Genomic DNA, 57,671 nt, shown 5'->3' on the forward strand with positions numbered 1-57,671 from the left:
CCAGCAGCAGACACCCGGGGACCTCCAGCAGCGCGCCGGCCGCCGCCGCAGGGGGGCGGCCCGGGGGAAGGGAACCGGGGGCCGGGCGCCCCGGCCCCCCCCCCCGCTGCTGCGACGCAAGATGTTGGGGAACCGCTGCTTTGCTAGCGTGTGCTGCGTGCAGGCGTGCGGCGGGGATGTCCGCGCGCCTGCGCGCAGCGCACGTGCACTGCGTTGTGCCGCTCTCCAACGCCACTGCCGTACTGCTGAGTTGTCGAAAGGAACCTGCCATGCCGCTGCACGTTGTCCGTTCGCCCCGCCGTACCCGCCTTTCCGCCAGCCTGATGTTGCTGCTGCTGGGAGGCAGTGCCGGCGCCTGGGCACAGGGCGCGCCGCAGCTGCTGTTCCATGTGTCGGCCGACAACGGCTTCACTGCCGATACCGCGCAAGGCGACGGGGTTCCGAACTTCCAGGACAAGGTCAAACGCGTGCCCGATGGCGCGCACGGTGCTGCCATCCAGTGGGAAGACGACGGCGTGCTGTCGTGGAACGCGCCGGGCAACATCCAGGCACAACGCGGCACCCTGGGCTTCTTCTGGCGCCCCCGCTACGCGGTGGGTGAAGCGCCGTTCGTGATTTTCCGGGTCGGCTATGCCGACCACAGCAGCTGGGACATGGCCTGGCTGCGCATCGACTGGAACGGCCACGGCTTCGATGCCTTCGTGACCGACGCCAACCTGGCACGCACCCGCGTGTCATTCAAACTGGATGCCCTTCCGTCGCCAGAGCAGTGGCAGCACATCGCCTTCGGCTGGGACGAGAACCACGGCGTGCGCCTGTACGTGGACGGCAAAGAGGTCGCCCGCCAGGAAACCACCGCCGATTACGATGCGGCGCTGGACCAGCTCGGCCTGGCCGGCCGGGTGATGGCGCCCTACCAGGTGCAGAGCCGCTATAACTTCCTGCGCGGCAGCGATGCCGACGAGATCCGGGTGTACGACCAGCTGCTGGATCCCGCCGGAATGTCCGCGCTGGCGGCGAACAAGGCACCGAGCACCGCCGTCGCCGATACCGGGGCGATGCGCGCGTGGAACCATCGCTTCGGCTGGGACAGCGCCGCTCCGCCCGCGTTGGCCAGCCCGACCACCACCATCCGCAAGATCGAGTTCGCCGACACCAAAGACCACAAGCAGTGGATGTGGAAGGCCACCGACGGCATCGCCGAGACCACCTGGCCGGGCGTGTACAACCGCTCGCGCCTGCCCGGCCGCAACGACTATTTCCAGCTGCCCGACTGGAACACCTACGTGGAAGGCGGGCAGCAGCTGGACCTGACCCTGCCTGAGGGTGAGACCGTCAACCGCATCGAGGTGCGCGGCGCGGCCTTTGGCGCGCTCAGTCACAGCGCGGGCAGCGCGGCGGCCACAACGCTGCTGCAGCGCCCGCAGGGCGTGGTGCGCAGCGTCGACCAGATTCCGGCGCAGACCGGCGGGGTGCTGCACTTCCGCAACACCGCGCAGGAAACCCCCATCCAGGAAATCTGGGCCTACCAGGTCAGCGACGCGGCCGAGCCGACCGGCACCGTCAAGCAGCGTTACCTGATCGACAGCCAGGCATTGCCCGACTACCTCAACATCACCGCGCTGCGCGACTACATCGACGGCCGCTATCCGGCGGCCGAACGCAGCACCGTGATGGCCCTGCCCAAGGGCGCAGGTTCGCGGCGGCGTGCGACCGATACGCTGCCGGCCAACCCGCTTCCGATCGTGCACGTGCTGATTCCTTCCGGCGTGGGCGACGCCCCCGCTGCGCAGCCCTTGATCCGCAGCTGGGCGCACAGCTGGGAAAACATGCATGACGGGCTGGACGGCGTGGCCATCGACCTGCCTGCGCTGGACCTGCCGGCGGCGAAGGACGGGCTCATTCCGCTCAACATCCGCATCAAGGACCCGATCTGGCCGGCGCGCGACATGATCGACGTGTCGGTGTCGGTGAAGCCGAACGAGAAGCGCACGCTGTGGCTGGACCTGCGCGACCGCATCCTCACCGCGGACAGCCTGTGGATCAGCATCGCCTCCGGCGCGCCGGGCTTCAACGCGGCCTCGCTGGATGGCGCGGAGATCCGCATGGTGTACAAGGATCGCGCCGAAGCGAAAAAGGAACATGTAGCCGATCGCTTCAACCAGGCCCGCGACAACTGGGGCTTCCTGGTCGAAGAGCACACCACCTCCAAGCGCCAGCGCCTGTATGCGCGCGTGTACGCGGACCTGACCGACCTGCTGCGGGTCGACCCGGACCACGAACTGGGGCGGCTGTACTGGAACTACATCAGCTACAACAGCCAGGGCAAACCGCCGTTCGCCCAGCCCGAGGCGCCCAAGGGCGTGCCACTGTGGGCGTTCCGCCAGACCCAAGACCTGAAGTACGTGCGCCGCTTCGTGGACTGGTGGATCGACAACCGCCAGATCGCCTACGGCGATTTCGGCGGCGGCATCTCCGACGACACCGACCTGACCCAGCAGTGGCCGGGCCTGGCGCTGATGGGCGTGGAGCCGGACCGGCTCAACCGCTCGCTCACCGCGCTGTCCGACGCGGTGTACCGCAACGGCATGTTCTCCAATGGCTTGAGCACCATCGAAACCGATGAGCTGCACGCCTACGAGGAAGGCATCAACGCCAACAGCGCCATGCTCTACCTCAACTGGGGCGACCCGCTCACGGTGGAGCGCCTGATGGAAACGGTGAAGGCGTTCGACGAGCGCATCATCCTGCCCAACCCGCAGGGCCACCTGCTGTTCTCCAGCAACTGGTTCGGCGGCAACAAGGTCTACCGCGAGCCGAACTGGCAGTGGCAGAAGCCGTATTCGTTCCCGGCGCTGCACCCGGCCTTCCTGATGGGCCAGTACAACGCCGACCCGACCGGCCGCAAGCTGGTCACCGGACTGGCCGACAGCTACCTGGCCCACGCCTACACCGACGACAAGGGCCGCTGGGCGCTGCCCAACGAGATCAACTGGGCCACGGGCAAGGTGCGCGGCGGCGAGCTCAACAACGGCTCCGGCGGCGGCGATGTCATGCACACGTTCTGGGCGGCGTGGCGCTGGAGTGGCGACGACAAGTACCTGAAGGCGCTGGACTACCGCGTGCAGCGGGGTGGCCCTGGCGCACTGGCCAACCTGGGCGAAAACTTCGTCGAGGTGCTGGGCAAGGGCGCGGAGTGGAACCCCGGCCTGGTCGCCGATGCCGATGCAGGCAACACCGGGTTCTCCAGCCTGATGGCGTGGCAGGCTACTGGCGACAAGAAGTACCTGGAAGCGCTGCACGCCGATGGCATCCAGGCCAAGGCGCAGCGCGAGTACATGAACACCGAAGGCCACTGGTGGTCCGACCGCGTCGAAGCACCGAGCGAGTTCCTGCAGCGGGCACGTCTGGGCGGTATCGCGCTCAAGCGCAACCAGAGCTGGCCGGGCCACACGGTAAGCTGGCGTTTCGAACAGCCGGACGCAGCCGAGCAGGTGGCGTTGCTGGTGCACGCGCCCTCAACCGAGCGCTTCAAGGTGATCGCTTACAACACCGGCAAGCGCGCGGTGGATGCGCAGATGAGCACGTGGAATGTCACCGCCGGGAGCTGGCGGATGACCAGCGGGGTCGATCGCGACGGGGATGACCGGATCGACGGCAGGGCCGACGTGCGCGAGGTGACGCTGGAGCGCAGCGCGTCCGTGCCATTGCGGTTCGCGCCAGGGCAGGCGCAGGTGGTGGAGTTCGAGCTGATCCAGGCGGGCACGCCGGTGGAACAGCGGCCCGACCTGGCGGTAGGCCGTGGCGACGTGCGCGTGGATGGCCGCCAGGTGCACGTCACCGTGCACAGCCTGGGGCATGTGGGCACGCCGTTGGGCACGGCGGTGCTGGAAGATGCGGGCGGGCGCGAGCTGGCGCGGATCGAGATTCCAGCGATGGCAGCGCCCACGGATCTGGTGCTCAAGACCACCACGGTGGCATTGCCACTGCCGGCCGGCAACCGCAGCGGCCTGAAGGTGCGGGTGATGTTGGCCGATGGCGGCGCCGAAGTGACCCAGCTCAACAACGTGGTGGCGGTCGAGTGACCGCCTACAACGTCACCCTCCCCTCGATACACGTCACGCAGGCACCCCCGATCCACAGCGCGTCCCCCACCCGTTCCACCTGCACGCGGCCGGCGCGACCCATCACCGTGCCCTGGCTGATTACATACCGGTCCGGCGCCGCAGTCTCCCGTAGCAACCACCGCGCGATACCCGCATTGAGGCTGCCGGTCACCGGATCCTCTGGTGCGGCCTCGCCGGCAATGAATGCGCGCGATTCAAACTGTGAATCCACCGCGTCGCCTTCGCCACACGCCGCGAACACGCCCAGCATCAGTCCGTCCAGCGCCGCGTAATCGGGGCGCACCGCCAACACGGCCGCACGGCTGCGCAATCGCAACGCCAACCACGGCGGGCCGTTGTCCACCCATTGCGCATCGACCAGTTCATCCACGGCCACCCCCAATCCCGCCCGCACCCGCTCGCGCAACGACGGGTCCAACGGCCCTTCCCGCCGCAACGGCGGCGCCTCGAACGCCAACCCGGCCGCATCGCCGCGGATCCGCACCAACCCGATCCCGCACTCCTGCACGATTTCCCCGCCACGCGGCACGCCGCCGTTGGCCAGCCATGCATGGCAGCTGCCCAGCGTGGGATGCCCGGCGAACGGCAGCTCGCCCAGCGTAGTGAAGATCCGCACGCGGTAATCGGCACGCGGGTCGTTGGGCTTCGATACGAACGTGGTCTCGCTCAGGTTGGTCCAGCGCGCAAAGGCGGCCATGCGTGCATCGCTCAACCCATCGGCATCAAGCACCACGGCCAGCGGATTGCCCAGCAGCGGATCGGTGCTGAAGACGTTGACCTGGAGGAAGGGGTGGGACGTCATGGGCAGCGGTTCCTTGGCGGGATGTGGCGACATGCGGGCATCCTGGCGGTGAACCCTGCATCAAATCTAGGATCTTTTTCAACGCACCACCCCAATGGCCGCAGATAGCATCTGGTCGTCATCACCACACCGATGCACAGCGCCACCTCTCTTGGGGAAACACCTATGAACACCAACGTCGCCGACATTGATGAGGCGGTGCCGATCGAGGCATGTCCGCGCCCACAGCCTGAAGCTTCCGGCGCAACTCATGGTTGGCGGGTGCGGGAGTACCAGGACGGCGGCGTGGACCACGTTGAAGTCCGCGACGGCACGGGCCGGGTGCAACTGGTCATCGCCTACGCCGCGGGCGTGTTCTGGGCACTCCATGTAGGATTTCCCACAGCGCGGGTGTCGTTGCCGAACTGGCGGTTGAAGTTGCCCGAGGGCGCCAGCGCCACGGAGGTCTACGCCGGAACGCGTTTCTCGCTCACCCGTTTCAGCAGAGGCGAAGAAGCGGTGTGGCGCATCCAACCCGCATGACTGCGGGTGCGGCGACGCCGCGTCACGCGACGTCGGTTTCCATTTCCTTCATGCGGCGCTTGTACCAGCCGTCGTGGTCGGGTTCGAAGATCGCGCTGCGGGTCATTTCGCCCTGGTAGACGTGCACGGAAATGGCCAGCCGCTCGTCGCTGGTGTTGCGGATGGTGTGGTATTCGTGCGGCGGAATCAGGCTGCCGGCGCTGCCGCAGTCGCCGATCACCGACGGCTCGGCCTGGAAGCGGAAGCGTTCGCCCCTGCGTTCGAGCAGCCGGTACTGGGTGACTTCCAGTTGCCCCAGCCACACCCCTTCCACGCACCACAGGCCGCTGTGGTCATGCAGCGGCGTGCCCTGCCCCGGCGCCCAGCTCATCGCCACGATGCTGTAGCCGTGCGCCGGGCTGCGGTACAGCTCGCGGCGTGCGTAGTGGTCGCTGATCGGGCGGTGCACGCAGGCCGGCAGCTGGATGCAGCTGTCGGCAATTGCCTCGCAGAGCGCACCGCGCAAGGTTCTGGCGATCTGCTGGGGATCGTCATGCTGCACGGCGTGATCGATGGCGGCTATCAATCGATCGCGGCCATGGAACGGCGGAAAGAGATCGCAATGGTCCTGCATGCCCCCAGTCTAGGCGATGGAGGTTAAGGACATGTTTGATCTGAATCACGGCTGATTACCGCTTTTTGGCCGAAAATCTATTGGATTTCGTTGTTCGGTTGATGCTGCCTATCGTTGTTTGGAGTGGGGCCGACTATGCGTGGGACACGCGTGGCGTGTCGCTACATCGTGCCTCGCTGTACGAACGGGGCCTGCTGGTACAGGCGACGTTCGCCGCCACGCGGGTCGTCAGCGAGCCGTGGCGGGGTGTTGAACAGCATCGTCTGGCGGCGATCAAGCCCGTACTGCTCCCACTGCGGCAGCCCAGGGTGCTGCGGGTTGCCGGTGCGGGCGAAGGCGATCAGGGCATCGCTCATCGCTGCCGCCATGCGCTGCGCGTCGGCCGCTTCACCGGTACGCGAACCCTCTGCCCGGGTGTTGTCGAACACCAGCGGGATATCCAGCGTGTGGAAGGCGCCCAGCCTGCCGCCGTCCAGTGGTGAGCCCCAATCGAGCTGGTACGCCCAGGTGGGCGCGCCCTGCCGCGCGCGTGCTTCCAGTTCCTCCACCGCCCCGCGCCAGGAGCGGCCGGCGGTGGTGGCGGCGAAGAACACATCAGAGGGCGTGTAGTGCGGATACAGGCGCCGATACTCGGCGATCACCACCGATGGCAGCAGATCGACGAACTGTTCCTTCTCCAGCCTGGCCGGCAACGTCTCCCAGGTCAGCGCGAAGTTGGCCGGGTCGTGGCCGAGGAACGCGCGCGTTTCGTCGTGGGTGTTGCCGATCACCATCGGGATCCCGGCGGACTGCTCGGGCGCCTGCGGCCAGAACGGGTGTGCCGGCAGCGCGCCGCCATCGACCACGGGACCGAAGTACAGGCTGGTGTTCTCCACCCGCGACGGATCGCGCGCGCGGGTGGCCGCCAGCAGCGCCGACACCGGCAGCGCCAGCAAGCCCTCCACATCCATTGCGCCTACCGCCTGCATGGCGATCTGCGCACGCTGGGTGGCCGCACGCGGCCCGGCCGCGGTGACCTGCTGGCCACTCATCGTCCAGGCACGCTGGAACAGGCCGCGCGCGGCGGGCATGGCCATCAGCGTGGCGATCTTGGCGCCGCCGCCGGACTGGCCGAACACGGTGATGTTGCCGGCATCGCCACCGAACTCGTGCGCATGTTCGCGCACCCACCGCAGGGCCTGGATCAGATCGAGCTGGCCCACGTTGCCCGAATCGGCGAACCGCGCATCGCCCAGCTGTGCCAGGTACAGGTAGCCGAACACATTGAGCCGGTGGTTGACGGTGACCACCACCACATCGCCACGCTGGCACAGCGCGCTGCCGTCGTACTGCGGGTCGCTGCCGGAGCCGTTGTTGTAGGCGCCACCGTGGATGTAGAACAGGATCGGCCGCGGCTTGCCGTCGCGCAGCGCCGGCGTCCACACGTTGAGGTACAGGCAGTCTTCGCTGCCGGGGCCGTCCTCCTTGCTGCCCTGCGGCGCGGCCGGCCCGTAGGCCAGTGCATCGCGCACCCCGCGCCACGGCAGTTCAGGCAGTGCCGGCTGAAAGCGCCGGGTCGCGGTGTCCGCGCCATAGGGCACGCCAAGGAAACGGTGCACGCCCTGGTCATACCGGCCGCGCAGGCGACCGCCGCGTACCTTCGCCAGTGAAACGGTCGGGGTGGTGCCGGTGGACGCGCCTGCAAGCGATGACGCCAGCGGCAACGTACCGGCCGCCAGCAGCATTGCGTAGCGCGCACTGTCGCGCAGGAAGCGGCGGCGCTGCAGGTCGGCAGGGGTGTACGTCATGGCGCCTTCTCCCCGTTCTGCGCCTGCATCCAGTGCAGCGCAAGGGTGGGCCACTGGGTGGCAAGCGCAGCGGGCGGCAGGCGTACGCCGAAGCCGTGCCCGCCGTTTGCGAACAGGTGCATTTCACTGGGCACGCCCGCCGCCAGCAGTGCCTGGTAGTACAGCAGGCTGTTGTGCACGGAGACCACGTCGTCGTCCTGCGCGTGGACCAGGAAGGTGGGCGGGGTCTGCGCGCTGACCTGCGCCTGCATCGAATACTGCTGCTCCAGCGCGGGCGTGGGGTGTTCGCCCAGCAGCCGGGTGCGCGAGCCGCTGTGCGCGTGCCGGCCCATGTCGATCACCGGGTACAGCAGCAGCGCGAAATCCGGGCGCGCGCTGAGCGCATCGGTGGCATCGCCGATGCCCGGCAGCGCGGTGGCGTAGCCGTTGCTCAGCCGCGCAGCAACATGGCCGCCGGCGGAAAAACCGATCACGCCGATCCGTTGCGGATCCAGCTGCCACTTCGTTGCGCCGGCGCGGATCACCCGTACCGCGCGCTGTGCATCGGCCAGTGCGGCCTGTCGGTCCCCGCGCCCGGCCGGCAGCCGGTAGCGCAGCACGAACAGGGTTACCCCGCCCTGCTCCACGAAGGCCGGCACCAGCGCGGTGCCTTCCTTGTCCAGGACGATGCGCTGGTAGCCGCCACCGGGAATGACCAGCAGGGCGGTGCCGTTGGGTCTGGCCGGGCGGTAGGCGACCAGGTACGGCGCGCTGACGTTGTCGATGTAGCGGTCCGGCAGCGCGGGGTCGGCGCTGCGCTCGACCACGTTGGGCACCGCGGCGCGCTTGGGTTCCCCGGGCACCCTGCCGGCGGGCCAGAGCGCGATGCGGGTGGGCGTGCCGGGGGCGGGCTCGCTCTGCGGCACCGGGCGCTCAACGGCCTGGGCCGGCGGTGGGGCAACGGCGGCCAGCAGGCAGCCGGCCAGCAGGGACATCAACACAGCACAACGCATCCGCGGCAGTCCTCTCAGGGGTGGGCAAACGGTAGCGTGCCGGGCTCGTGCAGGTTCTGACGCGGTGCACATTGCCAATGACACCGGTTTACCATATACAGCTCATCCAAGTGCTGTCGATGGGCAGTGCAACAATTCACCGGGAGACCCGCTTGAGCAACGATCAAGGCAAACAGGACCTGCCAGAACAAGGGTTGGGCGACATCGCCCACGCGTTCGTCACGGCCCGCCAGCAGGGCCGTTCACTGCCGGATTTCCCCGGAACCATCCCGGAAGACCTGGTCACCGCCTACCAGGTGCAGGACCAGGCCATCGCGCTCTGGAACGACCAGGTGGTGGGCTGGAAGGTTGGCTACATCGCCGCCGAGCGCCGCGATGGCTCCGGCGACGACCGCCTGCTGGGCCCGATCTTCTCTCAGCGGCTCTGGAATGCTACCGGTGGAACAGTGGACATCCCGGTGTTCGTCGGCGGCTTCGGCGCGGTGGAAGCCGAGTACGTGATCCAGCTGCAGCAGGACGCCCCGGCCGACAAGCTGCACTGGACCGCCGAAGAGGCAGAAGCCCTGCCCGCCAAGCTGTTCATCGGCGTGGAAGTGGCCAGCAGCCCGCTCGCCACGATCAACAAGCTGGGCCCGCGCGTAGTGGTGTCGGACTTCGGCAACAACAACGGCCTGGTGCTGGGCCCGGAGATTGCGGACTGGACCTCGCTGGACGATGCCGACCTGCGCGCCGAAACCCGCATCGAAGGCGAAGTGGTAGGCACCGGTGGCGCCACCCTGCTGCCGGGTGGCCTGCGCACCGCGTATGCCTTCGCGCTGGCCCGTTCGGCCCAGCGTGGGCGCCCGCTGAAGGCCGGCGATCTGATCGCCAGTGGCAATGCCACCGGTATCCATGACATCGCCGTAGGCCAACAGGCACTGATCCGTTTCGCCGGTTACGGCGACATTACCTGCAGGGCCATCGCCGCCGGGTAACCGGGCGGCCATGGCGAGTACGCTTGGGAGGGCGCAGATGATTACTCGCAGAAGTTTCCTTGCCACCAGCGTGGGCGCGCTCAGCGTGCCCCTGTTGTCGGCCGGGTGTTCACGTTCCACCGGTGACGCGCCCGATGGCGCGCGCCTGCTGACCGCAACCGATGTGCATGTGGCCGACTACCCCACCGTGACCGCGGTGAAGTGGATCGCACAGCAGCTGGAAGCGAAGACCGGCGGCCGCCTGCGGCTGCGCCAGTACCATTCGGGCCAGCTGGGCCGCGAATCGGAAGCGATCGACATGGCCCGCTTCGGGGTCATCGACATTACCCGCGTGTATTCCGGCGCGCTCAACAACGCCTTCCCGCTCACCCAGGCGCTGTGCCTGCCCTACGTGTTCGATTCGGTGGCGCACATGCGCCGCGCGCTCGACGGCGGCGTGGCCGATACCGTGCTGCGCGGCTTTGAAACCCGCGACCTGGTGGGGCTGGCGATCTACGATTCCGGCGCGCGCTGCTTCTACAACACCAAGCACCCGATCATGGAACCGAAGGACCTGCACGGCCTGAAGCTGCGCGTGGCCTCCTCGGACATCTTCATCCAGCTGATGCGCCTGCTGGGCGCCAACCCGACCCCGATGTCGCTGGGCGACACGTTCTCGGGCATGGAAACGCACATGATCGACGGTGCGGAAAACAACATGCGCAGCTTCCACTCCAGCCGCCACTTCGAGGCTGCGCGCTACTGGTCGCAGAGCGACCATTCGTATGCGCCGGACGTGCTGCTGATGTCGCGCCGCAGCTTCGAGTCGCTCAGCCCGGAAGACCGCCAGCTGCTGCTGCAGACCGCGCGCGAATCGGTGGGGGTGATGCGCCAGCAGTGGGATGCTTCGGAAAGCACCGCCCGCCAGGCCGTGGCCGATTTCGGCATCCAGTTCAACGAGGTCGACATGCCGGCCTTCCGCAAGGCCGCCGACCCGTTGCTGCAGCAGTACCTGCAGCAGCCGGAGCTGGCCGCCCTCACCCGTCGCATCCGCGACTTCGCCTGAGGCCTGCCGCGATGTCCGACCCGACTTCCGAAACCACCGCCGACCTGCGCACGCTGCCGCAGCGCGCACTCGACGGCATTGCCGACATCACCATCTACATCGCCGTACTTGCCCTGCTCGGGCTGGTGGTGGTGCAGGGCTGGCAGGTGTTCGCCCGCTATGTGATCAACGATTCGCCCAGCTGGACCGAGCCGGTGACCCTGCTGCTGCTGGCCACCGCCATGAGCCTGGGCGCGGCCACCGGCGTGCACACCCGTCGCCACTTTGGCTTCTTCCTGCTGGCCGTGCACATGCCCGCCGGCCTGCGTCGCGCGGTGGATGTATTCGCCTCGCTGGTGGTCGCGGTGCTGGGCGTGGTGATCGCCTGGTGGGCCGGCGTGCTGCTGCTGGATGGCCTGGATATCAAGGCGGCTGGTGCCAACCTGCCCCAGAGCATCAACTACCTGCCGCTGTGCATTGGCGGTGCGCTGATGGCGGTGTTCGCCGTGAACCAGATGGTGCAGGCCGTGCAACCGGCCATCGCTGAAGCAGAGGGAGACCGCTGAGTCATGGGTATTACGATTCTTTTCACTGTATTTGCGGTGCTGCTGCTGCTCGGCGTGCCGGTGGCCTACGCGCTGGCCGCGGCGGCGCTTGCCACCCTGTGGTACCTGGACCTGCCGACGCTGGTGCTGGTGCAGCAGATTTCGGCCGGTACCGGTTCGGCCTCGCTGATCGCCATTCCACTGTTCATCTTCGCCGGCGAAATCATGATGCGCGGCGGCATCTCCGAACGGCTGATCGCGCTCGCCTCGTCGCTGGTCGGGCGCCTGCGTGGCGGCCTGGGCCAGGTCTCGATCCTGTCCTCGCTGTTCTTCGGCGGTGTATCCGGCTCGGCGATCGCCGACGTGTCGGCGGTTGGCGGCACGATGATTCCGCAGATGGTCAAGCGCGGCTACGACCGCGACTTCGCGGTAAACGTCAGCATCACGGCTGCATTGGTGGCGCTGCTGGTGCCACCGTCTCACAACCTGATCCTGTTCTCGGCGGCAGCCGGCGGTGGCCTGTCCATCGCCGACCTGTTCGCGGCAGGCATCATGCCGGCGCTGTTGATGACCGTGGCACTGATGGTCACCGGCTACGTGGTGGCGCGCCGTCGCGGCTACGGGGTGGAAGTATTCCCCGGCTGGCGTGCGGTGCTGCTGCGCATGGTCTCGGCCCTGCCCGGCCTGGGCCTGGTGGCGCTGATCTTCGTGGGTATCCGCGCCGGCATCTTCACCGCCGTCGAAAGCGCTGCCATCGCCGTGGTGTACGCGTTGCTGGTGACCACGGTGCTGTACCGCCAGCTCGACTGGCGCGAGTTCCTGGGCACGGTGACCCATGCCGCGCGCAGCACCGGCGTGATCCTGTTCGTCATTGCTACCGCGGCAGTGTTCGGCTGGCTGCTGGCCTACCTGCAGGTACCGGCGGCCGCAGTAGAGTTCCTGCAGTCCTTCGCGCACAGCAAGTTCATGGTGCTGTTGATGATCGTGGTGATGTTGCTGCTGCTGGGCACCTTCATGGACCTGGCGCCGATGATCCTGATCTGCACGCCGATCTTCCTGCCGGTGGCCAAGGCCTACGGGATCGACCCGATCCACTTCGGTCTGGTGCTGGTGCTGACCGGCGGCCTGGGCCTGGTGACCCCGCCGGTGGGCTCGGTGCTGTTCATCGGCACGGCGATCGGCAAGATCAGCGTGGGCGAAAGCATGCGGTCGATCTGGCCGTTCTGGTTCGCGGCGCTGGCGGTGCTGTTCATCGTCACCTTCTTCCCGCAGCTGTCGCTGTGGCTGCCGGCGCTTCTGCGCGCCTGACCGCGCGGCGGCCCCGTGCCGCCATCGCGGATGTGGACCCGCCTTCGCAGGCGGGTCCTGCACCGAACCAGGGAGACACCCCATGCGTATGAAGACCCTGCTGGCCGGGCTGGCCGCCGCCGGCCTGCTGCTCGCCGGCGCCCTGCATGCCGCCGATGTGCCGGCCACGTCGTGGAAGCGTGGCATCGAGAACCAGCGCCAGGCCGACCTGGGCAACGGCACCTTCCTCAACCCGGTGTTCGCCGGCGACCGCCCCGATCCGTCGGTGCTCAAGGATGGCGACGACTACTACCTCACCCTGTCCTCCTTCGACGCCTACCCGGGCCTGCCGATCTGGCATTCGCGCGACCTGGTGAACTGGCAGCCGCTGGGCCACGCGATCACGAAGAATGTCGGCGCGATCTGGGCACCGGACATCGTCAAACACGACGGCCGCTACTTCATCTACTTCCCGGCACGCACCGGCGAAACCCGCAGCAACTTCGTGGTGTGGTCGGACAACATCCGCGGGCCGTGGAGCGAGCCGATCGACATCGGCCTGGGCGGTTACATCGACCCCGGCCATGCGGTGGGCGAAGACGGCAAGCGCTACCTGTTCCTCAGCGGCGGCGCCTACGTGCAGCTGGCCGACGATGGCCTGAGCGTGGTGGGCAAGCCGAAACACGTCTACGACGGCTGGAAGTACCCGGAAAGCTGGGACGTGGAGGCCTACGCGCAGGAAGGTCCGAAGATCAACTTCCACAACGGCTGGTACTACATGACCACCGCCGTGGGCGGTACCGCCGGCCCGCCGACCGGGCACATGGTGATCACCGCACGCTCGCGCTCGATCCACGGGCCGTGGGTGAACGCGCCGAACAACCCGATCACCCGCACGAAGTCCGCCAGTGAGCCGTGGTGGTCGCGTGGCCATGCCACCGTCGTGGAAGGCACCGACGGGCGCTGGTGGATGATCTACCACGGCTACGAGAACGGCTACTGGACCCTCGGCCGCCAGGCACTGCTGGAGCCGATCGAGTGGACCGACGATGGCTGGTTCGTGGCCAAAGGCGGCGACCTCGGCCAGCCGCTGGCCAAGCCCTCGGGCGAGTCGGTGGGCCAGCACGGCATGGCGCTGTCGGACGACTTCAGCGGCAAGACCCTGGGCGCGCAGTGGTCGTTCTTCAACCCGGCCCAGGACGAGTACAAACGCCTCGGCTTCAGCGCCAACGGCCTGACCCTGCAGGGCAAGGGCGACACCCCGAAGGACAGCTCGCCGCTGACCGCCATCGCCGGCGACCAGGCTTACCAGTTCGAGGTCGAAATGGACATCGCGCCCGGCGCGGTGGGCGGTGCCCTGCTCTTCTACAGCGACCGGCTGTACGTGGGCGTAGGCAGCAACGGCGAGAAGTTCATCATGCACCGCTACGGCGAGGAGCGCCCCACCCGGCTGGCCCCCAGTGCCAAAGGCGGCAAGCTGTGGCTGCGGGTGACCAACAACCGCAACATCGTGACCATCCATTCCAGCACCGACGGCAAAACCTGGCAGAAGTACCCGGTTCAGATGGAAGTCTCCGGCTACCATCACAATGTGGCCGGGAAGTTCCTCGCCCTGAAGCCGGCCCTGTACGCTGCCGGCGACGGCAAGGTGACCTTCCGCCAGTTCCGCTACCGCGCCCTTGATTGAGGGCGCCGGTAGACTCCTTCGACCTCTCATGGTTTGAACACATGTCACTGCGCAGCAAGACCGACCCGTCACCGCACGGGTTGACCAAGGGCAAGGCCGCCACGATCAATGACATCGCGCGGCTGTCGGGTGTATCCAAGAAAACGGTTTCGCGGATCATCAACAACTCGCCACTGGTGCGCAAGGACACCCGTGAGAAGGTGGAAACGCTGATGCGCGAGGTGGGCTACACGCCCGATCCGCTGGCGCGCGGGCTGGCCTTCCGCCGTTCGTTCCTGATCGGCATGGTCTACGACAACCCCACCGCGCAGTACATCGTGGACATGCAGTACGGCGCGCTGGACGCGCTGCGCGGCTCCAGCTTCGAATTGGTGGTGCATCCGTGCGATTCGCGCAGCCCAGGCTACATCGAAGGCGTGCGCCGCTTCGTGCAGCAGCAGAAGCTGCACGGGGTGATCCTGGTGCCGCGTGCGTCGGAAGACCAGGCGCTGGTGGACATGCTCGATGAGATCGGCTGCCGCTTCACCCGCATCGCCGCGCTGCCGCTGGATGACACCTCGCAGATGGTGGTGACCCACGACCGCGACGGCGCCGCCGAAGCGGCCGATTACCTGCTGTCGCTGGGCCACCGCGACATCGCGCTGGTCACCGGCCCGAGCGCCTACCGCTCGGCGCACGAGCGCACCGCCGGCTTCATCGACGCCCTCGCCCAGCGCGGTATCGAGCTGCCGCCCGGGCGCATCGTGGAAGCCGGCTACACCTTCGAATCCGGTGTGGCCGCCGCCGAGAAGCTGCTGCTGGGCAAGCAGCGCCCGACCGCGATCTTCACCGGTAACGATGAAATGGCCGCCGGTATCTACAAGGTGGCGCTGCGCGCGGGCATCAACATTCCGCGCCAGCTGTCCATCATCGGCTACGACGACAGCCCGCTGGCCTCGCGCCTGTGGCCGTCGCTGACCTCGGTGCGCCGCCACACCCGCGACACCGGCCGCACCGCCGCCGCGATGCTGGTCCAGCCCGACGGCCAGGCCGCGCTGCAGATCGCCAGCGTGCGCCCGCACCTGATCGTTCGCGATTCGTGCCAACCGCCGGAGGACTGACGGGACGGTGCGGGTCACGACCAACGGTCGTGACCTACCGGCAAGGCAGCCCACCCGACCGAAAGCCCCACGAGATGATTCCACGCGGTAGGTCACGACCGTTGGTCGTGACTTCCCACCGATCCCGCAATGCAAAATGACACCGGTTTCCTCCTTGGCTAGAATGGGGGAAATCGCGCCGGGGCCGCCCCGTCGGCCCACCCCTGCTCTGGAGACGCCATGTACTGCAAGACCCACTACGCCACCCATCCCGACGCCATCAAGGGCGCCAGCAACGATGACCTGCGCGAGCTGTACCTGCTCGACGGCCTGTTCAATGCCGACGCGGTGACCCTGAAGTACACCCACTACGAGCGCTTCGTGCTCGGCGGTGCGGCCCCGGTGAAGGGCCCGGTGTCGCTGCCGAAGCAGACCGAACCGGCCTCCGCCGCCGGCCATGCGTTCCTGGAGCGCCGCGAGCTGGGCATCATCAACGTCGGCGCCGGCAGCGGCACCGTCACCGTCGACGGCACCGTGTACACGCTGGGCCCGAAGGACGGCCTGTACGTGGCCATGGGCAGCGAAGAGGTGGTATTCGCCTCCGACGACGCGGCCAACCCCGCGCAGTTCTACCTGGCCTCGACCCCGGCGCATGCGCGCTTCGAGACCAAGCAGCTGTCCATCAAGGATGCGGTTGCGCTGGAACGCGGCGCGCTGGAAACCAGCAACGAACGCACCATCTACCAGTACATCGTGCCGGCCACCTGCCAGTCCTCGCAGCTGCTGCTGGGCCTGACCGTGCTGAAGCCGGGCAGCGTCTGGAACACCATGCCGCCGCACCTGCACGACCGTCGCAGCGAGGTCTATTTCTACTTCGACCTGGGCCAGAACGACCGTGTGTACCACTTCATGGGCGAGCCGGACGCGCAGCGCCACATCGTGATCCAGAACAACGAAGCGGTGGTGTCCCCGCCGTGGTCGATCCACATGGGTGCCGGCACCAGCAACTACGCCTTCATCTGGGCGATGGGTGGCGAAAACCTGGACTACACCGACATGCACGTGCTGGACATCTGCCAGCTCAAGTAACCCACACCGCATTGGATAAGGACCGTAACTGCAATGGCTAATCCGTTCAGTCTGGAAGGCAAGGTCGCCCTCGTTACCGGTGGCAACACCGGCCTGGGGCAGGGCATCGCCGTGGCGCTGGCCCAGGCCGGCGCCGATGTGGCCGTGGCCGGCATCGCGCCGCCCACCGACACCATCGCAAAGATCACCGCGCTCGGCCGCCGCTGCCTGGCGGTGGAAGCAAACCTGATCAGCATCGAGCCGGTGGAGCGGGTGATCCGCGAAACCATCGAAGGGTTGGGTGGCCTGGATATCCTGGTCAACAACGCCGGCCTGATCCGCCGCGCCGATGCGGTGGACTTCAGCGAGCAGGACTGGGACGACGTGATGAACGTCAACATCAAGTCCGCGTTCTTCATCTCGCAGGCCGCCGGCCGCCACTTCATCGCGCAGGGCCGCGGTAAGATCATCAACATCGCCTCGATGCTGTCCTTCCAGGGCGGAATCCGGGTGCCGTCGTACACCGCCAGCAAGAGCGGCATCGCCGGCATCACCCGCCTGCTGGCCAATGAGTGGGCCAACAAGGGCATCAACGTCAACGCGATCGCCCCGGGTTACATGGCCACCGACAACACCGCCGCCCTGCGCGCCGACCAGGACCGCAACAAGTCCATCCTCGACCGCATTCCGGCCGGGCGTTGGGGTACTCCGGAAGACCTCGCCGGTACGGCGGTGTTCCTGGCGTCCAGCGCCTCGGATTACGTCAACGGTTCGGTGATTCCCGTGGATGGGGGTTGGCTGGCCCGGTGATGCATGGGTATCGACCAACGGTCGATACCTACCGGGATCAGATCGTCGGCCGCGAACCCGCGGCGCAAGACCGGTAGGTACCGACCGTTGGTCGGTACCCCCGCCAAACGTCCTGACGGTAGCGCCGGCCGTTGGCCGGCCCTCCTGGAGCCCGAACATGCACCGCTTCCTGCTCCCGATGCTTTTGTTGTTCGCGGCGGTCACCACACACGCGGCGCCGCACCGTGTTTTCATTGCCGGCGATTCCACCGCTGCCGACTACGGCCCCGAACGCGCGCCGCTGATGGGCTGGGGCCAGGCCCTGCCGAGTTATCTGGACCCCGCCGTCTGGCAGGTCCGCAATCACGCCAAGGCGGGCCGCAGCGCGCGCAGCTTCATCGAGGAAAAACGCCTCGATGCGATCGCAGCCGAGATCCAGCCCGGCGACGTGCTGCTGATCCAGTTCGGCCACAACGACGCAAAATTCGAAGACCCCACCCGCTACGACGACCCGGACACCGCCTACCCGCAGTACCTGATGCGCTACGTGCAGCTGGCCCGCGACAAGCGCGCCACGCCGGTGTTGATCACCCCGGTGGCGCGGTTGCTGTACGACTTCGGTTCGTTGCTGGACACGCACGGGCTGTACACCCAGGCGGTGAAGCAGCTGGCCGCGCGCGAACAGGTGGCGCTGATCGATCTCAACGCCAGCTCCACCCGCTGGATCCGCGCGCTGGGCGAGCAGGGCGCCAAGCCATACTTCATGTTCGTGCCGGAACAGAAGAAGGCCGACGGCACCCATTTCAGCACTGCCGGTGCCACCGCCGTGGCCTGCCTGGTGCTGCGTGACTGGGTGGCGTTGCAGCCAACGCTGACGCCGGCGTTGAAGCGCGACATCGATTGCGATGTCAGCCAAGCCGCAGGGCACGGCGCTGACCCGGCCAAGCCGTCGCGGGTGGTGCACGAAGGCGATATCGCCATTACCCAGTCCGGTCCGCATGGCGGTGCCGGCCCGACCACGGCGTATCCGTTCTTCGCCGACGACAAGGACCTGCCCTTCGTGCTGCGCAAGCGGGTGCTGCACAAGGGCGCGGGCATCGGCCTGCACCCGCAGCACAAGGACGAGATCTATTACATCGTGAGCGGGCAGGGCAGCTACGTACTGGATGGCAAGCAGTACGACGTGGCGGCCGGCGATGCGCTGCTCACCCGCGTAGGCAGCCTCCATGCGCTGCAGCAGCGCGGGGAGCAGGATCTGGTGGTGCTGCTGGCGTATCCGCGGTGAAGGCGCAGCCGGGCAGGGCCCGGTGGGTCGGCTTCTGGCAGGTCCCCGGCGATCATGCTGCCGCACGACCAACGGTCGTGCGCTACCGCCGCCGCGCACCGTGTCACGACCATTGGTCTCAGCGCACCGTCCCGGCGGTAGGGCACGACCGTTGGTCGTGACGCTTCAACCTTACACGTCGCCGCCTTCCGCCCAGCCCTCGCCAGTGCCCTTCTGGAACACGCGGTCGCCTTCCTGCACATCACCGGCCGGCAGGTGCTCCTGCGTTTCCAGCGCGGCGTAGATCGGGGTGAAGTCCGGCGCGGTGGCTTCCATCAGCTGCTCGTAGCTGTCGATGACGAAGTAGGTCTTCTGGAAGGTATCGATGCGGTAGCGGGTGCGCATGATGCGCTCCAGGTCGAACCCGATCCGGTTCGGCGCAGCTGATTCCAGCGAGTACAGCGATTCGCCCTTGGACGAGACGATGCCCGCGCCGTAAATGCGCAGCCCTTCGGGCGTATTGATCAGGCCGAACTCCACGGTGTACCAGTACAGGCGGGTGAGGTGCTGCAGCGCTTCGGGGCCGATCGCGTGCGCCTTGACGCCGCCGCGGCCGTAGGCGGCCATGTAATCGGCGAACACCGGGTTCATCAGCAACGGCACGTGCCCGAACAGGTCGTGGAACATGTCCGGTTCGGCGATGTAGTCGATCTGGTCCGGGCGGCGGATCCACCAGGTGACCGGGAAGCGGCGGTTGGCCAGGTGGTCGAAGAAGTCCAGTTCCGGCAGCAGGCCTTCCACGCCAACCAGGGTCCAGCCGGTCGCGGCGCCCAGCACTTCGTTGAGCTGGTCGAAGCGCGGAATCATGTGCGCGTTCATGCCCATCTCGTCCTGCGCCTGCAGGAACTCCTTGCTGGCCCGGCCCACCAGCAGCTCACGCTGGCGCTGATACAGCGTGCTCCAGGTGGCGTGGTCGGCGGCGGTGTAGCTTTCCCACGGCTGTTCCACCACGGCGGTGGTGTACACCGGCACGTAGCCCTTGTCGGTCTGCTGGTGTTCGACGCGGCGGGGGGCGGTGGCGGTTTCCATCGAGGTGGGCTCCTGGGAAGTGACCCCTTGATGCTAGGGCAGGGCGCGCGCAAGAGGATTGCAAAGTTGCGCGGATCTGCCGACTTGGCGCAATATCGTTGCGTCCAATCAATGTTGCGGAGCAGCAATGTCCGGAGATGCCCAGTTCGACCGCACGGATCTGCGTCTTCTGGCGGAGATCCAGCAACATGGCCGCGCCACCAACGCCGAACTGGCGGCGCGGGTGAACCTTTCTCCGTCGGCCTGCCTGCGGCGGGTCCAGCGGCTGGAGAGCGAAGGGGTGATCGCCGGCTACGGCGCGCGACTGGAACCGCGCCGGATCGGGCTGGGGCTGCAGGCCTTCGTGCGCGTACAGCTGGAAAAGCACGACCAGCACGCCATCGGCGTGTTCGCCGACAGCGTGGTGGACTGGGATGAAGTGGTGGCCTGCCATGCGCTGACCGGCGACATGGATTACCTGCTGCACATCTACGTGCGCGACCTGGAGCACTTTTCCAGCTTCCTGCTGGACAAGCTGCTCAATGCAGCGGGCGTGGCCGACGTAAACTCCAGTTTCGTGCTGCGCACGGTGAAGGACTTCAGGGCGTTGCCGTTGTCGCAGCTGGAATGACGCAACGCGTCATTCCAGCGGTAGAGCCGACTGTTGGTCGGCTGCCCTTTGCGCAGACTCCGCCGCCCGTGCGGAGAGCAGCCGACTAACAGTCGGCTCTACCGCGGGCGGCGTCCAGCGATGACGCGGTTTACCCCTCGCACTTTTCCTTGCGGCCCATCAGCTTGCCCACGCGCGAGGGTTCGTCGCACTTCGGCTTGGGCGGGGGCGGCGCCGCTGCCGCCGTGCGTGCCTTCTGCAACTGCTGGATCTTGGCGCGGATCTGCGGCATTGCCGCCATCGCGGCCTTTTCGCCCTCCAGGATCGCGTAACCGCGCTGGCTGAAATCGGCCGCGCCGATGTCCAGCACCTTGGGGCGGATGATGATGTCGGCACGCGCCAGTTCCTGCTCGCCCAAGCGCTGGCCCATGATCGAGATGGACTGGTTGACGATGCCCAGCATGCCGGTCGGCGATTTGCCGCTGGCCTTGCTGGAGATATCCACCGCGATGACGAAGTCCGCGCCCAGTTGGCGCGCGGCATCCACCGGCACCGGGCTGACCACGCCGCCGTCGACGAACAGGTTGCTGCCGATCTTCACCGGCTCGAACACGCCCGGGATGCTGCTCGAAGCACGCACCGCCTGGCCGACGTTGCCGCGCACGAACACCGCGCGATCGCCGGTATCCAGGTTGGTGGCCACGGCCGCGAAGGGCTTCTTCAGCTTTTCGGCCGGCTTGTTGTTCACCTGCGCGTTGACGTAATCCTGCAGCTTCTGGCCCTGGACCAAGCCGCCGGAGAACAGGCGCACGTCGCGGATGCTGGCCTCATCCAGCGCCACGGCCTTGGACTGCATCTGGAAGGCATCCATGCCGCTGGCATACAGCGCGCCGACCACGCTGCCGGCGCTGGTGCCGGACACCACGACCGGCTCGAAGCCATTGGCTTCCAGCATCTTGATCACGCCGATGTGCGCGAAGCCCTTGGCCGCACCGCCGCCGAGCGCGATGCCGATCTTCACCGGCTTGGCCGGCGCGGCAGGCACCACCACGGGGGTGACCGGGGTGGGGCGGGCGTTCTCGCCCCCACAGCCAGCCAGCAGGCCGAGCAGGGCAACAGACAGCGTCAGGCAGGTGCGGCGGAAGGCGGTCATGGCGTCTGCGGAAAGTGAATGGGCAATAGCATAGCGGTAGCGCCGGCCGTTGGCCGGCCTTCGAGATGGTTGGGGCGGGGGGCGTTTAGCGGGGCGTCGGGCCGACCATGGCGCGCGCTGGCCGCGCGGGTGATGCGTGGCGCGTGGCTGCTCGGTAGTACGTACTGGGTAACGGCGCCAGCAAAAAAGAGGCCCGCTTGCGCGGGCCTCTCGGTGCCTTTCGGCCAAATGTACTGCGTGTGCCTTTCGGCCAACGCCACCAGTTTATGGACCAGGGTCGACGGGTGCAAGCTGAAACGAAGCCATCGAGCTGTCAAGAAAGCCGTGGAATCAACGGGTTGCCTCGGATTCAAGGGCTTCCGGAGGCCTGGGGGAGTGCTGGGGTTCTCGATCCATTTGCGACAAATCGCGCACGGCGTCGAGGAGGCCTTGGCAGCCTATGGCCCTGATCACTGCACGCTGGATGGACGCGAGGCAGTCATCAGACACCCTTGGGGGTGGCGAACCGCGTCGATTCAGTGGCCTCAGGCGGTTCCGGTCGACCGTCTGGACCATGTTGGACTTGGCCCAGCAGGTCGGTGCGTTCCGGTACCTGACAAGGTCGGGCAGTTGGGAACGCTCCAGACGGACATGCAGTCCTCTGGCCTCGCCCGCTTTCCGGGGATTGTTGTGGCAGTCCTGCGTGGTGCTGATGGGAACGACCAGATACTGGCCCTTGTGGTCTCCAAGGATGACAACGGGACGGGGCTTCTGGATCTCGTAGGGAATAGGGCCTTGGAACTCGGTTCTGGTGTACTCGGTTCGGCCATTGGTCCCAGCCATGACAGGCGCTCCGTCCGGGTCCAGGAGTGGGCGGTATCTGCCGAAAAGACATTCGTAAATCTCGCCGCGCTTGATTCGGGAATTCATTGCAGAACCCTTTCTGGATCGCCCGGTTTGTAGCACCGGCCGCGATCGAAGACAGGTACTGACTCACCATTCGGGTGTGACCATCGTTGCGCCAGGAAGGCATCCACACGAACCCGCCTCAAGACAGAAGCCTTTCCAGACGCTGTCGCCAGATCCACCGCGTGATTCTGCGGCGGAGCTCGTTGTCGCCATTGGCTACGCAGCTTCGAACCTCCTCTCTGGAGATTCCGGCAGCGGCGATTCCGAGCCGGTGCCGTTCCCTGAAGGCGTTCATCCACCCGTTCCCGTTTCACATTTCCGGGACCGGATCCTGATAATCAGTGGTCCGCATTTGCGACGCTGTTGTTGTACTGCAACAATTGTCTGGTAGCGCCGGTCCACCACCCTTCCCAACACAGCCTAATCGCCATGTTCCCGAACCGCACTGCCCACGGCCGTACTCCGTCCGTGCATCCCCTCGTTGTCGCGCTTGCCGCCCTGCTGCCATTGACGGCCGCAGCCCAGGACGCCCCCGCCACCAAGGATCCGGTAGCACTCGACACCCTGCAGGTCACGGCCCAGCGCCGCGTCGAAAACGCCAAGGACGTGCCGGTCTCGATCTCGGCCATCCAGGGTGAAAAGCTCGACGTGCTCGGTTCGGCCGGCGACGACATCCGCTTCCTGTCGGCCCGCGTGCCGAGCCTGAACATTGAATCGTCCTATGGTCGTGCCTTCCCGCGCTTCTACATCCGCGGCCTGGGCAACACCGATTTCGATCTCAATGCCTCGCAGCCGGTGTCGCTGGTGTATGACGATGTGGTGCAGGAAAGCCCGCTGCTGAAGGGCTTCCCGCTGTTCGACCTGGCCGGCGTGGAAGTACTGCGCGGCCCGCAGGGCACGCTGTTCGGGCGCAATACGCCGGCCGGCGTGGTCAAGTTCGATTCGGCCCGCCCGTCGCAGGATGCCGATGGTTACGTCAAAGTTTCCTACGGCACCTATGACACCTGGAACACACAGGCCGCCTACGGTGGCCCGCTGACCGACCGCTGGTCCGCGCGCGTGTCGGCGCTGTACCAGCGCCGCGACAACTACGTGGACAACACCCGCCCGAACGCACCGGCCGAAGGCTTTGAAGGCTACGACGAAGCCGCCGGCCGCGTGCAGTTCCTGTACGAAGGTGACGAATTCGAAGCCTTGTTCAACCTGCACAAGCGCAAGCTCAACGGCACCGCGCGCCTGTTCCGGGCCAACATCATCCAGCCGGGCAGCAACGCGCTGGTGGAAAACTTCGACCGCGACAAGGTCTCCAACGACGGCGAGAACTTCTCCGAACTGGAAACCTGGGGCGGCAGCGCGCGCCTGCAGTGGAACCTGGGCAGCGTGACCCTGCACTCGATCACCGGCTATGAAACCGCCGAATCGCTCAACCATGGCGACATCGACGGCGGCTACGGCGCCAGCTTCCTGGGCGCCGGCAACTACGGCCCGGGCTTCATTCCGTTCCCGTCCGAATCGGCCGACGGCCTGCCGCACCACCGCCAGTGGACCCAGGAATTCCGCGTGGAATCCAACGAGTGGGGCCGCTTCGACTGGCAGGCGGGCGTGTTCTACTTCGATGAAGACGTCACCATCGACAGCTTCAACTACGATTCGCTGACCCCGGGCAACCCGCAGACCGGCCATGCCGTGCAGAGCCAGCGCAACAAGGCGTGGGCAGCGTTCGCGTCCGGCGATTTCGACGTGACCGAGAAGTTCAAGCTGCGCGGCGGCGTGCGCTACACGCAGGACAAGAAGGACTTCACCGCCAGCGTGCTGCAGGCGGTGCCGGGTGGCACGCCGGTGAGCGGTCCGTACATCGCCAACACCGATGTCGACGATGTCAGCTGGGACCTGAGCGGTGTGTACCAGATCACCGACAACGTCAACACCTACGCCCGCGTGGCCAAGGGCTTCCGCGCGCCGTCGATCCAGGGCCGCCTGGCCTTCGGTGGCGTCTCGCAGGCCGACTCGGAGAAGGTGATTTCGTATGAAGTGGGCGTCAAGGCCGACCTGTTCGACCGCCGCGCGCGCCTGGGCTTCAACATCTTCCGCTACAACGTCGATGGCCAGCAGCTGATCGCGGTGGGCGGCAGCAACAACACTGCCACCCTGCTCAATGCCGACAAGACCATCGGCCAGGGCGCGGAGCTGGACTTCGAAGCCTACCTGACCGACCACGTGCTGCTGACCCTGGGCAGCAGCTACAACGACACCGAGATCAAGGACCGCGACCTGGCGGTAGCAATCTGCGGCGGCGGCTGCACCATCACCGACCCGACCACCGTGATCAATGGTGGCACCTACGCGCTGGTCAACGGCAACCCGTTGCCGCAGGCGCCGAAGTGGATCCACAACCTGACGCTGCGCGCCGGCTTCCCGATCAACGATGCCAGCGAGCTTTACGTCTACACCGACTGGGCCTACCGCAGCCCGGTGAACTTCTTCCTGTACGAGTCGCCGGAATTCCGCAGCCGCTCGTCGCTGGAAGGCGGCCTGCGCCTGGGTTACAACTGGGATTACGGCCAGTACGACGTGGCCGTGTTTGGTCGCAACCTGACCAACCAGACCCGCGTGGTGGGTGCGATCGACTTCAACAACCTGACCGGCTTCCTCAACGAGCCGCGTACGTTTGGTGTGGAGTTCACCGCGAAGTTCTGATCGGGGTGCGCAGCATGTAGACGAAAACGGCGCGGAGCAATCCGCGCCGTTTTTTTTGTCGATCACAAACCGGTAACGCCGACGGTGACGCCGACGGTAACGCAGACGGTAGTGCCGACTGTTAGTCGGCAGCTCTCCCTTCCGAGGTCATGAACGCCTGACGGGTGGCTTCGGCCGGGCGTAAACGTCGGTGGCGCTTCCACAATGGCAGTCATTCGACTTCGGATGCTTGCGCCGCGCTGCGCGCGGTCGCCGACTAACAGTCGGCGCTACGAATTGCTGGCGAACGTCCGTGGATCAGGATACGTCGCGAATTGCTGGCGAACGCGATCAGATCCGGATGCGTCACCATCGGGCGACCCAACGTCACAGCGCGCTGGCGGGTCGGACCTTCAGTACCGTTTCCTCGGCCGCGCAATCGCGGCTCACGGTTGCGCCTGCCGTTCGGGCTGCTGCGATTTCCTTTCGGGCGGCCAGCAGGTCGCGGTTGAACTCGGCGTTGTCGTGCAGCCTTGCCACCGCCGCCGCGCCCATGAAGCGTCCTTCCAAGATGTCGCTCTGCCAGTGCACGTTGCACACCAGGCGGCTTTCACCGTAGTTGCGGCCGCGGGCCTGGATGGCGTCGGCGCGCTCGGGGACGATTTCCGACAGGATCAGCGCCCACGCCCAGCCGATGGAGGTGTGGCCGGACGGGTAGGAGCCATTCTTGCGCAGGCCTTCTTCATCCTCCGGCGTGCAGGTCGGTTCGCCATTGACCATGAACGGGCGCGCGCGCTGGTAGTGGTGCTTGGCGGCGCGGGTGGCGGCGCTGGCATCGATGCGGCTGCGCTCGAGCAGGCGGTACAGCGCGGGGGTCTTCTGTGCATCCACATCCAGCCCGATCGCGCAGGCGAACTGGTTCGCCCCTTCCGGGAAGCCCAGTTCGGCATCGCGGTGGGCCTGGGCGAAACGCGGGCTGTCGCGCAGGGCGCGCGCTTCGCGGCTGACCTGCTCGTCCAGCGCGAACCCGGCCGAGCCGGCCGCCGGCGGGGCCGGCACCAGCGCCAGGCTGTCCGGCACTGCGTCGGGCGCCAGGTAGCCCACCGCCTTGGTCACCACCGAGGCCTCCACCGGCGTGGTCGGCGCGGCCACCGTGGTACAGCCGGCCAGCGCCGCGATCAGGGCGGTGGCCAGCAGGGGGCGCAGGAACGGGGCGGAAGCGGCAGCGTGCATCGGCAGGTCTCAAAAGCGTGAAGCGCGCATGATCGCAGCTTCCCAGGCCCCTGCCAGCGGCCACTGGTCATGCCGCCAGACCCGGCATGGCGCCGTGAAGGGCCGCGTTGGGAGTCGTTTCAAATGATAGGAATCCTCTACTGGTTCACGGAAACCTATTCGCAGGCGGAATAGCTTCTGTCGGCAATCAGGGGGATCACCGGGAAAGGGAGTCACACGATGCAAAGCACTGCAGTGGGGAAGGGCGCGGGCCTGGCCCTGGGAATGATGCTGGCCTGCGCCAGCGCGCACGCCGCCGACGTGGTGGGCGTGGCGTTCGTGCACGGCACCGGCAAGCAGACCGATGCGCGCGCGGATTACTGGCAGCCGGGCATCATCGACACGGTGCGCCAGGGCCTGCCCAACAGCGCCAATTACACCGTGGTCAACTGCGATTTCGAGCAGTACATGTGGAAGCCTGAAGCGGCCGGCTGCCTGGCCGGGCAGCTCACCACCTTCATCAACACCCGTGGCATCACCAGGCTGGTGGTGATCACCCATTCCAACGGCGGCAACGTGGTGCGCTGGATCCTGTCCAACCCCACCTACGACAGCCGTTACCCGAAGCTTATCCAGACCATCAGCAAGGTCACCGCGCTGGCGCCCTCGTCGGCCGGCACGCCGCTGGCCGACGCCGTGCTCAACGGCAACGCCTTCGAAGCGTCGGTCGGCTGGCTGCTGGGTTACCAGAACGATGCGGTGCGCATGCAGCAGGTGGGCTGGATGGCCACCTACAACGCGCAGAACCTGTACGGCACCGCCGGTCGCCCGGCGCTGCCCAAGCCGTTCCGCGCGGTGGTGGGTTCGGATGTGGAATCGGCGGTGTGGGACAGCAACAGCTACTGCGGTGGCTATGCGCAGAACGTGGGGCTGGAGCTCACCCAGAACTGGCTCGACAGCTGTTCCGATGGCTTCCTGGAATGCAGCAGCCAGAAGGCGGCCGGCAGCGTGCTGTTCACCGACAAGGCGCGCACCAACGGCGCCGAACCGCTCAGCCACAACCAGAGCCGGCGCGAATGCTTCGGCCTGGGCGCGATCCTGCGCAACGACCTGACCCTCTGAGGAGCACGCCATGACGTCACGATTGATGCTTGCAATGGCCGTCGCCTCGGCACTGTTCGCGCTGCCGCTGCACGCCGCCCAACCGCTGCAGGCCGCGCGCGGCACCGACCAGGTGGCCCCACGCGTGGAGCGCGCACCGATGCCCGATGCCACGGTGGAACGCGCCCCCGTGCGCTTTGCCTGGGCGCTGGACCCGACCCGGGCGCTGAGCGCGCCGGCCCCGTTCGTTGCACTGAGCCGCAGCTACTGGGACACCGTGGATGCGGCCACGCTGCAGCGCGGCCTGGAGCTGCCGCTCACCGCGCCGGATGCGGTGATCCAGGTCAGCCCGGTGCAGGGCGCCCGCGCGCTGGAGGTGGAGCAGCTGCAGGTGCGCGACCCCTCCGGGGCGGTGGCGCTGGACAAGGTGGTCGATGCCCAGCAGCTGCGCGCCGCAGGCATGGGCGTGGGCGAGGGCAGCGCGATGGCGCGGACCGGCGCCAGCACGGCGGTGGGCACCTACCGCCTGCAGGCCCCGCAGGCCCAGGGCCGCTACGTGGTACAGGTGCTGGAGCCCAACAGCCCGATCGCGCTGACCCTGCAGGCCGACCGCCAGCAGGTGCTGGCCGGTGGCAGCATGCTGTTGAACGCACGCCTGCAGCACGACGGTGGCAACGCGGCGCGGGCGGCGGGGCGCTCGGCAGCGCGCACGCTGCCGGCGGGCGGCGAAGCACTGCTGGTGGCACCGGACGGGCGCAGCTGGCCGGTGCCGCTGGTGGCCGGGAAGGATGGCCTGCGCGCGCAGGTGACCATCCCCGAGGATGTGGGGCAGGCACAGGGGCTGTGGGAGCTGCAGGCCTTCGTGACCGCGCAGGGCGTGCAGCGCGACGCCAAGGTGGCGTTCGCCGTCGCCTTGCCGACGGCGCGCTTCAGCGGCCAGGTCGAGGTGGATGCCGCCCGGCGCCAGGTGCGGCTGCCGCTGCAGATCGGCGCGCCGGGCCGTTACGAGGCGCGCGGCACGCTGCACGCCACCGGGCCCGACGGCAGGCTGCACCCGGTGGCGCAGGCGCATAGCGCGGCGTGGTTTGATGCGGCCGGTGCCGGCGAACTGCTGCTGGCGTTCGACACGGTGGCATTACCGGGTGGCTACGGCGCCCCGTTCGAACTGCGTGACCTGCAGCTGCAGGACCAGGGCCGGATGGCCCCGATCGAAAGCCGCGCAGTAGCAGTGCGGTTCTGATGGAGGCCGGGGGCGGCAACGCCGCCCCCGGCTGTCACCCCGCGAAGGCGGTCAACCGGCCCTCGTGCTCGACGACCTGGATCGGCCCGCCGAATACCTCCGACAGCGGCCCATCCCGCAGCAATTCCGCCCGTGTGCCATCGGCCGCGATCCGGCCACCGCGCAGCAGCACCACGCGTTCGATTTCCGGAATCACTTCTTCGATGTGGTGGGTCACCAGCACCAGGGTGATGCCCTGCGCGGCCAGCGTGCGCATGGTGGCGATCAGGTGCTGGCGCGCCACCAGGTCCAGTCCGGTGGACGGCTCGTCCAGCAGCAGCGCCTGCGGCCGGTTCACCAGCGCACGGGCGATCAGCACGCGCCGGGTTTCACCGGCGGACAATTCGGCATAGCCCCGGTGCAGCAATGGCAACGCCCCGGTCAGTGCCAGCGTCTCGCGCACCCGCGCGCGCATGTCGTCGGTGACCTCGCGGAACGCGGGCACCACGAAGCTGGCGAAGAACCCCGACAGCACCGCTTCTTCCACGGTCAGCCCGGGCATGTCGGCCAGGTTGCTGCTCAGGTCACCGGTGACGATGCCCAGCTGCGAGCGCAGCCGGTCCACCTGCCAGCGGTTCTGCCCGAGCACGCGCACGGCGACGGTGCCGTCCGCGTGCGCCAGCGGGTACAGCTCACGGGTGATGAGCTTGATGAAGGAGGATTTGCCGCAGCCATTGGGGCCGAGCAGCGCGGTGTGCTGGCCCTGGGCGATGCGCAGGCTCAGGTCATGCAGCACGCGGACCTGCCCCCGGATCACACAGGCGCGGTCGAGTTCGATCAGGGGGGCGGCGGCGGCGATGGCCGGCGGTGGGGTGGCAACGGTCATGAATGCGGGGGCAATGCTCACGAAGGGGGAAAACAACTGAATGACTGCGCAAAAATCGCATCAGACGGATGAAGTTTGCAACGTCTGGCCCCATGATGGACCCACCTGTCACCGTTTCCCTGCTGGCCATCACGGCCCGGAGTCCTGCGATGCTCGATACCCTCATCAACTTCCTGACCGGCGGTGTCGTCGGCCTCGGCTGGTGGGGCATGGGCCTGGTGCTGCTGGTGTTCACCCAGCTCACCATCTTTGCCGTCACGCTCTACCTGCATCGCAGCCAGGCGCACCGCGGCGTGGATTTCCACCCGGTCATCGCGCACTTCTTCCGCTTCTGGACCTGGCTCACTACCTCCATGATCACCAAGGAGTGGGTGGCCATTCACCGCAAGCACCACGCCAAGGTGGAAACCGACGAAGACCCGCACAGCCCGGTGACCAAGGGCATCGGCACGGTGTTCTGGCGCGGCGTGGAGCTGTACCGCGAAGCCCGTGGCATGCGCGCGGACATCGAACAGTACGGCCGCGGCGCCCCGGAAGACTGGATCGAGCGCCACCTGTACACCCCGCACGCCAACCTGGGCCCGGTGGCCCTGTTGGCGGTGAACCTGCTGCTGTTCGGCCTGCCCGGCGTGGCCCTGTGGGCGATCCAGATGGCGTGGATTCCGTTCTGGGCCGCCGGCGTGGTCAACGGCCTGGGCCACTGGTGGGGCTACCGCAACTTCGAGTCGGCCGATACCTCCACCAACCTCACCCCGTGGGCGTTCTGGATCGGCGGCGAAGAACTGCACAACAACCACCATGCCTTCCCCAGCTCGGCCCGCTTCTCGATGCGCCGCTGGGAGTTCGATATCGGCTGGGCGGCGATCCGTGGCCTGCAGGCCGTGGGCCTGGCCAAGGTGCTGCGCGTGGCGCCCAGCATGGACGTGCGCCCGAACATCGCCGTGCCCGATGCCGAAACCCTGAAGGCCCTGCTCTCGCACCGCTTCCAGGCCATGACCGATTACCAGCGCAACGTGTTCGTGCCGGCCCTGCGCGAAGAAGCCGCGTTTGCCGGTGCCAAGCTGCGCAAGCTGCTGCCGCGCCGCATGCGCCGGGGCCTGGTCAACGACGGCCGCTGGCTCAAGCCCGATTGCCGCGCCGAACTCAGCAGCTGGGTCGAACAGCGCCCGCGCATCCGCGTGCTGGTCGAACACCGCGCGCGCCTGGCCGCCCTGCTGGAAGCCCGTGGCAACGATGCCGCCGAACGCCTGAAGCTGCTCCAGGCTTGGTGCCATGAAGCCGAGGCCAGTGGCATCGCCGCGCTGCAGAACTACGCCGCGCGCCTGAAAGGCTACGCGCTGACGGCGCACTGACCGGTGCGGCCTGCCCCTGGCACCACCGGAAAGCGCCGCCTTGTGCGGCGTTTTTCCTGCGCGTCCCTGTTGCTGCTCGCCGCCGCCGCGCAGGCCCAGGTCACCGACACCGGCAGTTACCTGCAACGCATGGATGCCGATGGCGACGGCAAGGTCAGCGTCGAGGAGTATGTGCAATGGATGATGTACGCCTTCGACCGCATGGACCGCAACGCCGACGGCGTGCTCAGCGCCGATGAACTGCCCGGCGGCAAAGGCAGGCCGATCACCCGCGAGCAGCAACGGCAGACGATCATCGAACGCTTCCACAAGCAGGACGCCAACGGTGACGGCTTCCTGAGCGCGAAAGAGCTCGCCGCCCCACCCCGATGACACCGCGCACCCGCCTGCCATTCCCCCATGCCTGAACTTCCCGAAGTAGAAACCACCCGCCGCGGCCTGGCCCCGCACCTGGAAGGGCGCCGCGTGCACGGCGTGATCCTGCGCCGGCCGGACCTGCGTTGGCCGATTCCCGACGAAATCAGCGCGCTGCTGCCCGGCCAGGCGATTGAAGGCGTGCGCCGCCGCGCCAAGTACCTGCTGCTCGACACCGCCATCGGCAGCGCAGTGCTGCACCTGGGCATGTCCGGCAGCCTGCGTGTACTCCCGGGGGATACCCCGGTCCGCGCGCACGACCACGTGGACATCAGCCTGGACAACGGCCGCCTGCTGCGCTTCAACGACCCGCGCCGCTTCGGCAGCCTGCTCTGGCAGCCGGCGGGGGAAATCCATGAGCTGCTGGCCACGCTGGGCCCGGAACCGCTGGATGACGCGTTCGACGGCGACTACCTGTTCCAGCGCAGCCGGGGCCGGAAGGCGCCGGTGAAAACCTTCCTGATGGACCAGGCCATCGTGGTGGGGGTGGGGAACATCTACGCCGCCGAAAGCCTGTTCATGGCCGGGATCAACCCGCTGCGCGAGGCGGGGAAGATCTCGCGTGAGCGCTACCAGCGCCTGGCCACGGCGGTGAAGCAGATCCTGGCCTATGCCATCACCCGTGGCGGCACCACCCTGCGCGATTTCATCAACCCCGACGGTGCCCCGGGCTATTTCGAGCAGGAACTGCTGGTCTACGGCCGTGAAGGCGAACCATGCCGGCAGTGCGGGCGCGCCCTGCGCCACGCCACCATCGGCCAGCGCGCCAGCGTCTGGTGCGGCCACTGCCAGCGCTGAACTGTCCTACGCATCTGCAGGAAGCGGCGCTATAGTCGGCCAAACGTCACCGGCGGGGGTGTGCGATGGACGAAAGCCCGGATATCACCGTATGGCTCGATTCGGCCCGGTCGGGCGACCGCGCCTCGCTGGACCGGGTGCTGACCCTGCTCTACCAGGAACTGCACAGCATGGCCCGGCGCCAGCTGGCCGGGCAGCAGGGCCGCACCCTGGATGCCACCTCGCTGGTCCACGAGTCCTACCTCAAGCTGCTGGGGGCACGCGGCGCGGCGCGCTTTGAAGACCGCGCGCACTTCTTTGCCTACGCGGCCTCGGCCATGCGCAGCGTGGTAGTGGATTACGCGCGCAACCGGCTGGCGCGCAAGCGCGGCGGCGATCTCAAGCGCGTGGCGGAAATACCTGAGAACAGCAGCAGCGGCGTGCGTCTGGATGAGGACCTGCTGGCGCTGGACGTGGCACTGGCACGGCTGCAGGCGGTGGACAACCACCTGGCCAAGGTAGTGGAGCTGCGCTACTTCGCGGGGTTGTCGGAACAGGAAATCGCCGATCTGTGCCAGCGCTCGGAGCGCAGCATCCGGCGCGATTGGCAGAAGGCACGGATGTTCCTGCTGGCGTCGGTCCGCGAGGACTGAGCACGGCGGCAGTCGGGTTCCCGCGCGAGGGCGCGGGCGGATGTGCACGGTGGCAACACAGCGCCCGGGGAAGGGACGATGGACGCAGTGCGCTGGCGGCAGTTGTCGACGCTGCTGGATCAGTTGCTGGAACTACCCCACGACCAGCGCGCCGCACGCCTGGCGCAGCTACGCGTGGCCAATGCGACGCTGGCCGATGACCTGGAACGGCTGCTGGAGCACGAGCAGGAAAGCCAGGAATTCCTGGCCCAGCCGCTGTGGACCGCCGCGCCCGAGGACAGCCGCGCCGGCACCCACATCGGTCCGTACCGGTTGCTGCGACAGCTGGGCGAAGGCGGCATGGGCGAAGTCTGGCTGGCCGAACGGGCCGACGGGCTGTACCAGCGCCAGGTAGCGCTGAAGCTGCTGCGCAGCGGCTACGCCGACCCCGGCCTGCGCCAGCGCTTCAGTCGCGAACGCGAAATCCTGGCGCGGCTGCAGCACCCGCACCTGGCGCAGCTGCTGGATGCCGGCGTGGACCTGCAGGGCCAGCCGTACCTGGCGCTGGCCTATGTGGAAGGCGAGCCGATCACCGATTACTGCCAGCGCCTGCAGCTGCCGCTGGAACGCCGGCTGCAGCTGATGCTGCAGGTATGCGCGGTGGTCAGCCACGCACACGCCAACCTGATCGTGCACCGGGACCTCAAGCCCTCCAACATCCTGGTCACCGCCAACGGTGAGGTGAAGCTGCTGGATTTCGGCATCGCCAAGCTGCTGGACGATGAGCAGGCGCGCACCAACGCCGCGCACCCGCCGACCGAAGCGCGCGCCTTCACCCTGCACTACGCCGCACCCGAACAGGTACGCGGCGAACCGGTGACCACGCTGACCGATGTGTATTCGCTGGGCGTGGTGCTGTTCGAGGTGATCACCGGGCGCAAGCCCTATCGCCTGCGCCGGCACAGCGACGCCGAGTGGGAGCGCTCGATCCTGGAGGTGGATGCGCCGCGTGCGTCCAGCGTGCTGCTGCGCGGCGACATCACCGATGCGGCGGCCACGCCGGCGGCGCGGCGCCTGGCCCGGCGCCTGCGCGGTGACCTGGACACGATCCTGCTCAAGGCACTGCAGAAGGACCCTGCGCAGCGCTATGCCTCGGTGGAAGCGCTGGCGCAGGACCTGCAGCGCTTCCTGGAAGGCCGCCCGATCCACGCGCGCCCGCAGCGTTCGCTGTACCGCCTGCGCAAGTACCTGGGACGGCACCGCTGGGGCGTGGCGCTGGCTGCGGTGGCGATCCTGGCACTGGCGGTGCTGGCGGCACTGGCGCTGTGGCAGATGCAGCAGGCGCGGCGTGAGATCGCGCGTGCGCAGGCCATGCAGGATTTCACCATCGGCCTGTTCGACCGCGCCGCCAGCGTGCGCCACGGCAGCTTCGATGTGCGCCAGCTGCTGGCCACCGGGCAGCAGCGCGGCGAGGCGGAGCTGGCTGACCAGCCATTGCCGCTGGCCGACCTGGAAGGGGTGATCGGCCGGCTGCGGATCGGCATGGGCGACTACGCGCTGGCGCTGGAAACGCTGGACCGGCAGCGCGCGCTGCTGGACCAGGTCAAGCAGGTGCCGCCCGGGCTGCAGCTGGAAGCGGTCACCCAGCGCGGCCGCGCGCTGCGCATGCTGGGCCGCTCGCGCGAGTGCGTGGCGCACATGACGCCGATGCAGGCGCTGGCGGCCGAGCAGCGTCAGGCGCTGCCGTCGGTGGTGGCCGAGTTCCACGCCCAGCTGGGCCGCTGCCAGCAGCTGCTGGGCTACCGCGATGAAGCCCGCGAAGGGTTCGAGCGTGCGCTGGCATTGCGCCGCGACATCACCCACGACGCCACCGGAATGGCCGAGAGCCTGTCCGACCTGGCCGCACTGGAGAGTGACGACGGCAACGCGCAGGCCGCGCTGGCCGGCTACCGCCAGGCCCTGCAGCTGCTGCAGGCGCGCACCACCGACCGCCACCCGCAGCTGGTCACCCTGCGCCGCCACCTGGGCGAAATGATGGCCGCGCAGGGCGACCTGGACGGTGCCGACCGCAGCCTGCGCGCGGCGTGGACCGACGCGGTCAGCCTGTACGGCAATGACCATCCCGAAACGCTGGCCATCCGCCGCCTGCGCGCGACCCTGGCCCTGCAGCGCGGCGATCTGGCCGAAGCCGAGGCCGCCCTGCAGCAGGTGCACCGGCTGACCCGCCAGGCGCTGGGCGAGCAGCACCGCGACACCGGCCAGACCTGGCATGCGCTCGGCCGCTCGGCGCTGGAGCGCGGCGACAACGCGGCGGCGGTGGAGGCCTTCGGCCGCGCAGTGGCGATCTGGCGCCAGCCCGACTGCATCGGGCTGCTGCCGCAGGGCTTGTACGACTATGGCAACGCGCTGGCCGAGCTCGGCCGCTGGCAGGATGCGCTGGCCGCCTTCCACGAGGGCCGCCAGTGGCAGGCCGCACAGCGCGGCGACGACGACCCGGAAGTGCAGCGGGGCGACCGCCGCATGGCCGAGATCATCGGCGAGCATGTCGACCCCTGGCAGGCCGGCGAGCGCCTGGCAAAACTCATGCGGCAATCCGCGCGGGGTGGCCCGGAGGCCCGCCTGCAACTGCAGGCGGTACAGCTGGCGTGGGGACGCAACCTGCTCCGCATGGACCAACCGGTGGAAGCACAGCGCGCGCTGCAGCCGCTGACCGAGGGCGGGGCGATGGATCCGCGCAGCGTCAACCTGCGCTGGCTGGCACGGACCGCGCTGGGCCAGCTGGACTGCACGCGGGCGCCGGCACGGGGGCGCGAGGCACTGGTGCGGCTGCAGGCAGAAGTACGCGCGCAGCGGCCGCAGGGCGGCCGCATTCCCCGGCAGATCGAGCAGGCGCTGCAGGCCTGTGGCAGCAAGCGCCTGCAGGCGCGCACCATCCAGCCTGAACGCAGGCCCGGCGCCACGGCGGCGAATTAACGTTCACGTGCCTATGATGGCCGACCCTTTCCTGCCCATCGCTGCCTGCATGCAACGACGCGACTTCATCCGCAACGCCTCCCTGGCCCTGGCCGCCATTGGTTTTCCCGCGCTGCCGGCCTGCGCCGCGCAGGGCAGCCAGGTAGGCCTGCGCCGGCTGGGCCAGCCGCAGCCGTTCGATTTCGCCACCCTCAAGGGCCAGGCACGCGCGCTGTCCGAGGCGGCTTACAAGAGTCATCGCCGGACCCTGCCGGGGCCGCTGGAGGCGCTGGACTGGGACCAGTACCAGTCGATCCGCTACCGCCAGGACCACGCGCTGTGGGCTGACCAGCCCGGCCGCTTCCAGGCCAAGTTCTTCCACCTGGGCCTGTATTTCCATGCGCCGGTGCGCATGTTCGACATCGTCGACGGCAAGGCGCAGGAACTGGCCTATGACCCGGCCGCGTTCGATTACGGCAAGAGCGGCCTGAAGAACGGCCACCTGCCGGCCGACCTGGGCTTTGCCGGGTTCCGGCTCAATACCCGCGCCGACACCGACCGCGATTTCGCCGCCTTCCTGGGCGCCAGCTACTTCCGGGCGGTAGGCAAGGAAGGCCAGTACGGCCAGTCCGCCCGTGGCCTGGCGATCGACACCGGCATGGACCGCCCGGAGGAATTCCCCGATTTCATTGCCTACTTCCTGGAACAGCCGGCCGCCGACTCCAACACGCTGGTGGTGTACGCGCTGCTGGATTCGCCCAGCGTGGCCGGTGCCTACCGCTTCGCCATCACCAACGGCGATGTGCTGCTGATGGACGTGGACGTGGCGCTGTACCCGCGCAAGGCCATCGAACGGCTGGGCATCGCGCCGTGCACCAGCATGTTCCAGGTGGGCGAGAACGACCGCCGGATGGCCTGGGACTGGCGCCCGGAGATCCACGACACCGACGGCCTGTCGATGTGGAACGGCGCTGGCGAGTGGATCTGGCGCCCGCTGTCCAACCCGCGCCAGCTGCGCTTCAACATGTTCGTGGACAACAACCCGAAGGGCTTTGGCCTGCTGCAGCGCGACCGCAGCTTCGACCACTACCAGGATGATGGCGTGTTCTACGAGAAGCGCCCTTGCCTGTGGGTGGAACCGAAGGGTCAGTGGGGCAGGGGCTCGGTCCAGCTGGTGGAAATTCCCACCGTGGACGAGACCTTCGACAACATCGTGGCGTTCTGGAACCCTGAAGCCAAGCCGCAGCCGGGCCAGGAAATGCTGCTGGGCTACCGCCTGTACTGGGGCGCCGAGCCGCCCGCGCGGCCGCCGCTGGCGCAGGCCGTGGCCACCCGCACCGGCCTGGGCGGGGTGATCGGCAAGAAGCGCGAGTATTTCTCGTGGCGCTTTGCCGTGGACTTCCAGGGCGGCGAACTGGCCGCGCTGATCGACAAGGGCGAAGTGGAAGCGGTGGTGCAGGCCAGCCGCGGCCGCACCGAGATCGTCTCGGCGCGCCCGCTGCGCGAGATCAAGGGTTACCGCGCCATGTTCGACCTGGTGCCGCCCGATGACAGCACCGACCAGATCGACATCCGCCTGTACCTGCGCAGCGGTGGCAAGACCCTGACGGAAACCTGGCTGTACCAGTACAGCCCGCCGCCGGCGGGGGCGCCGGAGCGTACGTTGTATTGAGAAGGTGTACCGACCAACGGTCGGTACCTACCGGCACGTCTACAAGGGTAGCCGTGCCTGGGCAGGGTCGATCCTGCCTTCGCCGCGCGTGATCTTCTTGAACTCCGCGCGGCTGACCGAGACGTAGCGTTCGTTGCCGCCGATCTCCACCTGCGGGCCGTCCTGCACTGCGTGGCCGTGTTCGTCCACGCGCACGGTCATGGTGGCTTTCTTACCGCTGTGGCAGATGGTCTTGATCTCCTGCATCTCGTCGGCCCACGCCAGCAGGTACTGGCTGCCTTCGAACAGCTCGCCGCGGAAATCGGTGCGCAGCCCGTAGCACAGCACCGGAATGCGCAGCTGGTCGACCACTTCGCTGAGCTGCCAGACCTGGCTGCGGCTGAGGAACTGTGCCTCGTCCACCAGCACGCAGCCCAACGGCCCGTCGCTGGCGATGTCGGCGCGGATCAGCTGCTCCAGGTCGGTATCGCGGTCGAAGGCAATGCCATCGGCCTTCAGGCCGATCCGCGAGGCCACCACGCCGCGCCCCGCACGGTCGTCCAGGCGCGGGGTGAGGATGGCCACGCGCATGCCGCGCTCGCGGTAGTTGTGCGCCGACTGCAGCAGCGTGGTGGTCTTGCCGGCGTTCATCGCCGAATAGTAGAAATAGAGCTTGGCCATCGGCCAATTCTAGACGGCGCGCTACCTCCCGTCGCCCTCTCCGCCGTGGACGGTTTCCGGCCGCCCCACGTCGATCTGCTGCTGGCGCAGCGGGGCCATCCAGTAGGTGTCGTGCAGACACCAGTACAGCTCGGGCTTCCAGTATTCCGGGTCGTAGTAGTCCGCACCGGACTGAACCTCGCCCGCCGTGGCGCCGGTGTGCTGTACAACCTGCAGGCCGCTGTGCACGTGCCCGACCCGGCTGCCGGTGATCTTCGACAGCCTTCCGCGCATGGCGCTTTCCAGCCGCGGCTTGGCGACCTGGTCGCCGTACTGGGCGAACACGTCCTGCCTGCGCTGCAGCGCCCGCTCGCGCTGCCCCGCGTCCAGCTCGGCCCACCAGGCGTCGCGCAGGCGCACGAAGTCGTGATAGCCGCGCTCGGCGGCCAGGTCCATCCACGCGTAGGCCAGCTCCGGATCGGCCGGCACCCCACTGCCCTCGCGGTACATGATCGCCACCCGCAGCTGCGAGTACTTGTCGGCGTACTCGGCGGCCTTGCGGAACCGCGACAACGCGCGTGGCAGGTTGCCCTTGTCGAACTCCTTCAGCCCATAACGGCGCCAGCGCAGATCCGGATGGCCATCCAGGAAGCCATCGGTCATCAGCGAGGCGGGAATGGTCCGGGGGACCTGCCGCGCACAGCCAGGGGTGCTTGCGCCAGCGACCCCGGTGGCCAGCCAGAGGGCCGCGCCCACCGCGCTGCCGGCCATCCAATGCATGAATCCATTCATGTGATTGCTCCGATCCGATCGCTCTCTGGATATCCCACCGCCCGGCGCAGGTCAAGCCGGGTCCGGTGGCCCGCCGCCCGTTACAATGCGGCACCCACGGAGAAGGCATGCACGGTCTCAATCCCCCCCAACGCGCGGCAGTGCTGCACTGCGAAGGTCCCCTGCTGGTACTGGCCGGCGCGGGAAGCGGCAAGACGCGCGTGATCGTGGAAAAGATCGCCCAGCTGATCAGCACTCGCCGTTACCCGGCCAAGCGCATCGCGGCGATCACCTTCACCAACAAGTCCGCCAAGGAAATGCGCGAGCGCGTGGCCAAGCGCCTGCAGGGCGGCGACGCCGAAGATGTCACCATCTGCACCTTCCATGCGCTGGGCCTGAAGTTCCTGCAGATCGAGCATGCCGCGGTAGGCCTCAAGCGCGGCTTCTCGATCTTCGATGCCGACGATTCCACCTCGCAGGTGAAAGACCTGATGTACGGCGCCAAGCCGGACGACATCGAGGACGTGAAGAACCTCATCTCGCGTGCGAAGAACGCCGGCCTGTCGCCCGAACAGGCGATGGCCGAAGCGCGCAGCAACCGCGAAAAGGAAGCGGCCAGCGTCTACGAGCGCTACCAGCTGCGCCTGACCGCGTTCAACGCGGTCGATTTCGACGACCTGATCCGGCTGCCGGTGCAGGTGCTGGAGGAGAATCCGGAGATCGCGCTGGCCTGGCGTGAACGCATCGGCTACCTGCTGGTCGACGAATGCCAGGACACCAACGATGCGCAGTACCGGCTGCTCAAGCAGCTGGCCGGCACTGCCGGCAACTTCACCTGCGTGGGCGACGATGACCAGTCCATCTACGCCTGGCGCGGGGCCAACCCGGAAAACCTGCAGCAGATGGCGCGCGATTACCCGGCGCTGGAAATCATCAAGCTTGAGCAGAATTACCGTTGCTCCAATCGCGTGCTGCGCGCGGCCAACGCGCTGATCGCCAACAACCCGCATGAACACCTGAAGAAGCTGTGGAGCGACCAGGCCGACGGCGAACGCATCCGCGTGTGGGAGTGTCGCAACAGCGAACACGAGGCGGAGAAGGTCGCCGCCGAGATTTCCTACCTGGCCACCTCCAAGCAGATTCCGTGGAGCGACTTCTGCATCCTGTTCCGCGGCAACTTCCAGTCGCGGCCGCTGGAAAAGGCGCTGCAGCTGGTGCGCGCGCCGTACCACATCACCGGCGGCACCGCGTTCCTGGAACGCCAGGAAGTGAAGGACACGCTGTCGTGGCTGCGCCTGCTGGTGAACCCCGATGACGATACGGCGTTCATGCGCGCGGTGCAGTCGCCCAAGCGTGAGGTGGGCGCCGGCACGCTGGCCAAGCTCGCCGAGCTGGCCTCGGACAAGGAACTGCCGATGGCGCATGCGGCCGAGGCGATCGGCGCGCTGGCGCAGCTGCCGCCGCGCGCCGCCAACAGCCTGAGCCGCTTCACCGACATCCTGCGCGACCTGCGCGCGGAAATGCCCAAGCTGAGCTCGGGCGACCTGGTGCGGAAGCTGGTGAAGGATTCGGGGCTGGTGTCCGAACTGCGCAGCACCTGCAAGGAAGAGTCGGTGTACCAGCGCCGGCTGGCCAACCTGGAAGAGCTGGCGCAGTGGTTCGAAGGCGGTCCGCGTGGCGCTTCTACCGCCGACCTGGCCGCGCAGCTGGCGTTGTTGTCGCGCAACGACAAGGACGACGGTGGCAACCAGGTGCGGATGATGACCCTGCACGCGTCCAAGGGCCTGGAGTTCCCGTATGTGTTCATCGTCGGCTGCGAGGACGGCGTGCTGCCGCACCAGGTCAGCCTGGACGAGGGCAACCTGCAGGAAGAACGCCGCCTGCTGTACGTGGGCATCACCCGCGCCAAGGTGCAGCTGTGGATGAGCCACAGCAAGCTGACCCGCAAGTTCGGCGAGCATGTGCGGCTCAAGCCCAGCCGGTTCTTCGACGAGATTCCCGCCGAAGAAATGCAGCGCGACGGTGCCGACCCGGTGGCCGATGCGGCGCGCAAGAAGGAGCGCGCCAGCGCCGGCCTGGCGGCGATCGAGGCCTTGTTCGACTGACGTTGTAGAGCCGACTGTCAGTCGGCTGCCGTTCGCGCGGCGCCTGCAGAAGGCAGCCGACAGAAGGCAGCCGACTAACAGTCGGCTCTACCCACGTATTGCGGCAGCCTGCACAATCGGGCAATTCCTGCCTGCGAGCGACGCGATGTCCGCCGTGATCCAGACCGAACGCCTGCACCTGCGCCTGATCGATCCCGACCATGATGCGGCGGACATGCTGGCGCTGCTCAATGAACCCGGTTTCATCCGCCATATCGCCGACCGTGGCGTGCGCACCCTGGCGCAGGCGCGCGATTACACCGCCGAACGCGTGCTCGGCAGTTACACGCTCAACGGGTTCGGCATGTACGCCATCATCCGGCGCAGCGACGGCGCGTGGCTGGGCAACGCCGGGCTGGTGCGCCGCGATGGGCTGCCCGCGCCGGACGTGGGCTATGCGCTGCTGTCGCAGTACGAAGGCCATGGCTACGCGTTCGAGGCCGCGCGCGGGGTGGTGCATTACGCGCGCGACGTTCTCGGCTACCCGGACCTCTACGGCATCGTCGCCCCGGAGAACCTGCGCTCGGCCGCGCTGCTGCGCAAGCTGGGCATGGAAGACCGTGGCGATGTGCGCCTGCCGGCACCACGCGATGAAGAAGTGCTGCTGCTGTTTGCCACACCGGGGGCGCCGCAGGTTTGACGGTTGTCCACCAATCGCGTGGGACACGCATGGCGTGTCGCTACGCCTGTGCGACGAGATTTCAGGCCGCGCCGTAGCGACACGCCATGCGTGTCCAACGCAATCTCACCCGCCCAGCTGGGCGCGCAACTCGGCCAACTGTTCCTGCAACGCGGCCACCGTGGTTTCCAGCGCCTGCACCCGCGCTTCCAGCGCGGCATTGCCGCCGCCACTGGACGGTGCGGATTTGTACTGCTCGGCCAACGCCTGCACATCCACCGGGCCGGCCAGCAGGTGCATGTAACGGTCTTCGCGCTGGCCGCCGGCGCGCGGCAGCAGCACAGCCAGGCCGCGCTGGATCATGCGCTCCACGTGGTGGCGCAGCTCGTCGGCGTCCTGGAACTGGAACAGGCGTTCGCTGCGGGTGAGCAGCTCGTTCACCGTCTGCGGGCCGCGCAGCAGCAGCAGGCCCAGGATGGCCAGCTGCTGCCGGGTCAGGTCCAGCGCGCTGCCGGCGCGGTGCTCGTAGCGCTCGGCACGCGAGGAGAACTGCTGGCGGGCCAGGCCCAGGGTTTCCAGCTGGCGCAGGGCGTGGTGCACGTCGCCGGCCGACAGCTGCAGCACCGGCTCGCGGGCGGTCTTCTGGTTGGCCGCCACCTGGGTGGCGTTGACCGTGAGCGGGTAGGCGTCCGGGGTGGTCGCTTCCTTCTCGATCAGGCAGCCCAGGGCACGGGCCTGGGCCGCGTTGAGCACGGGCAGGGCAGGGGTCTGGGTGTCGTCGGTCATCTCGCGCTCCGGGTGTTGCTGGGCCGTGCAGCATAGCCGAGCCCTGCGGCCGGCATGAACCGCAGCGGCCAAGCCGGTAAACTGGCGCCACTCAGTACTGGTGATTGCCATGCGTCGTACCGCTGTTTCCCTGTCCGTGCTTGCCTGCGCCGTGATGGCGCTGGGGGCGTGCAAGCGCACCGAAACCCCCGCCGAAGCTGCTGCCCCGGCCCCTGCTGCCGCCGCTGCCGCGCCTGCCGCGAAGGGCGATGCCGCCGTGGCCGCCAACGACAACCTCAACGCCGTGCTGTGGATGCAGCGTTCGCAGGAATACCGGGCGATCACCGAGCAGACCTACCGCGCCGCTGCCGACCATCTGGACAAGGCGCTCAAGGAAGCCAACTGGGATGCGCTGGTGCCTGAAGAGCGCGGCAACGCCGCCAAGGGCCTGAAGCCGGCCGTGGTGCTGGACGTGGACGAAACCGTGCTGGACAACTCGCCCTACCAGGCCCGCCTGGTCCGCGACGGCGGCGAGTACGACGAACTGAGCTGGGACCAGTGGGTGGCCGAAAAGAAGGCCAAGGCCATTCCGGGCGTGGTCGATTTCGCCAAGGCGGCCAACGCCAAGGGCGTGACCCTGCTGTACATCTCCAACCGCGCCGTGCACCTCAAGGAGGCCACCCTGGCCAACCTGCTTGCCGAAGGCCTTCCAGTGGCCGATGACAGCGTGTTCCTGGGCCTGGGCACGGTGGTGAAGGACTGCGAGCAGGCCGGCAGCGAAAAGAACTGCCGCCGCCGCCTGGCCGGGCAGAACTACCGCGTGCTGATGCAGTTCGGCGACCAGCTGGGCGACTTCGTGGAAGTGACCGCCAACACCAATGACGGCCGCGACGCGCTGCTGCAGCAGTACCACGACTGGTTCGGCGAGCGCTGGTGGATGCTGCCCAACCCGACCTACGGCGGCTTCGAACCGGCCCAGTTCAACAACGACTACAGCCAGTCGCGCCAAGCCCGCCACGACGCCAAGCGGGCCGCCCTGGACTACGCGCCGTGAGCCGCGCCCCGCTGCCGCTGCGCGATGACGAACGCCTGATCTTCGCGCTCGATGTGCCGGGCCGCGAGGATGCGCTGGCCTGGGTGGACCGACTGGGCGATGCGGTCTCCTTCTACAAGATCGGCATGGAGCTGCTGGCCTCGGGCGAGTACTTCGAAGTGCTCGATGCGCTGGCCGCGCGCGACAAGCGCGTGTTCGTCGACCTGAAGTTCTTCGACATCCCGGCCACCGCTGCGGCGGTGATCAAGCGCCTGTCGCAGTGGCCGGTGAGCTACGCCACCATCCATGGTTGGCACCCGGCGATGATGGAGGCCTGCGCGGCCGCCAACAGCAGCGACATGCGCCTGCTGGCGGTGACCGTGCTGACCTCGATGGGGCGTGAGGACCTGCGTGGCATGGGCATCGACCGCGAGCCGGTCGACGTGGTGGTGGAACGCGCGCTGGCCGCGCAGGCCGCCGGCATCGACGGCGTGATCGCCTCGGGCCAGGAAGCCGGCCCGATCCGCGCCGCCACCGGCGCCGGGTTCTCGATCGTGTGCCCGGGCATCCGCCCCGGTGGCCCGGTTGGCGATGACCAGAAGCGCACCGTGGGCGTGGCCCAGGCGTTCGCCGACGGCGCCGATGCCATCGTGGTCGGTCGCCCGATCCGCTTGGCGGCCGACCCGCGCGCGGCTGCGCGGGCGATCCAGGACGAGATCAGCGCCGCCCGTCGCTGCTGATGTAGGGGTTGCACGCACCGGGATGGAACTGCATCCCGGTGCCAGGTAGCGCCTGTTCGCAGAAATGGATCCATCAATCGTTGGCGCCGCTGAAACGCGACCGACCACGCAGTTGTTCCGACTTCTTTGCCGTCGAATCGACCCGGCACACGCCCCGGCGCTGTGCCTGTCGTTTCCACTTTTCCGCAAAGGAGTTGCTGCATGCGTATCTGTTCCCGGCCGGCCTGGATGTTCGGCCTGATCCTTTCTGCTGTTTCGGTTCCCGCACTGGCCCAGCCCGGGCCGGACACCGTGCCCCACATCATCGGCGGGGGCGACGCCGAACCCGGCCAGTACCCGTTCATGGCCAGCCTGCAGCGGCTGGGCCGCGGCGATTCGGACCACGCCCGCCACAACTGCGGTGCCACCTTGATCTCGCCCTCCTGGGTGCTCACCGCCGCGCACTGCGTTGACGGGCTGCCGCCGGCGCAGCTGGCGGTGCTGGTCGGGGAGACCACGCTGAAGACCACGCCGCGCCGCCGTGCCTCCAACGTCAAGGCCATCCACGTCCACCCGGCCTACGACGAAGGCAACCTGCTCAACGACGTGGCGCTGATCCAGCTCAAGCGGGCGGTGCCCAAGGCCGAGCCGGCCGAGTTGTTGCTGGGCCGGGACAGTGCCTACCTGCGGCCCGGACGCGCCTTCACGGTGATCGGCTGGGGGGTGACCGACTTCCCCGGGGAGCAGGATCTGCCGACCACCCTGCAGACAGTGCAGACCCCGTTCGTGACCTTCGCCGCGTGCCAGCAGGCCTACCCGGACCTGCAGGCCGGCGCGGTGATCTGCGCCGGCGCCGAGGGCATCGACAGCTGCAGCGGCGACTCCGGCGGGCCGCTGCTGGTGCGCCGCAAGGGCGCCTGGACGGTGCTGGGCACGGTCAGCTGGGGCGAGGGCTGCGCGCTGCCGGATCGCCCTGGGGTGTACGCGCGGTTATCGCAGGGCTATGTGCGCGATTTCATCCAGGCCACCTGGATGCGTGACTGATATCCAATAGAAACAGAGGGTTGCGCCCATCCTGCCGGTCCGGCGGGCAGGATGGGTTGCCGCTGTGGGGGCGCAGGCCGCAAGATGCGGACCGGTCCGGGGAAGTCCGAATTCATGTCCATGCCGTTGATGACAGGGCGCTACCGACCCTGGGTGATGTCGCTGTCGCTGTGCGGGCTGCTGCTGGTGGGGGCGTGCAAGCGCGACACGATCGACCCGGATGCACCCGCCGCTGAGCCGGTGGCCGCGTTGCAGCAGATCGCCCGCCACCTGGCCGACAACGACCTGGTGGGCTACGCCCGCGCCTCGGTGCCGCCGGCCCAGTACACCCGCCTGCAGGCGGCCTGGGACGAGGGTCACAGCCGCTGGCCGCTCACCGACCTGCCGCTGGATGGCCAGCTGCTGCCGATGCTGGCGGCGCTGTCCGCGCCGGACGCGCCCAAGCGCCTGCAGCGCTCGTTCGACACCCAGATTGCCGGCCAGGCCACCGGGGTGCGCCAGGCGGCCCATTCGATGGGGCTGTTCGGCGTGCAGTACCTGCGCAACCAGACCGACTACAGCGAGGCCGAGCGCGCCCACTACAGCCAGGTTGTGGATGTGCTGAGCCGCTGGGCGGCCGCCGCGCCGCTGACCGACAAGCAGCGCGCAAAGACCACCATCACCCTGTTGACCGCCACCGCACGCAGTGCCGGGTTGTCCACCGACGCCGAGCTGCAGGCGGCCGGCATGGAGGGCAGCCTGCGCCGGCTGGGGCCGTTCGCCAAGGCGCTGAAGACCGCGCTGGCCAGTTACGGGCTGTCGCTGGACGCGGCGATGACCGACCTGCGCGGCGAACTGGTGTCGCAGGAGGGCGACACCGCCGTGCTGCGGATCCAGTACCCGCTGGCCGGCGAACAGATCGAAGCCCAGGTGCGCATGACCCGCCGCGAGGGCCACTGGTACCTGGCGCGCACCCTGGAAGAGACCGACGCATTGCTCAAGGCGGCTGACGAAGCGAAGGCCGCCATGGCCGCGCAAGCTGAACATGACGCTCAGCTGGCTGCAGAAGCAGAGGCCGCCGCGCAGGTCAAGGACGGTGCTTCTGCACCGGCTAAGCCATAATGAAGCCGATGCCGAACCAGAATCCCCTGCCTTTCCCCGGCGAAGAGCCGCCCAAGACGCCGGACGTCCCGTCCGCGTCGCCCGACACCGTGCCCGGCGCGGACGCCCCGACCGCGGGCGCAACCGACCCGGCGGCGATCGTGCCCAGCCCGGTCAGCGCGGCAGCGCGCACCTCGTTCGGGCGCCGCCCGTGGTGGGCCCGCCTGCTGGGCCGCCTGGTCGAACCGTGGCTGTCGCTGAAGATCGAACCCGAACATCCCGGCCAGTACGACGACGGCCGCCCGGTGGTCTACGTGCTGGAAGACTACGGTCTGTCCAACGCGCTGATCCTGGACAAGGCCTGCCGTGAAGCCGGGCTGCCCTCGCCGCTGGTGCCCATTGCCGGCGACCCGACCGGGCGCAGGCGGGCCTATCTGGCGCTGTCGCGGCGGAGCAGCAGCAACTCGCTGATTCCCGAACAGCGCGGCGCCAAGACCCATTCCGATTCGCTGGCCAAGGTACTGCAGGCCCACCGCGCCCGCGGCGAGCTGGACGTGAACCTGGTGCCGGTGTCGATCTTCGTCGGCCGCGCGCCGGACAAGCAGAGCGGCTGGTTCGCGGTGCTGTTCTCGGAAAACTGGGCGCTGGTGGGCCGCTTCCGCCGCCTGCTGGCGGTGCTGCTCAACGGCCGCAGCACCATCGTGCGGTTCGCCCCGCCGATCTCGTTGCGCGCCACCGTGGACGAAGGGCTGGACCCCGAGCGCACGGTGCGCAAGCTGCAGCGCGTGCTGCGCACCCACTTCCGCCGCATCCGCGAATCGGTGATCGGGCCGGACCTGTCCACCCGTCGCCTGCTGGTGGACAAGGTGCTGGAGGCCGACACGGTGCGCGAGGCGATCGCGTCGCAGGCCAAGCGCGACAACACCAAGCCGGCCGACGCCTGGAAGAAGGCGCACGCCTACGCCTGGGAAATCGCCGCGGACTACTCCAGCCCGGTGGTGCGCTCGGCCAGCTTCATGCTCAGCCATGTGTGGAACCGCATCTACGCGGGCGTGCTGGTGCACCACCTGGACAAGTTCAAGGCCGCCGCGCCGGGCCATGAAGTGGTGTACGTGCCCAGCCACCGCAGCCACATGGATTACCTGCTGCTGTCCTACCTGTTGTACGACCGCGGCATCGTGCCGCCGCACATCGTGGCGGGCATCAACCTGAACCTGCCGGTGGTGGGCACGCTGCTGCGCAAGGGCGGTGCGTTCTTCATCCGCCGCTCGATCCGCGGCAACGCGCTGTATTCGGCGGTGCTGAGCGAATACGTGGCGCAGCTGGTGGCCGGTGGCTATTCGATCGAATACTTCGTCGAAGGCGGCCGTTCGCGTACCGGGCGCCTGCTGCAGCCCAAGGGCGGCATGATCTCGATGACGCTGCGCGCGTTCCTGCGCCAGCCGCGCAAGCCGGTGCTGTTCCAGCCGGTGTACATCGGCTATGAAAAGCTGATGGAAGGCGGCAGTTACCTGGACGAGCTGTCCGGGCGCCCGAAGGAGAAGGAATCGATCTGGCAGCTGCTGTGGTCGATCCCCAAGGTGCTCAAGCAGAACTACGGCCAGGTGGTGGTGAACTTCGGCGAGCCGATCGCGCTCAACGACGTACTGGCCCGCCAGGCACCGGAATGGGATGGCGCGCCGGTTGGCGAGGACGAGAAGCCGTCGTGGCTGTCGGGCACGGTGGACCACCTGGCCGAACGCATCCAAGTGCACATCAACGGCGCGGCCGACGTCAATCCGATCAACCTGCTGGCGCTGGCGCTGCTGTCCACGCCCAAGCATGCGATGGGCGAAGCCGACCTGATCGCGCAGATCGAGCTGTGCAAGACCCTGCTGGTGGAAATGCCGTATTCGGACCGGGTCACGGTCACGCCGCATTCGCCGGAGCGGATCATCGCGCACGCCGAGGAAATCAACGTGCTGACCCGGATCAAGCACCCGCTGGGCGATGTGCTCAGCGTCAGTGGCGATACCGCGGTGCTGCTCAGCTACTTCCGCAACAACGTCATCCACCTGTTCACCGCGTCGTCGTGGGTGGCGTGCTGCTTCCAGAACAACCGCCGCATGAGCCGCACCGGGCTGGTGCAGCTGGGCCGCACCGTGTACCCGTTCCTGCAGGCCGAGCTGTTCCTGCCGTGGACCGAAGACGAATTCGCCCAGCGCATCGAGCAGACCATCGCGGTGTTCGTGCGCGAGGGCCTGCTGCAGAACGTCAATGACGACGATGGCGGCATCCTGGCGCGCAACACCGGGCAGACCGACGAGGTGTTCCGCCTGCGTGCGATCGGCCATTCGCTGCAGCAGGCGTTCGAGCGGTATTACATCGCCATTTCGGTGCTGGTGAAGAACGGCCCGGGCACGCTGGGCGCAGCCGAGCTGGAAAGCCTGTGCCAGCAGGCCGCGCAGCGCCTGAGCCTGCTCTACGCCCCGGCCGCGCCGGAGTTCTTCGACCGCACCCTGTTCCGTGGCTTCATCCAGAAGCTGCGCGAGCTGCGCCTGGTGTGGCCGGACGAGAACAGCAAGCTGCTGTTCGACGAACGCCTGGACATGTGGGCCAAGGACGCCAAGTTCATCCTGGGCCGCGAGCTGCGCCACACCATCGAGCGGGTGAGCCCCGAAGCCGCGAAGCCAGAGGAACCGGTGGCCGCGGATTGACGGCGGCGGCGATCATTTCTGGTCGCCGCATTTCCCTCAGACACGCATGGCGTGTCCCTACGCGCATCGTCGTAGCGACACGCCGTGCGTGTCCCACGTAACGCCCGCTCTTGCGGCTACGCCGGCTCGTCCGGAATCAACATGTCTTCCAGCTTCGCAATGCGGTCCTTGAGCTGGAGCTTGCGGCGCTTCAGGCGCTTGAACTCCAGCTCATCCTCGCCATTGGCGGCCATGCGCTGGATCTTGTCATCCAGGTCACGATGCTCCTGCCGGAGGTTGGCAAGCAGGTCGGTGATCTGTTCGGGCGTCAGGGTATCCACAGTCGTCGAGCATACACATCCGGCATGACGCCCGGGAGTGAACGCAGTCACTTCCCCACACCGATGGCAACCAGTGCGAGCCGGTAGAATGACCGGATGCCTGCCGTGCTGCCCCTGCCCGATCCGCTCCCCCGCGCCCCGCGCACGGACGCGGCCGCGCAGGACAGACTGGCGCGCAGGCTGCGCCGCCAGGTGGGCCAGGCGATCGCCGACTTCGGCATGATCGAGGACGGTGACCGCATCATGGTCTGCCTGTCCGGCGGCAAGGACAGCTATACCCTGCTGGACGTGCTGCTGCAGCTGCAGAAGAAGGCCCCGGTGGCCTTCGAACTGGTGGCGGTGAACCTGGACCAGAAACAGCCGGGCTTCCCCGGACACGTGCTGCCGGAGTACCTGGCCTCGATCGGCGTGGCTTACCAGATCATCGAACAGGACACCTATTCGGTGGTGAGCCGGGTCATTCCCGAAGGCCGCACGATGTGCTCGCTGTGCTCGCGGCTGCGCCGCGGCGCGCTGTACCGGCATGCGGCGGAAAATGGCTTCAGCAAGATCGCACTCGGCCACCACCGCGACGACAGCGTGGCCACGTTCTTCCTCAACCTGTTCCACCACGCCAAGCTCTCCGCGATGCCGCCCAAGCTGCGCAGCGACGATGGCCAGCACGTGGTGATCCGCCCGCTGGCCTATGTCAGCGAGCGCGACATCGCACAGCATGCGCAGGCGCGCGGCTTCCCGATCATTCCGTGCACGCTGTGCGGCAGCCAGGACAACCTGCAGCGCCGCCAGGTGGCGCAGATGCTGCAGCAGTGGGAGGATCAACACCCCGGGCGGATCGACCAGATCGCGCGTGCGTTGGGCAACATCCACCCGTCGCAGCTGGCCGACCCGGCCCTGTTCGATTTCATGGCGCTGGGCCGCACCGCGGTCGCGCCCAGCCCGCCGTCGGCCTGGACCGACGGCACCCCCTGACCTTCCCTTTCACGCCTTCCTATCCGGATTTCCATGTTCTTTCGCAACCTGACGCTGTTCCGCTTCCCGACTGCCACTGATTTCTCTGAAGTCGATACCCTGCTGCCGCAGGTGCTGCTCAAGCCGGTCGGCCCGCTTGAAATGAGTTCACGCGGTTTCATTTCCCCGTTCGGTCGTGAGGAAAAGGCCGTGTTCTCGCACCGCGTCGGCGACGCGCTGTGGCTGACCGTGGGCGGTGAGGACAAGATCCTGCCGGGCGCGGTGGTCAACGACCTGCTGGCCCGCAAGCTGGAAGAGATCGAAGAGAAGGAGGGGCGCAAGCCCGGCGGGCGCGAGCGCAAGCGCCTGAAGGACGACCTGCTGCACGAGCTGATGCCGCGTGCCTTCGTGAAGAGCTCGCGTACTGACGCGCTGATCGACCTCACCCACGGCTACGTGGCGGTGGACTGCTCGAGCAGCAAGAAGGGCGAGAACATGATGTCCGACATCCGTGGCCTGCTCGGCAGCTTCCCGGCCATGCCGCTGAACGCGGAAGTGGCGCCACGCTCGATCCTGACCGGCTGGATCGCCGGTGAGCCGCTCCCCACCGGGCTGAGCCTGGGCGAAGAGTGCGAGATGAAGGACCCGGCCGAGGGCGGCGCGGTGGTCAAGTGCCAGCACCAGGAACTGCGCTGCGACGAGATCGACAAGCACCTGGACGCCGGCAAGCAGGTGACCAAGCTGGCCCTGGTGTTCGAGGACAACCTGTCCTTCGTGCTGGGCGACGACCTGATCGTGCGCAAGCTGAAGTTCCTGGACGGCGCCCTGGACCAGCTCGAGCACGCCGACGAAGACGGCCGCCGCGCCGAGCTGGATGCCCGTTTCGCCCTGCAGAGCGGCGAAGTACGGCGCCTGTTCCTGCTGCTGGAAGAGGCCTTCAAGCTGAGCAAAGCCGACTGAGGCACCGGGCGGGGTCCTGCCCCGCCCCTTTACACCCCGCAGTCATATCCCGCGCACCACGGGCGTTATGCTGTACCCATGCCCGGATTCCTCCGCCGCCTGATCTCCCCGGCCGTTGCCCCCACCCTGCAGCGCGACACCGTGCGCCTGCGCCTGGAGGATGCCGAGATCGACGTGCTGCGCGTGCGCGATCCGCGTGCGCGCCGGATCAAGCTCAGCGTGGATGAGCGTGGCGTGCGGCTGACCCTGCCGCCGCGCGCCAGCCTGGTGATGGGCGAACGTTTCCTCGAACAGCACCGCGGTTGGTTGTCCACGCAGCTGCGCAGTTACCAGGCGCAGAACCTGCCACCGCCGCTGGTGATCGGCGAACCCGGCGTGCTGCCGCTGCGTGGCGAACTGCTGCCATTGCGGTGGGATACCGGCCGCTATGCGCACCTGGAGCTGGACGGCACCGGCGTGTGCATGCACCTGCCGGCCCGCGGTACCGATGCCACGGTGAAGCGCGCGCTGCGCGAGTTCTACGAAGCGCAGACCCGCGCCGATGTCGGCCAGTGGCTGCCGCGCTACCTGCCCAGCCTGCCGCGCGCACCAGCGCGCCTGCGGCTGAAGGTGATGTCCTCGCAATGGGGCTCGCTGGCCCCCGATGGCAGCATGGCGTTGGACCTGGCGCTGGTGCTGGGGCGGCCGTCGGCGTTCGAGTACGTGCTGGTGCATGAGCTCTGCCATCTGATCCAGGCCAATCATTCGCCTGCGTTCTGGGACGAAGTGGAACAGCGCTTCCCGGCGTGGCGTGAGGAACGGGATTACTTCCAAATGGAAGGGCGGCGGCTCAAGGCGATGCTGCGGCAGCTGCTTTGAATACGCTTTCTGCGTCGCTGCTTTCGACCTTGTTGCATGGGATCGCTGCGTGAGGCGCGCGAATCTGGCGGCTTCTGCCGCCACCCGGAATGCCCATGTCGACGATGGCCTCGGTTGCCTTCGATGTGCTCACCAATGTGCTGGCGGCCGCCGTGCTGGGCACGGCGGCGATGCTGCGTGCGCGCGTACCGGATGTGTCCGGAGTGTGGACGCTGACCCGTTACGGCCAGGGACCTGAGCGCCACGCCGAGGCCGTGTACCTGGTGATGCTGTCGCAGAACGGGGTGCGCGTGGAAGGCGTGGCCGAGTGCGTGCAGTGCCGCGTTGGGAGCGGACCGTTACGGTTGCTGCCCGGCCGCGAACGGCCACGGGTGGAAGTCAGTGGTGGCCTGTACGGCAGCGTGTTCCATCGCAAGCGCTTCCGCCTGCTGTTCCGCGAAAGCGCGCGGCGCCAGGGCAGCATCGCCACCCACGGCATGGACCGCCGTGAAAGCGACGACCACTGGCGCGGCAGCTACATCCTCAGTGCCGGCGGCCGCAGCGGCCCCAGTGAGTGGCGACGGGGGCAGGGCGCGCATGATTTCGCCGTGGCCAGCGATGCATACCCACCCCGTGATCAGGGCGAAGCGCGTGCGCGCAGTGTGGCCGCCTGCGCCCAGCGTGCGGCCACGCGCGGGGCGGTGATGCACACCGCCTGATCGGTCACGGTGGTGACCGCGCGCTCCAGCAGCTGGATGTCGGCTTCGTGCTGGCGCGCCACGTGCGGGTCTTCGAAGAAGATCGCGCGCTGGCAGCGGCCTTCCAGCACCTGGTCGGCGATCTGCGCGTCGCCGCCCATCGGGCCGCTCTGGTAGCGGGTCACCCACTCCTGGTCCCTGGCCCAGCCCCGGCTCCAGGCCAGTTCGTTCAGGCGCTGGCCGGTGGTACCGGTGCCCACGCGGCTGCGGAAGCGCGAGAGCAGCGCGAAGTGTTCGTCTGCGAAGGCCAGCATGGCCGGCTTCATCGCATCGTGCGCGATCAGCGCCAGCGTGTGCTGCTCGAATGCATGCAGGTCATCGGCGCCGGGATCGGCGGCCAGGCCGGCGTGCACGCGTTCCACTTCGATCCAGTCGCGCGCGGTGGCCACGGTGGAGATGAAGGGCTTGCCGTGGATCACGCACTGGCGCTTGAGGGCGGTGGCTTCGGGGAACACCGAGGACGGGTCGACCGGATCCATCAGGTAGATCGCCCCATCCAGCGTCCGCTCGGGCGTGCCCATGCCCACCACCTCGGCGACCAGCTTCATCAGGCCGCCCTCGCGGCCGTTCGGGTAGCGGCGCAGGGTGGCGAAATCGGGCAGGAAGCCCAGCCGCTGGATGGCGTCGAAGGTGCGGCCGACCGCGTGCAGCTCCACGCCCAGCTCGCGCAATCCGCTGTCGCTGGCGCGCAGCCAGCGGAACAGGGCGGCGTGCTTGTCGTGGTGGTGCAGCCGATTGGCAGCCAGGCCGATGCGCATGGGAATCATCCGGGAGAGTGGGGCATCCGCGACATTACCAGCCCTTCACGACAATTCGTAAAAGTTGCATAGCCGTCTACCAGGGCCATAACCGACATTGACTGCCATCAGCCGGTCAATCAGGACAAGCCCCCATGCCTCTCTCCGCTCCCCGCAACGCACCGTCGGTGCAGACGCTGGCCCACGACCGCGGCGCCCGCATCCGCGCGCTGGGTCGCCTGCTGCGCCATGCGGCCCACGGCGATGCCGACGTCCTGTTGGTCGGGCTGGCGCGCATGCTGGATGCGCATATCGAATGCGACCACGCCGACGATGCGGGCAATGCCCGCATCCGCGACCAGCTGGATGAGATCCAGCTGTTGCTGGCCTTGGAAATCGAGCGCGCCGGGGTCCGGGCCGCCGCTTGAATCCGGCACTGCGTGGGCCGGCCAACGGCCGGCGCTACCGTGCCCGGTGACCGCTGTCAGGCGGTGATCAGCTCCACGATTGCCGCTGCCGCATCGCGGCCTTCGGCCACGGCGGTCACCACCAGGTCCGCACCGCGCACCGCGTCGCCACCGGCGAACAGGCGCGGGTGGGCGGTCTGGAACGGCAGCCGACCCTGGCCGCCGGCCAGGATGCGGCCGTTGTTGCCCGCCTCCACGCCCTGCGCGGTCAGCCATGCCGGCGCGGTCGGCGAGAAGCCGAACGCGATGATCACCACGTCCGCTTCCAGCAGCGATTCGCTGCCCTCGATCGGCACCGCGTTGCGCCGGCCCTGTGCATCGGGCTCGCCCAGGTGGGTTTCCACCACGGTCACGCCGATCGCTTCGTCATCGGCACCGGCCTCGATCGACAGCGGCTGGCGGTTGAACAGGAAGCGCACGCCTTCTTCGCGGGCGTTGGCTACCTCGCGCGCCGAGCCCGGCATGCTGGCCTCGTCGCGGCGGTACGCGCAGGTCACCCGCGCCGCACCCAGCCGCACCGCGCTGCGCACGCAGTCCATGCCGGTATCGCCGCCACCCAGTACCACCACGCGCTTGCCCTCCAGGTCGGGCAGGGCAAGCGTGTCTTCCCAGCCGGCGATCGGCCGGCCGTGGGCATCGCTGCCGCTGACGATGCGGCTGTTCTGCACCAGGAACGGCAGCGCCGGCAGCACGTTCTTCAGGTCCTGCCCGGGCAGCCCGCCATCGGTATAGCGGTAGGCACCGGTGCCGACGAACACCGCGTCGTAGTCGGCCAGCAGGGTTTCCAGGGTCACGTCGCGGCCGATCTCCACGCCCAGCCGGAACTGCACGCCCATGCCTTCCAGCACGTTGCGGCGGCGGCTGATCACCGACTTGTCCAGCTTGAAGCTGGGAATGCCGAACTGCAGCAGGCCCCCGATCTGTTCGTAGCGGTCGTACACCACCGCCTGCACGCCGGCATGCGCCAGGCGGTCGGCACAGGCCAGGCCGGCCGGGCCGGCGCCGATCACCGCCACGCGCTTGCCGGTGCTTTCCACCGCCGCCATGTCTGGCCGCCAGCCGGTGGCCAGCGCGGTATCGACGATGTATTTCTCCACCGCGCCGATGGTGACCGCGCCAAATTCCTCCAGCGTGCAGCTGCCTTCGCACAGGCGGTCCTGCGGGCACACCCGGCCGCACACTTCCGGCAGCGGGTTGGTGGAATGGCACAGCGTGGCCGCTTCGTGGATGCGGTTTTCCTGCACCAGCTGCAACCACTGCGGAATGGCGTTGTGCACCGGGCACTTCCAGCTGCAGTAGGGGTTGCCGCAGTCCAGGCAGCGACCGGCCTGGTACTGGGCATCTTCCTTGCCGAACTTTCCGTACAGCTCACCCCAGTCGCCGGAGGTGCGCAGTTCCACCGGAATGCGCTGCGGCATGGTCCGGGGCAGGTCGAGGAACTGGAAGGCGTGCTTGCGGCTCATAGGGGAATCCAGGAAATCAGGCGGCGCGACGCAGCGATTCGGTCAGCGATTCAATGCTGGCGGCCTTGGGTTTGACCAGCCAGAACTTGCCCACGTAATCGCGGAACTCGTCCAGGATCTGCTGGGCCCAGATGCTGCCGGTGAGCTCGCGGTGGCGGCTGATCAGCGTGTGCAGGTGCTGGCGGTGGTTTTCGAAGCCTTCGGCCGAAATGCGGTGGATGTCGATCAGTTCGTGGTTGTAGCGGTCCACGAAGTCGCGGTCGATATCCAGCACGTAGGCCAGGCCGCCGGTGAAGCCGGCACCGAAGTTCAGCCCCACCTTTCCCAGCACCAGCACGATGCCGTCGGTCATGTATTCGCAGCAGTGGTCGCCGGCGCCTTCGATGACCGCCAGCGCGCCGGAGTTGCGCACGCCGAAGCGTTCGCCCGCGCGGCCGGCGGCGAACAGCTCACCGCCAGTGGCGCCATACAGGCAGGTGTTGCCGATGATGGCGGTGTTGCGCGCTTCGAAGCGTGCGCCGCGCGGCGGGCGTACCACCAGGCGGCCACCGGCCATGCCCTTGCCCACGTAATCGTTGGCTTCGCCTTCCACTTCCAGCTGCAGGCCGCCCACGTTGAATGCGCCGAAGCTCTGCCCGGCGGTGCCACGGAAGCGCAGGGTCAGCGGCGCATCGCTCATGCCCTGGTTGCCATGCGCGCGTGCGATGGCGCCGGACAGGCGGGTGCCGATGGAGCGGTCGGTGTTGTGGATCAGGAAGCGGTGTTCGCCGCCCAGCTTGCCGGCAATGGCCGGGGCCAGCAGGCCATCCATCTGCGTGGCCAGGCTGTCCGGCGATTCGTACAGGCGCTGCGCGGCGCAGTGGCTGCCGCCGTACTGGGCCGGGTTGAGCAGGCGCGACAGATCCACCTTGACGCCCGGACGCGGGGCGACGTCCAGCTGCTGCAGGAGGTCGGTGCGGCCCACGATCTCGTCCAGCGAGCGCACGCCCAGGTAGGACAGCCAGCCGCGCACTTCCTCGGCCAGCAGCCGGAAGAAGTTCTCCACGCGCTCGGGCAGGCCGGTGAAATACTGCGCGCGCAGGCGCTCGTCCTGGGTGGCCACGCCGGTGGCGCAGTTGTTGAGGTGGCAGATGCGCAGGTACTTGCAGCCCAGTACGATCATCGGCGCGGTGCCGAAGCCGAAGCTGTCCGCGCCCAGCAGCGCGGCCTTGATCACGTCCAGGCCGGTCTTCAGGCCGCCGTCGGTCTGCAGCAGGGTGCGCCCGCGCAGGTCATTGGCCACCAGCGCCTGGTGCGATTCGGCCACGCCCAGTTCCCACGGCACGCCCGCATAGCGGATCGAGCTGACCGGGCTGGCACCGGTGCCGCCATCATGGCCGGACACGGTGATCAGGTCCGCACCGGCCTTGACCACGCCGGCGGCAATGGTGCCCACGCCGGCATGCGACACCAGCTTCACCGACACCAGTGCATCGGGGTTGACCTGCTTGAGGTCGTAGATGAGCTGGGCCAGGTCTTCGATGGAATAGATGTCGTGGTGCGGCGGCGGCGAGATCAGGCCGATGCCCGGCTTGGCATAACGCAGCCGCGCGATCAGTTCGTTGACCTTGTGCCCGGGCAGCTGCCCGCCTTCGCCGGGCTTGGCGCCCTGGGCCACCTTGATCTGCAGTACTTCGGCGTTGACCAGATACTCGGCGGTCACGCCGAAGCGGCCCGAGGCCACCTGCTTGATCTTGCTGCGCTTGTTGGTGCCGTAGCGCACCGGATCTTCGCCACCCTCACCGGAATTGCTGCGCCCACCCAGCCGGTTCATGGCGATGGCCAGCGCTTCATGCGCTTCGGGCGACAACGCACCCAGGCTGATCGCGGCGGTGTCGAAACGGCGGAACAGGTCTTCGGCCGGGGCCACTTCATCCAGCGGGGTCGGCGTCGGCGCCGCCTTGAGCTGCAGCAGGTCGCGCAGGGCCGACACCGGGCGCCCGTGCACCGCTTCGCAGTAGCGCTGCCAGTCGGCGGCGTCCCCGCTGCGCGCGGCGCGCTGCAGGGTCATGACCACGTCCGGGTTGTACATGTGGTATTCGCCACCGTGCACGTACTTGAGCACGCCGCCCACCTCCGGGCGCAGCAGGTCGTTCCAGGCGCGCACGGTGAGCTCGCGCGCCTCATCGTCCAGCCGCGCGAAGCCTACGCCGGCCACGCGCGAGGGCGTTTCCGGGAAGCACAGGTCGACCACTTCGTCGTCCAGGCCGACGATCTCGAACAGCTGCGCGCCACGGTAACTGGCCACGGTACAGATGCCCATCTTGGAGATGATCTTGGACAGGCCCTTGTAGATGCCCTTGCGGTAGCTGCGGCCGATCTGCGACTGCTCGCCGCCCTTCTTCAGCTGCAGGATGCCGCGCCGGCCCAAATCGAACAGCGTCTGGTAGGCCAGGTACGGGTACACCGCCGTGGCGCCGAAACCGAGCAGGCAGGCCATGTGGTGCGGGTCGCGCGCGG

At 67.9% G+C, this 57,671-nt stretch carries 48 protein-coding genes (1 of these 48 cut by a window edge); 33 read left to right on the forward strand and 15 right to left on the reverse strand.

Annotated elements, in window-relative coordinates:
• Positions 1-323 precede the first annotated feature (323 nt).
• Positions 324-4,085 (forward strand): LamG domain-containing protein, encoded by a 3,762-nt coding sequence (locus KVS69_RS09045; protein WP_217537854.1) that lies wholly within the window; start codon positions 324-326, stop codon positions 4,083-4,085.
• A 4-nt stretch (positions 4,086-4,089) separates the two neighbouring features.
• On the opposite strand, the gene KVS69_RS09050 is transcribed toward KVS69_RS09045, so the two are convergent.
• Positions 4,090-4,929 carry a PhzF family phenazine biosynthesis protein gene (locus KVS69_RS09050; protein ID WP_217537822.1) on the reverse strand — a complete coding sequence of 280 codons (840 nt, stop codon included), beginning with the start codon at positions 4,927-4,929 and terminating at the stop codon, positions 4,090-4,092.
• 165 nt (positions 4,930-5,094) lie between these two features.
• Between KVS69_RS09050 and KVS69_RS09055 the strand changes: the two genes are divergently transcribed.
• Entirely contained in the window at positions 5,095-5,451 is a 357-nt protein-coding gene (locus KVS69_RS09055) for a hypothetical protein (protein WP_217537823.1), read from the forward strand.
• Between the two features lie 22 nt (positions 5,452-5,473).
• On the opposite strand, the gene KVS69_RS09060 is transcribed toward KVS69_RS09055, so the two are convergent.
• From KVS69_RS09060 to KVS69_RS09070, 3 genes are all read right to left on the reverse strand, one after another.
• On the reverse strand, positions 5,474-6,064 hold the full coding sequence (locus KVS69_RS09060; RefSeq protein WP_217537824.1) for a cysteine dioxygenase family protein: 591 nt from the start codon (positions 6,062-6,064) through the stop codon (positions 5,474-5,476).
• Between the two features lie 161 nt (positions 6,065-6,225).
• Positions 6,226-7,851: a carboxylesterase/lipase family protein gene (locus KVS69_RS09065; protein ID WP_217537825.1), complete on the reverse strand. Its 1,626-nt coding sequence runs from the start codon at positions 7,849-7,851 to the stop codon at positions 6,226-6,228.
• Positions 7,848-8,825 carry an alpha/beta hydrolase gene (locus KVS69_RS09070; protein ID WP_217537826.1) on the reverse strand — a complete coding sequence of 326 codons (978 nt, stop codon included), beginning with the start codon at positions 8,823-8,825 and terminating at the stop codon, positions 7,848-7,850. The genes KVS69_RS09065 and KVS69_RS09070 overlap by 4 nt, the downstream gene beginning before the upstream one ends.
• 170 nt (positions 8,826-8,995) lie before the next feature.
• Between KVS69_RS09070 and KVS69_RS09075 the strand changes: the two genes are divergently transcribed.
• From KVS69_RS09075 to KVS69_RS09115, 9 genes are all read left to right on the forward strand, one after another.
• Positions 8,996-9,817 (forward strand): 2-keto-4-pentenoate hydratase, encoded by an 822-nt coding sequence (locus KVS69_RS09075; RefSeq protein ID WP_217537827.1) that lies wholly within the window; start codon positions 8,996-8,998, stop codon positions 9,815-9,817.
• Between the two features lie 37 nt (positions 9,818-9,854).
• A complete protein-coding gene (locus KVS69_RS09080; protein ID WP_217537828.1) occupies positions 9,855-10,862 on the forward strand; it encodes a TRAP transporter substrate-binding protein in 1,008 nt (335 codons plus the stop codon).
• Positions 10,863-10,873: 11 nt separating this feature from the next.
• A complete protein-coding gene (locus KVS69_RS09085; protein WP_217537829.1) occupies positions 10,874-11,407 on the forward strand; it encodes a TRAP transporter small permease in 534 nt (177 codons plus the stop codon).
• Between the two features lie 3 nt (positions 11,408-11,410).
• On the forward strand, positions 11,411-12,694 hold the full coding sequence (locus tag KVS69_RS09090; RefSeq protein WP_184126327.1) for a TRAP transporter large permease: 1,284 nt from the start codon (positions 11,411-11,413) through the stop codon (positions 12,692-12,694).
• Positions 12,695-12,782: 88 nt separating this feature from the next.
• On the forward strand, positions 12,783-14,360 hold the full coding sequence (locus KVS69_RS09095; protein WP_254622108.1) for a family 43 glycosylhydrolase: 1,578 nt from the start codon (positions 12,783-12,785) through the stop codon (positions 14,358-14,360).
• Positions 14,361-14,401: 41 nt separating this feature from the next.
• Complete coding sequence (locus KVS69_RS09100) at positions 14,402-15,460, forward strand: LacI family DNA-binding transcriptional regulator (RefSeq protein ID WP_093535383.1); 1,059 nt, start codon at positions 14,402-14,404, stop codon at positions 15,458-15,460.
• A gap of 219 nt (positions 15,461-15,679) precedes the next feature.
• Entirely contained in the window at positions 15,680-16,528 is an 849-nt protein-coding gene (kduI, locus tag KVS69_RS09105) for a 5-dehydro-4-deoxy-D-glucuronate isomerase (protein WP_068848104.1), read from the forward strand.
• A 33-nt stretch (positions 16,529-16,561) separates the two neighbouring features.
• Positions 16,562-17,317, forward strand: coding sequence for a 2-dehydro-3-deoxy-D-gluconate 5-dehydrogenase KduD (gene kduD, locus KVS69_RS09110; RefSeq protein ID WP_093535379.1), 756 nt, complete (start codon positions 16,562-16,564; stop codon positions 17,315-17,317).
• A gap of 157 nt (positions 17,318-17,474) precedes the next feature.
• Complete coding sequence (locus tag KVS69_RS09115) at positions 17,475-18,581, forward strand: GDSL-type esterase/lipase family protein (protein WP_217537830.1); 1,107 nt, start codon at positions 17,475-17,477, stop codon at positions 18,579-18,581.
• 171 nt (positions 18,582-18,752) lie between these two features.
• Here the strand turns inward: KVS69_RS09115 and phhA are convergent, their stop codons facing one another.
• Entirely contained in the window at positions 18,753-19,649 is an 897-nt protein-coding gene (gene phhA / locus KVS69_RS09120; protein ID WP_217537831.1) for a phenylalanine 4-monooxygenase, read from the reverse strand.
• A gap of 127 nt (positions 19,650-19,776) precedes the next feature.
• Here phhA and KVS69_RS09125 point away from each other — a divergent pair, with 127 nt between their 5' ends.
• A complete protein-coding gene (locus KVS69_RS09125) occupies positions 19,777-20,259 on the forward strand; it encodes an Lrp/AsnC family transcriptional regulator (RefSeq protein ID WP_068848115.1) in 483 nt (160 codons plus the stop codon).
• 130 nt (positions 20,260-20,389) lie between these two features.
• On the opposite strand, the gene KVS69_RS09130 is transcribed toward KVS69_RS09125, so the two are convergent.
• Entirely contained in the window at positions 20,390-21,391 is a 1,002-nt protein-coding gene (locus tag KVS69_RS09130; RefSeq protein WP_217537832.1) for a patatin-like phospholipase family protein, read from the reverse strand.
• Between the two features lie 1,317 nt (positions 21,392-22,708).
• On the opposite strand from KVS69_RS09130, the gene KVS69_RS09140 reads away from it, so the two are divergent.
• Complete coding sequence (locus KVS69_RS09140; RefSeq protein WP_217537834.1) at positions 22,709-24,976, forward strand: TonB-dependent receptor; 2,268 nt, start codon at positions 22,709-22,711, stop codon at positions 24,974-24,976.
• Between the two features lie 366 nt (positions 24,977-25,342).
• On the opposite strand, the gene KVS69_RS09145 is transcribed toward KVS69_RS09140, so the two are convergent.
• Positions 25,343-26,188 carry a phosphatase PAP2 family protein gene (locus tag KVS69_RS09145; RefSeq protein ID WP_217537835.1) on the reverse strand — a complete coding sequence of 282 codons (846 nt, stop codon included), beginning with the start codon at positions 26,186-26,188 and terminating at the stop codon, positions 25,343-25,345.
• Positions 26,189-26,407: 219 nt separating this feature from the next.
• Here KVS69_RS09145 and KVS69_RS09150 point away from each other — a divergent pair, with 219 nt between their 5' ends.
• On the forward strand, positions 26,408-27,289 hold the full coding sequence (locus tag KVS69_RS09150; protein ID WP_095362426.1) for a hypothetical protein: 882 nt from the start codon (positions 26,408-26,410) through the stop codon (positions 27,287-27,289).
• Between the two features lie 10 nt (positions 27,290-27,299).
• Complete coding sequence (locus KVS69_RS09155; protein WP_217537836.1) at positions 27,300-28,508, forward strand: DUF4785 family protein; 1,209 nt, start codon at positions 27,300-27,302, stop codon at positions 28,506-28,508.
• Positions 28,509-28,542: 34 nt separating this feature from the next.
• Here KVS69_RS09155 and KVS69_RS09160 read toward each other — a convergent pair whose 3' ends face one another.
• Positions 28,543-29,373 carry an ATP-binding cassette domain-containing protein gene (locus KVS69_RS09160; protein ID WP_217537837.1) on the reverse strand — a complete coding sequence of 277 codons (831 nt, stop codon included), beginning with the start codon at positions 29,371-29,373 and terminating at the stop codon, positions 28,543-28,545.
• Between the two features lie 149 nt (positions 29,374-29,522).
• Between KVS69_RS09160 and KVS69_RS09165 the strand changes: the two genes are divergently transcribed.
• From KVS69_RS09165 to KVS69_RS09190, 6 genes are all read left to right on the forward strand, one after another.
• Positions 29,523-30,725 carry a fatty acid desaturase gene (locus KVS69_RS09165; protein ID WP_068848128.1) on the forward strand — a complete coding sequence of 401 codons (1,203 nt, stop codon included), beginning with the start codon at positions 29,523-29,525 and terminating at the stop codon, positions 30,723-30,725.
• 42 nt (positions 30,726-30,767) lie between these two features.
• Positions 30,768-31,097: an EF-hand domain-containing protein gene (locus KVS69_RS09170; protein WP_068848130.1), complete on the forward strand. Its 330-nt coding sequence runs from the start codon at positions 30,768-30,770 to the stop codon at positions 31,095-31,097.
• Between the two features lie 27 nt (positions 31,098-31,124).
• The gene (gene mutM, locus KVS69_RS09175; RefSeq protein WP_095362429.1) at positions 31,125-31,937 is read left to right on the forward strand and encodes a bifunctional DNA-formamidopyrimidine glycosylase/DNA-(apurinic or apyrimidinic site) lyase; all 813 of its coding nucleotides are present in this window, start codon (positions 31,125-31,127) and stop codon (positions 31,935-31,937) included.
• A 65-nt stretch (positions 31,938-32,002) separates the two neighbouring features.
• Entirely contained in the window at positions 32,003-32,569 is a 567-nt protein-coding gene (locus tag KVS69_RS09180) for an ECF-type sigma factor (RefSeq protein ID WP_217537838.1), read from the forward strand.
• A 78-nt stretch (positions 32,570-32,647) separates the two neighbouring features.
• Positions 32,648-35,521: a serine/threonine-protein kinase gene (locus tag KVS69_RS09185; protein ID WP_217537839.1), complete on the forward strand. Its 2,874-nt coding sequence runs from the start codon at positions 32,648-32,650 to the stop codon at positions 35,519-35,521.
• Between the two features lie 49 nt (positions 35,522-35,570).
• Positions 35,571-37,172 carry a glucan biosynthesis protein D gene (locus KVS69_RS09190; RefSeq protein WP_217537856.1) on the forward strand — a complete coding sequence of 534 codons (1,602 nt, stop codon included), beginning with the start codon at positions 35,571-35,573 and terminating at the stop codon, positions 37,170-37,172.
• Positions 37,173-37,211: 39 nt separating this feature from the next.
• Here the strand turns inward: KVS69_RS09190 and KVS69_RS09195 are convergent, their stop codons facing one another.
• Both KVS69_RS09195 and KVS69_RS09200 read right to left on the reverse strand, forming a co-directional pair.
• A complete protein-coding gene (locus tag KVS69_RS09195; RefSeq protein ID WP_068848139.1) occupies positions 37,212-37,832 on the reverse strand; it encodes a thymidine kinase in 621 nt (206 codons plus the stop codon).
• A gap of 21 nt (positions 37,833-37,853) precedes the next feature.
• Positions 37,854-38,603 (reverse strand): hypothetical protein, encoded by a 750-nt coding sequence (locus tag KVS69_RS09200; RefSeq protein WP_095362431.1) that lies wholly within the window; start codon positions 38,601-38,603, stop codon positions 37,854-37,856.
• A gap of 107 nt (positions 38,604-38,710) precedes the next feature.
• Here KVS69_RS09200 and KVS69_RS09205 point away from each other — a divergent pair, with 107 nt between their 5' ends.
• Together KVS69_RS09205 and KVS69_RS09210 are read left to right on the forward strand one after the other, a co-directional pair.
• On the forward strand, positions 38,711-40,687 hold the full coding sequence (locus KVS69_RS09205) for a UvrD-helicase domain-containing protein (RefSeq protein ID WP_068848141.1): 1,977 nt from the start codon (positions 38,711-38,713) through the stop codon (positions 40,685-40,687).
• 145 nt (positions 40,688-40,832) lie between these two features.
• Positions 40,833-41,366 (forward strand): GNAT family N-acetyltransferase, encoded by a 534-nt coding sequence (locus KVS69_RS09210; RefSeq protein WP_217537840.1) that lies wholly within the window; start codon positions 40,833-40,835, stop codon positions 41,364-41,366.
• A gap of 105 nt (positions 41,367-41,471) precedes the next feature.
• On the opposite strand, the gene KVS69_RS09215 is transcribed toward KVS69_RS09210, so the two are convergent.
• A complete protein-coding gene (locus KVS69_RS09215; protein WP_093535351.1) occupies positions 41,472-42,131 on the reverse strand; it encodes a DUF480 domain-containing protein in 660 nt (219 codons plus the stop codon).
• A 100-nt stretch (positions 42,132-42,231) separates the two neighbouring features.
• Between KVS69_RS09215 and KVS69_RS09220 the strand changes: the two genes are divergently transcribed.
• From KVS69_RS09220 to plsB, 5 genes are all read left to right on the forward strand, one after another.
• Entirely contained in the window at positions 42,232-43,164 is a 933-nt protein-coding gene (locus KVS69_RS09220; RefSeq protein ID WP_217537841.1) for a 5'-nucleotidase, lipoprotein e(P4) family, read from the forward strand.
• Positions 43,161-43,883 carry an orotidine-5'-phosphate decarboxylase gene (gene pyrF, locus KVS69_RS09225; protein WP_217537842.1) on the forward strand — a complete coding sequence of 241 codons (723 nt, stop codon included), beginning with the start codon at positions 43,161-43,163 and terminating at the stop codon, positions 43,881-43,883. Before KVS69_RS09220 ends, pyrF begins: the two co-directional genes overlap by 4 nt.
• A gap of 201 nt (positions 43,884-44,084) precedes the next feature.
• Positions 44,085-44,906 carry a serine protease gene (locus KVS69_RS09230; RefSeq protein WP_254622107.1) on the forward strand — a complete coding sequence of 274 codons (822 nt, stop codon included), beginning with the start codon at positions 44,085-44,087 and terminating at the stop codon, positions 44,904-44,906.
• 114 nt (positions 44,907-45,020) lie between these two features.
• Complete coding sequence (locus KVS69_RS09235; RefSeq protein WP_217537843.1) at positions 45,021-46,007, forward strand: hypothetical protein; 987 nt, start codon at positions 45,021-45,023, stop codon at positions 46,005-46,007.
• Positions 46,007-48,682, forward strand: a complete 2,676-nt coding sequence (gene plsB, locus KVS69_RS09240; RefSeq protein ID WP_217537844.1) for a glycerol-3-phosphate 1-O-acyltransferase PlsB — start codon at positions 46,007-46,009, stop codon at positions 48,680-48,682. The genes KVS69_RS09235 and plsB overlap by 1 nt, the downstream gene beginning before the upstream one ends.
• Positions 48,683-48,798: 116 nt before the next feature.
• Here plsB and KVS69_RS09245 read toward each other — a convergent pair whose 3' ends face one another.
• Positions 48,799-49,002 (reverse strand): DUF465 domain-containing protein, encoded by a 204-nt coding sequence (locus KVS69_RS09245; protein ID WP_068848155.1) that lies wholly within the window; start codon positions 49,000-49,002, stop codon positions 48,799-48,801.
• Between the two features lie 96 nt (positions 49,003-49,098).
• On the opposite strand from KVS69_RS09245, the gene ttcA reads away from it, so the two are divergent.
• The 4 genes from ttcA to KVS69_RS09265 all read left to right on the forward strand — a co-directional run bounded on the left by ttcA (position 49,099) and on the right by KVS69_RS09265 (position 52,466).
• Positions 49,099-49,971, forward strand: coding sequence for a tRNA 2-thiocytidine(32) synthetase TtcA (ttcA, locus tag KVS69_RS09250; RefSeq protein WP_184126307.1), 873 nt, complete (start codon positions 49,099-49,101; stop codon positions 49,969-49,971).
• A 33-nt stretch (positions 49,972-50,004) separates the two neighbouring features.
• Positions 50,005-50,910, forward strand: coding sequence for a recombination-associated protein RdgC (locus KVS69_RS09255; RefSeq protein WP_068848158.1), 906 nt, complete (start codon positions 50,005-50,007; stop codon positions 50,908-50,910).
• A gap of 78 nt (positions 50,911-50,988) precedes the next feature.
• Entirely contained in the window at positions 50,989-51,768 is a 780-nt protein-coding gene (locus tag KVS69_RS09260) for a SprT family zinc-dependent metalloprotease (protein WP_217537845.1), read from the forward strand.
• 95 nt (positions 51,769-51,863) lie between these two features.
• The gene (locus KVS69_RS09265; protein WP_217537846.1) at positions 51,864-52,466 is read left to right on the forward strand and encodes a hypothetical protein; all 603 of its coding nucleotides are present in this window, start codon (positions 51,864-51,866) and stop codon (positions 52,464-52,466) included.
• Here the strand turns inward: KVS69_RS09265 and KVS69_RS09270 are convergent.
• A complete protein-coding gene (locus KVS69_RS09270; protein WP_217537847.1) occupies positions 52,385-53,263 on the reverse strand; it encodes a methylglyoxal synthase in 879 nt (292 codons plus the stop codon). The two genes, KVS69_RS09265 and KVS69_RS09270, sit on opposite strands and share 82 nt — an antisense overlap.
• 134 nt (positions 53,264-53,397) lie before the next feature.
• Here KVS69_RS09270 and KVS69_RS09275 point away from each other — a divergent pair, with 134 nt between their 5' ends.
• On the forward strand, positions 53,398-53,670 hold the full coding sequence (locus KVS69_RS09275; RefSeq protein ID WP_095362439.1) for a hypothetical protein: 273 nt from the start codon (positions 53,398-53,400) through the stop codon (positions 53,668-53,670).
• 56 nt (positions 53,671-53,726) lie between these two features.
• On the opposite strand, the gene KVS69_RS09280 is transcribed toward KVS69_RS09275, so the two are convergent.
• The gene (locus KVS69_RS09280) at positions 53,727-55,172 is read right to left on the reverse strand and encodes an FAD-dependent oxidoreductase (protein ID WP_068848166.1); all 1,446 of its coding nucleotides are present in this window, start codon (positions 55,170-55,172) and stop codon (positions 53,727-53,729) included.
• A 16-nt stretch (positions 55,173-55,188) separates the two neighbouring features.
• Positions 55,189-57,671, reverse strand: the 3' portion of a protein-coding gene (gene gltB / locus KVS69_RS09285; RefSeq protein WP_217537848.1) for a glutamate synthase large subunit. The gene runs 1,972 nt beyond the window's last position; 2,483 of the gene's 4,455 nt are visible here — the last part of the coding sequence; the start codon falls outside the window, past its right edge — the gene reads right to left on this strand; it ends in the stop codon at positions 55,189-55,191.

It is taken from the genome of Stenotrophomonas sp. GbtcB23 (assembly GCF_019091045.1).
Lineage (GTDB): Bacteria > Pseudomonadota > Gammaproteobacteria > Xanthomonadales > Xanthomonadaceae > Stenotrophomonas > Stenotrophomonas rhizophila_A.

Bases quoted from the DNA above. Each gene is read 5' to 3' on its own strand.
- KVS69_RS09095 (WP_254622108.1), top strand. From the start codon at position 12,783: ATGAAGACCCTGCTGGCCGGGCTGGCCGCCGCCGGCCTGCTGCTCGCC.
- KVS69_RS09045 (WP_217537854.1), top strand. From the start codon at position 324: ATGTTGCTGCTGCTGGGAGGCAGTGCCGGCGCCTGGGCACAGGGCGCG.
- plsB (WP_217537844.1), top strand. From the start codon at position 46,007: ATGAAGCCGATGCCGAACCAGAATCCCCTGCCTTTCCCCGGCGAAGAG.
- KVS69_RS09185 (WP_217537839.1), top strand. From the start codon at position 32,648: ATGGACGCAGTGCGCTGGCGGCAGTTGTCGACGCTGCTGGATCAGTTG.
- KVS69_RS09050 (WP_217537822.1), bottom strand. From the start codon at position 4,929: ATGACGTCCCACCCCTTCCTCCAGGTCAACGTCTTCAGCACCGATCCG.
- KVS69_RS09165 (WP_068848128.1), top strand. From the start codon at position 29,523: ATGCTCGATACCCTCATCAACTTCCTGACCGGCGGTGTCGTCGGCCTC.
- KVS69_RS09180 (WP_217537838.1), top strand. From the start codon at position 32,003: ATGGACGAAAGCCCGGATATCACCGTATGGCTCGATTCGGCCCGGTCG.
- KVS69_RS09115 (WP_217537830.1), top strand. From the start codon at position 17,475: ATGCACCGCTTCCTGCTCCCGATGCTTTTGTTGTTCGCGGCGGTCACC.
- KVS69_RS09080 (WP_217537828.1), top strand. From the start codon at position 9,855: ATGATTACTCGCAGAAGTTTCCTTGCCACCAGCGTGGGCGCGCTCAGC.
- kduD (WP_093535379.1), top strand. From the start codon at position 16,562: ATGGCTAATCCGTTCAGTCTGGAAGGCAAGGTCGCCCTCGTTACCGGT.
- KVS69_RS09200 (WP_095362431.1), bottom strand. From the start codon at position 38,603: ATGAATGGATTCATGCATTGGATGGCCGGCAGCGCGGTGGGCGCGGCC.
- KVS69_RS09065 (WP_217537825.1), bottom strand. From the start codon at position 7,851: ATGACGTACACCCCTGCCGACCTGCAGCGCCGCCGCTTCCTGCGCGAC.
- KVS69_RS09215 (WP_093535351.1), bottom strand. From the start codon at position 42,131: ATGACCGACGACACCCAGACCCCTGCCCTGCCCGTGCTCAACGCGGCC.
- ttcA (WP_184126307.1), top strand. From the start codon at position 49,099: ATGCCTGCCGTGCTGCCCCTGCCCGATCCGCTCCCCCGCGCCCCGCGC.
- KVS69_RS09255 (WP_068848158.1), top strand. From the start codon at position 50,005: ATGTTCTTTCGCAACCTGACGCTGTTCCGCTTCCCGACTGCCACTGAT.
- phhA (WP_217537831.1), bottom strand. From the start codon at position 19,649: ATGGAAACCGCCACCGCCCCCCGCCGCGTCGAACACCAGCAGACCGAC.
- KVS69_RS09055 (WP_217537823.1), top strand. From the start codon at position 5,095: ATGAACACCAACGTCGCCGACATTGATGAGGCGGTGCCGATCGAGGCA.
- KVS69_RS09230 (WP_254622107.1), top strand. From the start codon at position 44,085: ATGCGTATCTGTTCCCGGCCGGCCTGGATGTTCGGCCTGATCCTTTCT.
- KVS69_RS09195 (WP_068848139.1), bottom strand. From the start codon at position 37,832: ATGGCCAAGCTCTATTTCTACTATTCGGCGATGAACGCCGGCAAGACC.
- KVS69_RS09205 (WP_068848141.1), top strand. From the start codon at position 38,711: ATGCACGGTCTCAATCCCCCCCAACGCGCGGCAGTGCTGCACTGCGAA.
- KVS69_RS09090 (WP_184126327.1), top strand. From the start codon at position 11,411: ATGGGTATTACGATTCTTTTCACTGTATTTGCGGTGCTGCTGCTGCTC.
- KVS69_RS09140 (WP_217537834.1), top strand. From the start codon at position 22,709: ATGTTCCCGAACCGCACTGCCCACGGCCGTACTCCGTCCGTGCATCCC.
- KVS69_RS09150 (WP_095362426.1), top strand. From the start codon at position 26,408: ATGCAAAGCACTGCAGTGGGGAAGGGCGCGGGCCTGGCCCTGGGAATG.
- KVS69_RS09100 (WP_093535383.1), top strand. From the start codon at position 14,402: ATGTCACTGCGCAGCAAGACCGACCCGTCACCGCACGGGTTGACCAAG.
- KVS69_RS09125 (WP_068848115.1), top strand. From the start codon at position 19,777: ATGTCCGGAGATGCCCAGTTCGACCGCACGGATCTGCGTCTTCTGGCG.
- KVS69_RS09280 (WP_068848166.1), bottom strand. From the start codon at position 55,172: ATGAGCCGCAAGCACGCCTTCCAGTTCCTCGACCTGCCCCGGACCATG.
- KVS69_RS09145 (WP_217537835.1), bottom strand. From the start codon at position 26,188: ATGCACGCTGCCGCTTCCGCCCCGTTCCTGCGCCCCCTGCTGGCCACC.
- KVS69_RS09235 (WP_217537843.1), top strand. From the start codon at position 45,021: ATGTCCATGCCGTTGATGACAGGGCGCTACCGACCCTGGGTGATGTCG.
- KVS69_RS09085 (WP_217537829.1), top strand. From the start codon at position 10,874: ATGTCCGACCCGACTTCCGAAACCACCGCCGACCTGCGCACGCTGCCG.
- KVS69_RS09210 (WP_217537840.1), top strand. From the start codon at position 40,833: ATGTCCGCCGTGATCCAGACCGAACGCCTGCACCTGCGCCTGATCGAT.
- KVS69_RS09130 (WP_217537832.1), bottom strand. From the start codon at position 21,391: ATGACCGCCTTCCGCCGCACCTGCCTGACGCTGTCTGTTGCCCTGCTC.
- KVS69_RS09160 (WP_217537837.1), bottom strand. From the start codon at position 29,373: ATGACCGTTGCCACCCCACCGCCGGCCATCGCCGCCGCCGCCCCCCTG.
- KVS69_RS09275 (WP_095362439.1), top strand. From the start codon at position 53,398: ATGCCTCTCTCCGCTCCCCGCAACGCACCGTCGGTGCAGACGCTGGCC.
- KVS69_RS09060 (WP_217537824.1), bottom strand. From the start codon at position 6,064: ATGCAGGACCATTGCGATCTCTTTCCGCCGTTCCATGGCCGCGATCGA.
- KVS69_RS09265 (WP_217537846.1), top strand. From the start codon at position 51,864: ATGTCGACGATGGCCTCGGTTGCCTTCGATGTGCTCACCAATGTGCTG.
- KVS69_RS09260 (WP_217537845.1), top strand. From the start codon at position 50,989: ATGCCCGGATTCCTCCGCCGCCTGATCTCCCCGGCCGTTGCCCCCACC.
- mutM (WP_095362429.1), top strand. From the start codon at position 31,125: ATGCCTGAACTTCCCGAAGTAGAAACCACCCGCCGCGGCCTGGCCCCG.
- KVS69_RS09070 (WP_217537826.1), bottom strand. From the start codon at position 8,825: ATGTCCCTGCTGGCCGGCTGCCTGCTGGCCGCCGTTGCCCCACCGCCG.
- kduI (WP_068848104.1), top strand. From the start codon at position 15,680: ATGTACTGCAAGACCCACTACGCCACCCATCCCGACGCCATCAAGGGC.
- KVS69_RS09190 (WP_217537856.1), top strand. From the start codon at position 35,571: ATGCAACGACGCGACTTCATCCGCAACGCCTCCCTGGCCCTGGCCGCC.
- KVS69_RS09155 (WP_217537836.1), top strand. From the start codon at position 27,300: ATGACGTCACGATTGATGCTTGCAATGGCCGTCGCCTCGGCACTGTTC.
- KVS69_RS09270 (WP_217537847.1), bottom strand. From the start codon at position 53,263: ATGCGCATCGGCCTGGCTGCCAATCGGCTGCACCACCACGACAAGCAC.